The sequence below is a fragment of the Aquamicrobium terrae genome, from assembly GCF_040545735.1.
GTDB lineage: Bacteria > Pseudomonadota > Alphaproteobacteria > Rhizobiales > Rhizobiaceae > Mesorhizobium > Mesorhizobium terrae_A.
This window is the reverse complement of record NZ_JBEPML010000015.1, coordinates 1-53,480: the sequence shown is the minus strand read 5'-3', so window position 1 is coordinate 53,480 and position 53,480 is coordinate 1. Positions and strand designations below refer to the sequence as shown.

Genomic DNA, 53,480 nt, shown 5'->3' with positions numbered 1-53,480 from the left:
TCTGCCGACATGGCGCGGCCACAACGAACAGGGCATGGCCCACGCGGCCATCGCCTTCGCCAAGGCGAAGAACCGCCGTCAGGCCATGGCGGTGACCACCTCCATCGGCCCCGGTGCGCTCAACATGGTGACGGCCGCCGCACTTGCCCATGTCAACCGGCTGCCGGTGCTGCTCATCCCCGGCGACGTGTTCGCCAGCCGCGCACCCGACCCGGTGTTGCAGCAGGTCGAGGATTTCGACGACGGCACCGTCTCGGCCAATGACTGCTTCCGGCCCGTCAGCCGCTATTTCGACCGCATCATGAGCCCGCGTCATCTGCTCACCGCCCTGCCGCGCGCCATGGCCACGCTGACCGACCCTGCCCGCTGCGGGCCGGTGACGCTCTCCTTCTGCCAGGACGTGCAGGCCGAGGCCTTCGACTGGCCGGAGACGTTCTTCAAGGAACACATCTGGCGTAGGCGCAGGCCGCGCCCCGATCTGGACGAACTCGAACGGGCGGCGGTGCTTGTGCGGGCGGCGCGTAAGCCGCTGATCGTTGCCGGTGGCGGCGTTCACTATTCCGGGGCCAGCGAGGCGCTGGAGACGTTTGCCGAGGTGCACTCCATTCCCGTTGCGGAAACACAGGCCGGCAAGTCGGCCCTGCCTTGGAATCATAAGCTGAATTTCGGCTCCATCGGCGTCACCGGCTCGTCGGCTGCGAATGCGATTGCGGAAGAGGCCGATCTGGTGATCGGCATCGGCACCCGCTTTCAGGACTTCACCACCGGCTCATGGGCGCTGTTCCGCAACCCGGAGCGGCGCATCCTGTCGATCAATGTCGAGCCCTACGACGCCGCCAAGCACGGCGCGACGGCGCTGGTGGGCGATGCGCGGGAAACGCTTGTCGAACTCGGGCAACTGCTGGACGGCCACTGCGCTCCCGCGCCCGATGCCGGCTTGCGCGAAAGCTGGCTGGAGGCGGTGGCGGCGGCTACGGCCATGCCGGAAGGCAATGCGCTGCCTTCGGATGCACAGGTGATCGGCGCCGTGCAGCGCGCCGTGGACGACGACGCCATCCTCGTCTGTGCCGCCGGCGGCTTGCCGGGCGAGTTGCACAAGCTGTGGAAGGCGGCGAGGCCTAATGGCTACCATCTCGAATACGGCTTTTCCACCATGGGTTACGAGATCGCCGGCGGGCTCGGGGTGAAGATGGCAGAGCCCGAACGCGAGGTCGTCGTCATGGTCGGCGACGGCTCCTACATGATGATGAATTCCGAGCTGGCGACCTCGGTGATGCTGGGGCGCAAGCTCATCGTCGTGGTGCTCGACAATCGCGGCTTCGCCTGCATCAACCGGCTGCAAAGGGCGACCGGCGGCGAGAGCTTCAACAATCTGCTCGACACCGCCCGCCACGAGGTGCCGAGCAGCATCGATTTCGTCGCCCATGCCGCCTCGATGGGCGCGACTGCCGAGAAGGCGGATTCCATCGCCGGACTGGAGGCCGCCATGGCCCGCGCCCGCGCTTCGGACAGCACTTATGTCATTGTCATCGACACCGATCCGATGCCGACCACCGAGGCCGGCGGCCATTGGTGGGATGTGGCAGTGCCGGAAGTGTCGAGCAGGGCGCAGGTGCGGGCCGCGCGCAAGGATTACGAGGCGGCGCTGGCCCGCCGCGACGAGAACTGAACCCTTCTGGAAACGCACGCATGATCCTCTACGGCACCAACCCCATCGCCTGGTCGAACGACGACGACCATTCCATCGGCGCCCATATCTCGCTGGAGACCTGCCTGCGGCAGGCCGGCGAGATCGGCTTTGACGGCATCGAGAACGGCCACAAATTCCCGAGAGAACCCGAGGCCTTGAAGGCCGTTCTGGCGAAGCACGGCCTGCGCTTCGTCTCGGGCTGGTATTCGCTGATGCTGCTGGAGCGTTCGGTGGAGGAGGAGAAGCAGGCGATCCAGCCCTGGCTCGACTTCCTCAAGGCCATGGGTTCGCCGATCTGCATCGCCTGCGAATGTTCCAACACTGTGCACGGCAACGACCATATCGCGCTCAACGACCGCCCGAAGCTCGATGCGCAGACGATGAGGCGCTTCGGCGCGGCGGTGGAGGAGGTGGCACAGTTCTGCGAGGCGCAGGGCATCCTTCTTGCCTATCATCACCATATGGGCACAGTGGTCGAGGCCGAGGGCGAGATCGACGCCTTCATGGCGGCGACCGGGCCTTCGACCCGGCTGCTGTTCGACACCGGCCATGCCTATTTCGGCGGCGGCGATCCGGCGGCGATCATCGCCCGCCACATGGGCCGCGTTGTCCATATCCATGCCAAGAACGTGCGGCCGGATGTGATGCGCACGGTGCGCGAGGAGGGGCTGAGCTTCCTTGAAGGCGTGCGGCGCGGCGTTTTCACCGTACCCGGCGACCCGGAAGGTGGGGTCTCCTTCGAGCCGGTGCTGGAAGTGGCGGCGCGGGCCGGCTATTCAGGCTGGGTGGTGGTGGAGGCGGAGCAGGATTCGGCCGTGCGCGACCCGCTCGTCTACCAGTCGATGGGCCTGCGCGCGCTGAAGGGCATGGCCCGGCGCACCGGGCTGGACAGGGGCGAGGCTGCATGAAGATACTGGACGCCGGTCATCCATTCTATCGTCCGCTGTGGCGGCGCATCGCCATCGTGGCGGTCGCCTTCCTATGGGCGGGGTTCGAATTGTCGAACGGCGAGACGATATGGGCGGCGGTGTTCGGTGCCATCGGCCTTTACTGCGGCTGGGCGCTGCTGGTGGCCTACAGGCCCGTCATCGAGGAGGCCGACAAGGATGGCTGAACTGCTGGTCAAGCCCTCGGGCACGCGCGGCAAGGTACATGACATCACCCCGCAATCGGCCGGCTGGTCCTATGTCGGTTTCGGGCTCAATGTCTTGCAGCCCGGCGACAGGGCCGAAGAGGCGGCGGGCGACCGGGAAGCGATCCTCGTTCTGGTCGAGGGCAGGGCGCGCATTGCCGTGGACGGGCAGGATTTCGGCCTGCTCGGCGAGCGCATGGACGTGTTCGAGCGCAGGAAGCCGCATTGCGTCTATGTGCCGAACGGCGCGCGCTGGCAGGCGGTGGCGGAAACCGCCTGCACGCTGGCGGTGTGCACCGCGCCGGGCAAGGGCGGCCATCCGGCCCGCGTGCTCACCGACATCGGCTTCGAGGAGCGTGGCAAGGGCACCAACACGCGCTTCATCCATCCCATCGCCATGGAAAACAGCGACGTCGCCGACAGCCTGCTGGTCACCGAGGTCTATACGCCCGCCGGGCACTGGTCGTCCTATCCGCCGCACCGGCACGACGAGGACGACTTCCCCAACATGACCTATCTGGAAGAGACCTATTACCACCGCCTCAATCCGAAAAGCGGTTTCGGCATCCAGCGCGTGTTCACCGAGGACGGGGCGCTGGACGAGACCATGGCGGTGGCGGACGGCGATGTGGTGCTGGTGCCGAAAGGCCACCACCCTTGCGGCGCGCCCTATGGCTACGAGATGTACTATCTCAACGTGATGGCAGGACCGCTGCGCAAATGGCGCTTCCGCAACCATCCCGATTTCGACTGGATCGCCAGGCGCGACGCGTAGCCAATTCCGGCAGGAGAAGGAGACGGGCGCAATGCGCCCGCCTCCGGTGGCCGGTCAGTGGCTGCCATTGCTGCCATGGTCCTCGGTCTTGCCGCCCATGGCGTCGACCGCGAATTCGACCTCGATCGTGCCGGCCTTCTCGAAGGTCAGCGTGCCGGCGAATTTCTCGCCCTTCTTGGGCTGCGATTTCAGGCCCATGAACATCAGGTGGTAGGAGCCGGGCTTCAGCTCCACCTTCTCCCCGGCCGGGATCTCCAGCCCGTCCGGCAATTGCCGCATGGTCATGACGCCGTCATTGACGGCCATTTCATGGATTTCGCCCTTGTCGGAAATGGTGGACGAAACGGCGATCAGGCGATCCGCCTCGCTGCCATGGTTGGTGATGCTGAGATAGCCGCCGGCCACCTTGGCGCCGGCGGGCGTCTCGCGCGACCACGGATGGCCGATTTCGAGATCGCCCAGCTTGAACTCATGGGCGGAGGCCATGCCGGTGCCGCCGGCGAGCAGGCTGAGCGGCAGCATGAGGCCGCAGGCGAGAGCCGCGAAGCTGCGGCGGGAAAGGGAGGCGCGTGCGGGGACGTGCATATTGGACATGGAATTTCTCCACAGAAGGTGCGCCGACGACGGGCGCGAAAATTGAAGCTTTCGGGTTCGGCTGCCGGGAAGGCAGGCCTTGGAGACTTTTCAGGCCGGAACCGGAGGCGCGCGCGGGATGGCCGGCGAACGCGGGCGCGCGAAGGAAAGGTGGTCCGGGGCGTTGGCCGGGAAAACCAGGACCTCGAATTTCAGCGCCGCGGCAAGGGTCGCGGCGGGCGGCGGGCCGGCCAGCAGCGGGACGGCCAGATTGCAGCCGAGCACGCAGCAGGCGGGAAGATGCTGGCGTTCGGACCCGTTCGGCCGTTCCGCAGTCCCGGCATGGGAGCAGATGACATTGCCGAAGATGTCGAGTTGCGCCGGTTGGGGGCCCGCTGCCAGCGCGAAGGTTCCGAGTGTCGATTGCAGAAGAAGAAACCACGCTGCGGCAAGGGCCGCCGCCCTGGTCCATCCTCTGCGCCTGCGTTGCATTCCTTACCCGTCTCCGGCTGATCGTGACAGACCTAGCATAACGGCAGAAGCCGGCAATCGGCCACTTTGTCGCCGGGGAGGGTGGGGCCTAGAGTTTCGTCCAGGCGCCGTTCCTCTTCGAGGACTTCACGCAGGCTTCGATGAAGGCCATGCCTTCCACCCCGTCCTCTACGGTCGGGAAGAGCACGCCCTTCGGCGGCTTGCGCCCGTTACGGCTCGCGCGGATCGCCGCCGCGGCCTCGCGGTAGATATTGGCGAAGCCTTCCAGATAACCCTCGGGGTGGCCGGCCGGAATGCGGGTCAGCCGGTTGGCGCTGGCGAGCGCGCCCGCGCCGCCGCGCGTCAAAAGCCGCTTCGGTTCGCCGAAGGGCGTGTGCCACAGATAGTTCGGGTCGGCCTGCACCCATTCCAGCCCGCCCTTCGAGCCATAGACCCTGAGCTTCAGCCCGTTCTCGTGGCCCGGCGCGACCTGGCTTGCCCACAGCATGCCCTTGGCGGCCGGGGCCTTTCCCTTGGCCTTGAAGCGCAGCAGCACGTTGAGATTGTCGTCCAGCAGGCGGCCGGGCACGAAGGCGTCGAGGTCGGCGGCAAGGCTGTCCAGTTCCAAGCCGGTGACGAAGCGGGCGAGATTGTAGGCGTGGGTGCCGATGTCGCCGGTGGCGCCGCCGGCCCCCGCCTGCTTCGGGTCCGATCGCCATGACGCCTGCTTGTTGCCGCTGGCCGATACGTCCTCGGTCAGCCAGTCCTGCGGATATTCGACCTGGACCAGACGGATATCGCCGAGCATGCCCCTGGCGACCATTTCATGGGCCTGCCGCACCATCGGATAGGCGGTGTAGTTGTGGGTGAGCACGAACAGCTTGCCGGTCTTTTCGACGAGTGCCGCCAGCTTCTTCGCCTCGGCCAGGGTGGTGGCCAGCGGCTTGTCGCAGATCACGTGGATGCCGGCTTCGAGGAAAGCCTTTGCCGCCGGGAAGTGGTGGTTGTTGGGCGTGACGATGGACACAGCCTCGATGCCGTCGGGGCGTCCGGCCTCGGCCCTCGCCATCTCGGCATAGGAGGCATAGCTGCGTTCGGGATCGAGCCCCAGTTCCTCGGCCGAAGCTTTGGCCCGTTCCGGATTGGAGGATAGCGCGCCGGCCACCAGCACGAACTCGCCGTCCATGCGCGCGGCGATGCGGTGCACGCCGCCGATGAAGGCACCCTGACCGCCGCCCACCATTCCATAGCGGATCGGACTCTGCTTCTTGTCGCTCGCCATGCCGTCCTCCTCTGTCAGATGCCCATCATGGCGCGCAGCAGCTTGCGGTCGATGGTGCTGGCGGCGAAATCGTCGAAGGCCTTGTCGGTCACGCGGATGATGTGGTGGCGGATGAAGGGCGCGCCCTCGGCCGCACCGTCTTCCGGGTGTTTCAGGCAGCATTCCCATTCCAGCACCGCCCAGCGGTCGTAGCCATATTGCGCGAGCTTGGAGAAGATGCCCGAGAAATCGACCTGCCCGTCGCCCGGCGAGCGGAAGCGGCCGGCGCGGTCCAGCCAGCCCTGATAGCCCGAATAGACGCCCTGCCTGCCGGTCGGGTTGAACTCGGCATCCTTGACGTGGAAGGCCCGGATGCGCTCGTGATAGATGTCGATGAAGGCCAGATAGTCGAGCTGCTGCAACAGGAAGTGCGAGGGGTCGTAATTGATGGCGCAGCGCTTGTGGCCGCCGACGGCGTCGAGGAACATCTCGAAGGTGGCGCCGTCGAACACATCCTCGCCCGGATGGACCTCATAGGCGATATCGACGCCGTGTTCCTCATAGGCGTCGAGGATCGGCTTCCAGCGCCGGCCGAGTTCCGAAAAAGCTTCCTCGATGAGACCGGCCGGTCGCTGCGGCCACGGGTAGAGATAGGGGAAGGCCAGCGCGCCGGTGAAGCTCACCGAAACGTCGAGGCCGAGATTGCGCGAGGCCCGTGCCGCAAGGCGCATCTGCTCGACCGCCCATTCCTGCCGCGCCTTCGGGTTGCCACGCACCTGTTCCGGCGCGAAGGAATCGAACTGCGCGTCATAGGCGGGATGGACGGCGACGAGCTGACCCTGGATGTGGGTCGACAGTTCGGTGATCTCGACGCCGGCCTCGGCGCACACGCCCCTTACCTCGTCGCAATAATCCTTCGAGGTGGCGGCGCGTTCGAGGTCGAACAGGCGCGCATCGCCGCTCGGCACCTGAATGCCCTCATAGCCGAGCCCGGCCGCCCATTCGGCGATGGCGGGGAGCGAATTGAACGGGGCTTCATCGCCGGCAAACTGCGCCAGGAAGATCGCGGGACCCTTCATCGTGGTCGGCATCGGCTTCTCCTTCAATTCCGCAACGTCCTGTGTTCCAGACCGGCGCGGATTTTTCAATCGGTTCGTGCCGCGAAAGCCGGTCATTCCCTATAGCCGGTCGATGGGCTAAGAAAGGGCATGGCTTACCTTCCCGCTCCCGACCGCTACGAGAAGATGATCTACAACCGCTGCGGGCGCTCCGGCCTCAAGCTGCCGGCGATCTCGCTCGGCCTGTGGCAGAACTTCGGCGACACCACACCGCATGAGACCCGCCAGGCGCTGGTGCGCAAGGCCTTCGATCTGGGCATCACCCATTTCGACCTCGCCAACAATTATGGCCCGCCGAAGGGCGCGGCGGAAGTCGCCTTCGGCGAGATCCTGCGTGCCGACCTTGCCGGTTATCGCGATGAACTCGTCATCTCCACCAAGGCCGGCTACGACATGTGGCCCGGCCCCTATGGCGAATGGGGCAGCCGCAAATATCTGCTCGCCAGCCTCGACCAGAGCCTGAAGCGGATGGGCCTCGACTATGTCGATATCTTCTATTCGCACCGTTTCGATCCCGAAACGCCGCTTGAGGAAACCTGCGGCGCGCTCGACCATGCGGTGCGCTCGGGCAAGGCGCTCTATGCCGGCATCTCCTCCTACAATTCGCAGCGCACCCGCGAAGCGGCCGATATCCTCAGGCGCCTCGGCACGCCGTGCCTGATCCACCAGCCGAGCTATTCCATGCTCAACCGCTGGGTGGAGGATGACGGGCTGCTCGACACGCTGGACGGGCTCGGCATCGGCTCGATCGTGTTCTCGCCGCTGGCACAGGGCATGCTGACCACCAAATATCTTTCGGGTATTCCGCAGGACAGCCGCTTGCAGAAGGGCGGCCCGCTGCGCGAATCCTTCATCAACGAGGAGACGCTCGCCAATATCCGCGCGCTCAACGCCATCGCCGAACGACGCGGCCAGACGCTGGCGCAGATGGCGCTGGCCTGGGTGCTGCGCGGCGGGCGCGTCACCTCGGCGCTGATCGGCGCCAGCCGCGTCGAGCAGATCGAGGATTGCGTCGGCGCGCTGGACAGGCTGGAGTTCTCCGAGGCCGAACTTGCCGAGATCGACGCCTATGCGCACGATGCCAACATCAATCTGTGGGCGGCGTCGGCCGAACGTGAGGGGCCGCCGCGCAAATAGTCCGGTTCCTGCCGGCCGGGGGCGGACGGTAGCCAGTGGGCTGCATAATCACTACATAGGTAGCACAGGCGCGCTGCGGCACCGTTCCCATGCGCGGCAGGATAAGGCAGGACCATGTCGGCAAGAAGCAGTCTGACCCGGAACCAGCTCTGGGTGCTGGAAAAGCTGGAGGCGGCGGGCGCACCGCTCAGCGCCTACACGCTGCTCGACCAGTTGCGCGAGAAGGGCTTTCGCGCCCCGTTGCAGGTCTACCGCGCGCTGGACACGCTGATGAAGGACGGCCTCGTCCACCGGCTGGAAAGCCTCAACGCCTTCGTCGCCTGCGCCGAGCCGCACGACCACAGCCATTCCATGACCGCCTTCGCCATCTGCGACACCTGCGGGCAGGTAGCGGAACTTAGCGACCACGATGTCGGCCACCAGCTCGAGGATTGGGTGCGTTCCACCGGCTTCGCGCCCAAGCATGCGGTCATCGAGTTTCGCGGCATTTGCGAAAGCTGCCGCACGAAGGCGGCCTGAGCCCGGTGAAGGGCACCTTGCGGCAATCCCGACCCTTGGCGCGGGAAAGATCGTGGCCGGTTTGAAGGACAGGCAAGCGCGGGAGGGTGGCGCGCGGGTCGCCTATCTCGTCTGTGCTTTCTTCGCCTTCATCGCGGCCATCTTCGGCAGCATAGCCGCCTATGTGGCCCTGACCACGAAGGGGCCGCACGATGTCGTCGCCGTTTTCATCGGCTTCGTATGGGTGTTTCTCGCCGTCATCGTGGAGATATTGGTGATCGCCCGCGCCGGCCTGTTCCGGCAGAGCGACGAACCGGCGGAGCCCTTGCCGGCGGAAGCCTCGAAAGGCCGGAGCGTGTTCTTCGGCGAGTGCTATGAGGCCAGCGCTTCCGCCGAGGCCGAGGTGAAGGACCCGCAGATGCGGCTGGGGCTGACGGTCTTCATGTCCGTCTCGGCGCTCGCCCTGCTGGTGGTCCAGATCATGCTCTACCGGGCCGGGCACTCGACGCTCGGCGGGTTCCTGTTCTCCTGCCTGCCCGTCGCCTTCATGTGCTACTGGGCAACGCTCAAATTTCGCGCCCCGCACGGGCAAGGCCGTGGGCGACGAGCCGGTCGATGATTTCCGGATAGCTGATGCCGCTCGCCGCCATCGCCTTGGAATACATGGAAATGTCGGTGAAGCCGGGAATGGTGTTGAGCTCGTTGACGAGGATGCGCCTGTCCGCGGTGACAAAGAAGTCGGCGCGCGCCATGCCATCGCAGCCGAGCGCGCGGAAGGCTTGCGCCGCAAGCGTGCGGATTTCGTCCTCCACGCCTTCGGGCAATTGTGCCGGTACCTTGATGGCGGCGCCGTCGGCGTCGATATATTTGGCGTCATAGGTGTAGAAGCCGTGGCTTTCAGCCGGCACGATCTCGCCGGTGCGCGAGACGAACAGGCCGCCCTGCGGGTCCTCGAGCACGCTGCATTCGACCTCGCGGCCGTCGATGAACTCTTCGGCCAGCAGCTTGGTGTCGTGCCTGAATCCTTCGGCCAGCGCCGTTTCGTAATCCTTTTCGCTCGCCACCTTGCTCACGCCGACCGACGAGCCCTGCCTTGCCGGCTTGATGAACAGCGGCAGCCCGAGCCTCGCCTGCAAATCCGCGAAGGTGGGCGCGGCACCGGGCAGGATGGTGACGGAGCGCGCCGCCGGCACGCCGGCTTCGTTGAACAGGCGCTTGGCGATGTCCTTGTCGAGCGCATTGGCAGAACCGATGATGCCGCAGCCGGCCAGCGGCACGCGCGCCACCTGCGCGAGGCCCTGCACCGCGCCGTCCTCGCCATGCAGGCCATGCAGCACCGGGAAAAGGATGTCGATCCTGTCCAGTTCATACGCCGCGCCGCTTTCCGGGATCGCCAGCATGCGGCCCTTGCCGCCCGGCACCAGGCAGACTTCTGTGCCGCTGTCCGGTTTGGCCAGCGCGCCGTCCTGATAGCCGCCCAGCAGCCATTGGCCCTCGCGGGTGACGAAGATCGGGACGGCGTCATATCTGGCGGGGTCCAGCGCCCGCATGACATTGGTGGCGGACAGAACCGACACGTCGTGCTCGGCGGAGCGCCCGCCGAAGAGAACCGCGATGCGCAATCTGCTGCTGGTGTCGGCCATGCCCTGCCTTTCCTGTCCGGGGAGTAGGCGTATACGAAATGGAAACTGACTAAGAACAGGTGAAAGAGACGGAAAAATGCCTCCACCCGTCAAGGTCGACCTGTTGCTCCAGGACCCGGGCCGGGCACCGACGCTCAGCCTGCCCGTTTCCTGCGGTCGATGACCCTGGCGCCGCCCGACATGCGGTCGCGATAGAGCGGCAGGAACCACAGAGCCAGTGGACCGAAGACCATGCGGTAGAGCGCCTGCGTGAACTCCAGCCTTCGGCCGTCGGCCTGCACGACCTTCAGCCCCATTGCGAGCTTTCCGGGCGTGGCCATGAGCGCGCTGCTCTCGAAGCCCGGAAAATACCAGAGCAGAGCCACGATCATCCACAAAAGGGTCGCTCCCATCAGCGGTGTCGGCGGCTGCCCGGCCGGGGAATCCATAAGGTGAGGCAGATAGCTGGCCGCGACAAGCACGGGCGCCAGCGCCGTCGTGACGAGCAGGGCGATATCGATCGCACCGGCCGCCAGCCGCCTGAGCATCAAGGCCTCCGTCCCCTTTCGGGACCGGATTGCGCTATCGCCAGTGCCTTCAATGTGCCTCGTCCCAATTGTGGGCGGCGCGCGCATCGACCTTGAGCGGCACCGACAGCGACCTTGCCGGCATCGGCGCGCTTTCCATCACCTCGCAGATAACCGGGATCGTCGCCTCGACCTCGCCGTCGGCCACCTCGAAGATCAGCTCGTCATGCACTTGCAGCAGCATGCGGGCGGAAAGCCTGGCCTGGGCGAGGGCCGGCTCCATGCGGATCATGGCGCGGCGGATGATATCGGCCGCCGTGCCTTGCAGGCGGGCGTTGATCGAGGCGCGCTCGTTGAAGGCGCGCACCGAAGGGTTGGGCGAGCGGATTTCGGGATAGTGGATGCGCCGGCCGAACACGGTTTCGACATAGCCGAACTCGCGCGCATAGGTCTTGGTCGCCTCGATATAGTCGCGGATGCCGGGGAAGCGCTCGAAATATTTCTTGATGTAGGCACCGGCCTCCTCGCGCGGGATGGAAAGCTGGTTGGCGAGGCCGAAGGCCGAAATGCCGTAGATGATGCCGAAATTGATCGCCTTGGCGCGCCGCCGCACCTCGGAAGGCATGCCTTCCACCGGCACGCCGAACATTTCCGAGGCGGTGATGGCGTGGATGTCGGCACCCTCGGCAAAGGCCTGCTTCAACTGGGGAATGTCGGCGACATGGGCAAGCACGCGCAGCTCGATCTGGCTGTAGTCGGCCGAGACCAGTCTGTGGCCCTTGTCCGCGATGAAGGCGGTCCTGATCTTGCGCCCCTCGGCGGTGCGCACCGGAATGTTCTGCAGGTTCGGATCGGAGGAGGAAAGCCGCCCGGTCGTCGTCGCGGCCAGCGCGTAGCTGGTGTGGACGCGTCCCGTGTCGGGGTGGATGAAGCCGGGCAGGGCATCGGTATAGGTCGATTTCAGCTTGGTGAGCTGGCGCCAGTCGACGATCTTGCGCGGCAGCTCGTGGCCTTCGGCCGCCAGATCCTCCAGAAGCTGGGCCGAGGTCGACCACTGGCCGGTCTTGGTCTTCGAGCCGCCGGGCAGGCCCATGCGTCCGAACAGGATTTCGCCGAGTTGCTTGGGCGAGCCGATATTGATGCGCTCGCCGATCAGGCCGTAGATTTCCTCCTCGATCGCCGCGGCGCTCTGCGCCAGCTCGCCCGACAGCCGCGACAGGATCTGGCGATCCACCGAGACGCCGCGCTGCTCCATGCGCGCCAGCACCGGAACGAGCGGGCGTTCCAGCCGTTCATAGACCGAGACCAGCCCCTTGGCGGCAAGGCGCGGCTTCAGCACCTGCCACAGCCGCAGCGTCACGTCGGCATCCTCGCCGGCATAGCGGGTCGCCTTGTCTATGGCGACGTTCTCGAAGCCGATGAAGCTCTTGCCGGTGCCGGCGACCTCTCCGAACTGGATGGTCTTGTGGCCGAGCCACTTTTCCGACAGGGCGTCCATGCCGTGGCCGCGCGCGGCGCCGCCGTCGAGCACATAGGAAATCAGCATGGTGTCGTCATAGGGGGCGACATCGATGCCGTAGCGGCTCATCACAACAAGGTCGTATTTGAGGTTCTGCGCCACCTTCAGCACGGAAGGGGCTTCCATCAGCCGCTTCAGCTCGGCCAGCGCCTCGCGCACCGGCAGTTGCCCTTCGACCGGTCCGCCGCCGAGCAGGTCACCCGCCCCCTCCTTGTGGCCGAGCGGCACATAGGCCGCGCGGCCCGGGCGGGTGGCCAGCGAAAAGCCGACCAGTTCGGCCTGCATCGGGTCGAGCGAGGTGGTTTCGGTGTCGAAGGCGACGACGCCGGTCTCGAAGGCCTCGTCGATCCAGTCCTTCAGCGTCTGGAGGTCGGTTATGGTTTGATAGGCGTCGACGTCGATCTTTTCAGCCGTCGCCGCCTCGGCCCGCAGCGCCGAGAGCAGGGAAGGGGTGTCGCCTTCGTCCTTCATCGTCGCGGCTTCGGTTCCTGCCTCGTCCGCCGCCTCGGCAGGCGTAGCTTCCATGTCCGGGCCGTGCGCGGTGTCGGCGCGCTCCACCGGCACTTCGGCGGCCTCGATCGCTCCGGCATCGGTGCCGGTCGCCTCGGCGACGCGCCGCGTGAGCGTGGTGAATTCCATCGCCTTGAGGAAGGCGACCAGTCTCGGGCCGTCGGAGGGCTCGAGCAGGAAATCGTCCGGCACCTCCTTCACCGGCACGTCGCGCCTGAGCGTGACCAATTCGCGCGAGATGCGCGCCTTGTCGGCGTTCTCGACGATCGATTCGCGCCGCTTTTGCTGCTTGATCTCCTCGGCGCGGGCAAGCAGCGTGTCCAGATTGCCGAACTGCTCCAGAAGCTGGGCGGCAGTCTTGGGGCCGATGCCGGGAACGCCGGGGATATTGTCGATCGAGTCGCCGGTCAGGGCCTGGAGGTCGATCATCTTTTCCGGCGGCACGCCCCATTTCTCGACCACTTCGGGAATGCCGATCTGGCGGTCCTTCATCGGGTCGTACATGGACACGGCCGGGCTGACGAGCTGCATCAGGTCCTTGTCGGAGGAAATGATGGTGGCGTCGGCGCCGGCCTCCTCGGCCATCCGGCAATAGGTGGCGATCAGGTCGTCGGCCTCATAGCCTTCCATCTCCACGCAGGGCAGGCTGAAGGCGCGGGTGGCGTGGCGGATCAGCCCGAATTGCGGGATCAGGTCTTCCGGCGGGGCCGAGCGGTTGGCCTTGTATTCGGGATAGAGGTCGTTGCGGAAGGTCTTGGACGAATAGTCGAAGATGACGGCGAAATGGGTGGGGGTGACGCCGACATCGGTGTCGCGCGCGTCGCGCATCAGTTTCCACACCATGTTGCAGAAGCCGAGCACGGCGTTGGTCGGCAGCCCGTCCGACTTGCGGTTGAGCGGCGGCAGCGCGTGATAGGCCCGGAAAATATAGCCGGAGCCGTCGACAAGGAAGAGATGATCGCCTTTTTTCATGGCGCATGGATAGCGTGGCGGGGCGTCGCGGTCCATCGCAAAGGCGGCTTATGCCCGCTGCAACCGGCCTCTGCTGACAAGGGAAAACAGGCATCACGCCTATGTTACAAAGATGTAATCTTTGTGCCCTTGAATCGCCATGTTCCAATCCACAGATAGCAGGCATCGGCAGTTTTCGCCGAAGTCCGGAATCAAGGCCCGTCCCCCGCCTTTCCCGGACAACGCGGCAGCCTATCCCCCTCTCCGGGCTGCCGCGCCGTTTAAAGCAAGCCGCCGTGGTTTCCCCTCCGCCACGGCGGCACTTTTTTGTGCGTTTGACAGGGTTCCCCCCGGCCTTCCGGCCTCACTAACCGCCTTCCCGGTTCGCCGCGACAGCCTGGTTTTGCAGCCGCATTCGTGCAACGCTAGGCGTTTCCGTCTGGCTGCAAAATGCCCTGGAGCCTTTCAGCTTTTCCTCGAATCGCGAAAACGCTCTAACCTTTTGTTTTGACGCAATTCCGAACGCAAAACCGCTTCGCACTTTTGCTGGAATTGCTCTAGGGTTGCGCCCAGAATCGAAAGGCCTGAAATCCATGTCCAAACTTTCCCCCGTTCTCGACCGCATCGACCAGTCGCTCGACGACAGCCTCGACCGGCTGTTCTCGCTGCTGCGCATCCGCTCGATCTCGACCGATCCCGACTTTGCCGCCGACTGTCGCAAGGGTGCGGAATGGCTGGTCGAAGACCTGAAAAGCATCGGCTTCGACGCTTCGGTGCGCAACACGCCCGGTCACCCCATGGTCGTCGCCCATCACGAAGGCCCGGAAGGCAGCCCGCATGTGCTGTTCTACGGCCATTACGACGTGCAGCCGGTCGATCCGCTGGAACTTTGGAATGACGATCCCTTCGCGCCGGCGCTGAAGGAAGTGGAGCCCGGCCGCAAGGTCATCATCGGGCGCGGCTCGGCCGACGACAAGGGCCAGCTGATGACCTTCGTGGAAGCCTGCCGCGCCTGGAAGGCGGTGCACGGCTCGCTGCCCTGCCGCATCACGCTTCTGTTCGAGGGCGAGGAAGAAAGCGGGTCGCCGTCGCTCAAGCCGTTCCTGGAGGCCAATGCCGAGGAACTGAAAGCCGATTTCGCGTTGGTGTGCGATACGGGCATGTGGGACCGGGACACGCCGGCCATCTCCACCGCGCTGCGCGGCTTGGTGGGGGAGGAGGTGACCGTCCATGCCGCCGACCGCGACCTGCATTCGGGCGAGTTCGGCGGTGCGGCCGCCAATCCGATCCGCATCCTTGCGCGCGTGCTTGCCGATATCCATGACGAGAACGGGCGCGTCACCATTCCCGGCTTCTACGACGGCGTCGAGGAAACGCCGGCGCAGGTGCTGAAATCGTGGGAGAGGCTCGGCGAGACGGCCGAGACCTTCCTCGGAGAGGTCGGCCTCTCGATCCCTTCGGGCGAAAAGGGCCGCTCGGTTCTCGAACTGGTGTGGGCGCGCCCGACGGCCGAGTTCAACGGCATCACCGGCGGCTATACGGGCAAGGGCTTCAAGACGGTGATTGCCGCGCAGGCCTCGGCCAAGGTGTCGTTCCGCCTCGTTCACAAGCAGGACCCGGTGAAGATCCGCGCCTCATTCCGCAAATTCGTCGAGGAGCGCATTCCGGCCGACTGTTCGGTCGAGTTCCACCAGCATGGCGGCTCGCCGGCCATCCAGCTTTCCTACGACTCGCCGTTCCTCGCCAAGGCCAAGGATGCGCTGTCCGACGAATGGCCCAAGCCCGCGGTGATGATCGCCATGGGCGGGTCGATCCCGATCGTCGGCGATTTCCAGACCTATCTCGGCATGGAGTCGCTGCTGGTCGGTTTCGGCCTTTCCGACGACCGCATCCATTCGCCCAACGAGAAATACGAGCTGTCGTCGTTCCACAAGGGTCAGCGCTCCTGGGCGCGCATCCTCGACGCGCTGACGAAGTGAGGCGGGCATGAGCAATATCCGCTTTCACAAGGGCGATCTGCCCGATCTCGCCCATTACGACGTCGATGCGGTCGCCATCGACACCGAGACGCTGGGCCTCAATCCGCATCGCGACCGTCTGTGCGTGGTGCAGATCTCGCCGGGCGACGGCACGGCCGACGTGATCCAGATCGCGGCCGGCCAGAAGGAGGCGCCGAACCTCGTCGGCCTGTTGCGCGACGCCAAGGTGACGAAGCTGTTCCACTATGCCCGCTTCGACCTGGCGGTGCTCTACAACGCTTTCGGGGTCATGCCCGAGCCGGTGTTCTGCACCAAGATCGCCTCGCGGCTCACCCGCACCTACACCGACCGCCACGGGTTGAAGGACATCTGCAACGAGCTGCTGGGCGTCAGCCTGTCGAAGCAGCAGCAGTCGTCGGACTGGGCGGCAGAGATGCTGTCGTCCGAACAGCTCGAATATGCCGCATCCGACGTGCTCTACCTCCACCGCCTGCGCGACGTGCTGGCGGGGCGGCTGGCGCGCGATGGCCGCGTTCGCGAGGCCGAAGCCTGCTTCCGCTTCCTGCCGACGCGCGCAAGGCTCGACCTGATGGGCTGGGAAGAAACCGACATCTTCGCCCATAGCTGAGGCTGGAACCGGCAGGTGACGGAGCGCGTTGCAGTTCCGTCACCGCCCTTAAGGACAGGGCAGCAGAAAAGGATGGACCATGGCCGAGCGTGAACCGATCTCCACCGCACCGAAGGACGGTTCGCGCGTCACCGTCTACTGGACCGACAGCGACGGGGTGATGAACGAATCCGTCGCCCGCTGGGATGCCGGGGATCAGGCATGGTGGGCCTATACGGATTCGAAAACCCAGAAGAAGATCGAGCCGACGAGCTGGCGCCCGGAAACCGCCGATGACGAGGCGGATGAGACTGACGAGGAAGAATAGCCTCGCCAAGGCTTGACGGCCTGCAACCGCGCCCAATGTAACGGGTGGCGGCGGTGTGCATATTCCCATACCCTGCATTTGTTGAAACCCGAGGTTGATTCGGGGCGAGACGCTCCGACTCGGCCATTTCTCATGGAGGGAATGTCATGGGTGTGGAAGGTCTTATCATCTTTCTCATTGTCGGTGCGATCGCGGGCTGGCTCGCCGGCCTGATCGTCAAGGGGTATGGCTTCGGCCTGCTCGGCAATATCGTGGTGGGCATTGTCGGCGCGCTCATCGCCGGGTGGCTGTTGCCGCGGATCGGCCTTTACATCGGCGGCGACATTATCGGCGCCATCATCAATGCGGTGATCGGCGCGGTGATCCTGCTGCTGCTCATCCGCCTCGTGAAGACAGCCTGAGACCGACCGAGAGAGCGTGCCTATGAACAAGAATACGCTTTATCTCCTCATCGGCGCGCTTGTCGTCGTGGTGATCGGGTTGGGTGTCTACGTTTATCGTGAGGAATCGAAGCCAAGCGGCATCGAGCTTAAAATCGATGAAGGCGGCGTGTCAGTCGAGCAGAACTGAACCTTCCTGCCCGGTGGTGATGAACTGCCGGGCAGTTTCCTTGCGACTTTCCAGAAAATGTCCTGCTTTACGTCCGCACGGTCAGGTGGCGGTGCGGCGCTGGGTCGAGCGCGTGGCCGCCACGAGGGGCGAGGGGCCGCTGTCGACCAGCAATCCGGTGATGCGTGCGAAGCCGGCAAAGGACTTGCGTGCTTCTTCCGCGCTCATCTGCGCCGCCATCGCCGCCGCACAGCAGTTCAGCGCGCAACGATAGACCGGACCGCGTCGCCCGACGGGCCATTCGCGCAGGAAGGCAAGCGCCTCGGCGACATTTTCGATGTCCTGGACGGGCTGGCCACGACCCCGCGAGACGCGGACAGACGAGAAGAACTGCAGGCGATCCATCGGCAACCTCCCTCGACATCGAACACTGGTGGAGAATTTACCCTAAACGCAGAAATATACATCCGGTTCCCCGCTCACAAAGCCTTACGGCAAATAAATATTACGTTGCGGAAAGGGCGGCTGTTGCGCTGCCGCAAATGCTGGAAACCCGGCCTTCGGTGAGCCGATTGACCTGCGTCAAGGTGGTGCAGGCACCTCCATGCGAACAGGATACAGGCGGAGCGCGGTTTGCGCGACGGCCGGCTTGATCATTGTCGGTTCGGCCACATCCACTTGCAGGCCGTCTCCGGCTCTGGTTTCCTTGAACCCGACACAACAAGAGGACGCACCATGTATTCCCATATCCTCATCGCCACCGACGGATCCGAACTGGCCCAGAAGGGCATCGATCATGGGCTCTCGCTGGCCAAGGCGCTGTCGGCCAAGGTCATCTTCGTGATGGTCACCGAACCCTTCCCCATCGCCGCGGGCGCCACCGCTTCCGGCTGGGTGGCCGGACCCAACGACATTTCGCGCTATGAAGAAGGCCAGAAGGAATTCGCCGGCGGCCTTCTGGAGAAGGCGCGTGCGGCCGCCGAGAAGATGGGGGTCGAGGCCAAGGTCGTCCATGTCGCAGATCGCTGGCCGGCCGACGCCATCATCGAAGTCGCCGAAGAGCATGGCAGCAACCTGATCGTCATGGCCTCGCATGGCCGGCGCGGCCTCGGCCGCCTGCTGCTCGGCAGCCAGACCGTGGAAGTGCTGACCCACTCCAAGGTGCCGGTGCTGGTCGTGCGCTGATATCCTTTATGCCACGACGCCTGCTGCCCGGCGTCGTGGCGCAAATACGGCGACGGCTTTCCGAATGGCCGTTGCCTTATCCTGCCGATGACCTGAGCGGCGGTCTTTTCCACTTTTCGGCAAGGCGGCGAAGTTAACCCGCCCTTAAATCGCCATGTCTAGCCTTCACCCCATCGCCATTGGCTGGGGAAGATACGGCATCGCGCATGGCGAACCGCAAGAACAGACGCATCGAACCGAGTTTCGACGAGCCGGCGCGCGACGCGTCGGTGGCGGGTTTTGCCGTGCACGAGGAGGATCGTGTCGTGCCCTCAAGCCGTAAGTCACGCAGTCGCAAGCCCGCAAACGCGCGCAGGTCCGGCGGCGGCAGGACCGTCCGTGGCGGTCGGCGCAAGCGGCGCGGGCTGTTCGGCCTTCTCACGCGGCTGGTCTACTGGGGCTTCGTGCTGGCCATCTGGGGCGGCATCGCCGCCGCCGGCATGGTCGTCTATTACGGCGCCAAGATGCCCGCTGCCACGACATGGTCGATCCCCGACCGGGCGCCCAACATCAAGCTCGTATCGGTGGACGGTCGCCTCATCGCCAATCGCGGCATGAGCGGTGGCGAAGCGGTGCGCCTGTCGGAAATGTCGGCCTATATCCCGAAGGCGGTCATCGCCATCGAGGACCGCAGGTTCTATTCGCATTTCGGCTTCGACCCGATCGGCCTGGCCCGCGCCATGGTCACCAATATCATGCATGGCCGCTTCACGCAGGGCGGCTCGACGCTCACCCAGCAGCTCGCCAAGAACCTGTTCCTGAAACCGGACCGCACGCTGGAGCGCAAGGTGCAGGAGGTGCTGCTCGCCCTGTGGCTGGAGCACAAGCACACCAAGGACGAGATCCTGGCGATGTATCTCAACCGGGTCTATTTCGGCTCGGGCGCCTATGGCGTGGAGGCTGCGTCGCGCCGCTATTTCGGCAAGAGCGCCCGCGATGTGAGCCTGTCCGAAGCTGCGCTTCTTGCCGGGCTGCTCAAGGCCCCGTCACGGCTTTCGCCGGCCCGCGATCCGAAGGCGGCGGAAGAGCGTTCGCAGCTCGTGCTGGCCGCCATGCAGGACGAGGGGCTGGTAAGCTCCCGCGAGGTGGCGCATGCCATGAGCGCGCCGGCGGCGCGCGTGCCGTCTTACTGGACCGGATCGGAGAACTACGTCGCCGACACGGTGATGGAGGAACTGCCGGCCCTCATCGGCGAGGTGCAGGGCGACATCATCGTCGACACCACCATCGACCTCGACCTCCAGAAGCTGGCCGAGCGCTCGATCCGCCGGCTGATCGACGAGAACGGCAAGACGCTCGACGTCAGCCAGGGTGCGCTGGTGTCGATCGACAATTCCGGCGCGGTGCGGGCCATGGTCGGCGGCTACGACTATTCGACCAGCCAGTTCGACCGCGCCTCCGAGGCGCGCCGCCAGCCGGGCTCGGCCTTCAAGCCGTTCGTCTATGCGGCGGCGCTGGAAGCCGGACGCACGCCCGACAGCGTGCGCAACGACGCGCCGATCCAGATCGGCAAGTGGAAGCCCGTGAACTATGGCGGCAAATACTACGGCAAGGTCACGCTGGCGACGGCGCTTGCCAAGTCGCTGAATTCGGTGGCGGCCCAGCTTACCATGGAGGTGGGGCCGGAGGCGGTGATCGAGGTCGCCAACCGCATGGGCATCCAGTCCGACCTGCAAAAGAACGTCTCGATCTCGCTCGGCACGTCGGAGGTGACGCCGCTGGAGCTGACGGCGGCCTATGTGCCCTTCGCCAATGGCGGCTACCGTCCGCAGGTGCATTTCGTGCGCCGGGTGACGACCGTCAAGGGCAAGGTGCTCTATGAATACAATGGCGGTTCGGCGCCGCGCGTGCTGAAGCCGGAGATCGTCGGCATGATGAATGCGATGATGGCGGGCACGGTGGAGGCCGGCACGGCGCGCAAGGCGGCCTTCGCCTGGCCCTCGGCCGGCAAGACCGGCACCAGCCAGAACTCCCGCGATGCATGGTTCGTCGGCTACACTGCCAATCTCACCACCGGGGTGTGGTTCGGCAACGACGACGCCCGGCCGATGAAGAAGGTGACGGGCGGCGCGCTGCCGGCGCAGGCTTGGCACGAATTCATGGTGGCCGCGCATGAAGGGGTGCCGGTGGCGCGCCTGCCCGGCGGGTGGCAGCCAGGCTGGCAACCGTCGCAGCCGGCGCCCGTGCAGGATGCGCCGATCGCCATGCCCCCGGCCGCGGTCGGCCGGTCTGCAAATCCCGCGCCGCAGCCGGCGGCGCCTGCGCCGGCCGCCGTTCCGCGCCCGTCCGTTCCGGTCGCCGGTGGCGGCAGGCCCGCCATGCCTTCCGATGGCGGATCGACGGCGTCGATCAAGCGCCCGGTGCCGCCGGGCGATGTCGGCGGTCCGATGAAGAAGGGCACCACCTCCATCCTCGACATTCTGACCGGCGGCTGAACCGGCACGGCTGCCGCGCGCCTCTTCCCCGGGTGCAGCCGGCGTGATACTGCTTGGTCCTGGAACCTTTCGTGCAGCCACGAAAGGTCCTCGGGATAACCGAAGCCCAGCCTCGAAACCCGGACGTTCGACGCCCTGTCGTGTCCGGAGGCCAAGCCCGGCTTCCCGTGCATGGCAGCGCCGTGCATGGGAGAGACCGGATGGGCCTTGCAATCTACCTTCTTACATTGGCGACCTTCGCCACCGGAACCGCCGAGAACATCGTCATCGGCATCCTGCCGGATATCGCCGGCCATCTGGATGTGCCGATCGGGCTGGCGGGGCAACTCACCTCCGTCTTCTCCGTCACCTTCGCGGTGACGGCGCCGCTGGCGCTGGTGCTGACCAGGCATGTTCCGCGCAAGCGCCTTCTGTGCGCCGCGCTCCTCCTGTTCATCGCCAGCAGCCTGGTGGCGGCGCTGGCCGGCAACATCTGGGTGCTGTTTGCCGCGCGCATCGCCATGGCGGCCGCCAGCGCCACGGTATGCCTCGTCGCCACCCTGCTGGCGACGGAAAGCGCGCCGCCCGGCCTGCGCGGCCGCGCCATCGGCATGATCTTCATGGGCATCAGCGGCTCGCTGGTGCTCGGCGTGCCGGCCGGCATGGTGGTGTGCGGCCTGTTCGGCTGGCGTGCCGTGTTTGTCGCTCTCGCCCTTCTGGCCGCGGCCGTGCTGGCCGCCTGCCACCTGGCCGTTCCGGCTTCCGATGTCCTTTCCCGGCGAGGCGGCGGCTACAGGCGGCACCTGTCGTCGGTGCCGCTGGCCAGCGCGCAACTGGTCTCGATCCTGATGATCGGCGGGCATTTCGTGCTGTTCGCCTATCTGGCGCCCTATGTCGCCACTGTGGTCGGCGTGGCGGGGGACGGGCTGGTCCTTGCCTTCCTCGCCTTCGGCGTTGCGGGCGTTTCCGGCGGCTATCTCGGGGGCCTGCTGTCCGACCGGCTGGCGCCGCGCGCCGCGCTTCTGTGCACCCCGCTCGCCTATCTGCTCGCGCTGGTTGCGATCCCGCTGTTCGTCGGCAGGCCGGCGCTGTTCTTCCCGGCCATGATGGTGTGGGCCTGCATAAGCTGGATGATTTCGCCGGTAGTGCAGAATTTCCTCATGACCACAGATGCCGGGACGGCGGGGGCCGGTGTCAGCCTGAACCTGTCGGCCATGCATATCGGGGTGGGGTTCGGCACGGCGGCTGGCGGCGTGGCGCTTGAAACCATGCCGCTTGCGGCTCTGCCTCTGGCAGGTGCGGTGCTGGCGGCGCTGGCGGTCGTCTTCGCGGCGGCGGCCTTCCATCTGACCGCACGGCGGGGCACGGTGCGGGGTGCGGCCGGGACATGATGCCCGACGTGATGCCGGGGCACTCGCCACGGGCTTCCGGTTCGGATAGATGTCTTGACACCTAACAACGAGCCGATCTTTGCCATGACCCAGACAGACAGCAGAAAGACCATCGTGCTGACCGGTGCCAGCCGCGGCATCGGTCACGCCACGGTGAAGCGCTTCTCGATGGAGGGATGGCGCGTCATCACCTGTTCGCGGCAGGCCTTTTCCGAGAATTGCCCGTGGCCGGCCGGGCCCGAGGACCACATCAAGGTCGATCTGGCCGACCCGGAGGATGTCGGCGTTGCGGTGTCCGAAATCCGCCACCGGCTGGAAAGCCATGGCGGCCAGCTCAATGCGCTGGTCAACAATGCCGGCATCTCGCCCAAGCTGCCGGGCAGCCAGCGCATGAATTCGCTCGAGACGCCCATGCATGTGTGGCGCGACGTCTTCCAGGTGAATTTCTTCGCGCCGATCATGCTGGCGCGCGGCCTGTTCAAGGAACTGGCGGCGGCCAAGGGCTCGGTGGTCAACGTCACCTCGATCGCCGGCTCGCGCGTGCATCCCTTCGCCGGAACGGCCTATGCCACGTCCAAGGCCGCGCTCGGCTCGCTGACGCGCGAGATGGCGCATGATTTCGGCCCGCACGGCATCCGCGTCAATGCCATCGCGCCCGGCGAGATCGACACCGCCATCCTGTCGCCGGGCACGGAGAAGATCGTCGAGACCATCCCGATGCGCCGGCTGGGCACCACGGCGGAAGTGGCCGACATCATCTTCTTCCTGTGCTCGGGCCAGTCCTCCTATGTGACCGGCTCCGAGATCCACATCAATGGCGGCCAGCACGTCTGACCCTGCGGGTGTGACCACAGGGATTTTTTGCCCCGCTGGAATGATTTTCTTCTCCCCATGGCGGTCGGGCAAAAAATATTGCCTGCCGCCGAGGGCAGCGCGAGCCCGTTTCTTCGCGGCATCCTCCTGTCAGGCTAGAAATGCAAGCCTGTACAGGGTTTTACCGCGATGCCGCACGATCTTCCCAAGCTGAACGCTTTTCCCGTCTTCATGCGCGTCGAAGACGAGGCGATCGTCATCGTCGGCGACGGCGAGGAGGCGCTGGCCAAGGCCCGGCTGCTCGGCCAGTCGTCGGCCAGGCTGCGCATCATCGCGCCCGAAGCTTCCCCCGAACTGCTTTCCTGGATCGCGGCCAACGGCGCGGCGCATGTCGCGCAGGCCTATGCGCGCGACCATCTGGAGGGCGCCGTCCTGGCCTTCGCCGCCAGTGGCGAGGAGGGGCTGGATCGGCGCGTCGTGGAAGACGCGCGTGCGCTCGGCATCAAGGCCAACGCCGTCGACCGGCCGGAACTGTGCGATTTCTTCACCCCGGCGCTGGTCAATCGCGCCCCGGTCGCGGTTGCCATCGGAACCGAGGGCGCCGGGCCGGTGCTTGCCCAGATGATCCGGTCGCGCATCGATCGCATGCTGCCGCCGTCGCTGGGCTCGCTGGCCGCGCTGGCCGTCAGCTTTCGCGAGGCGGCCGAGCGCCTGCTGCCCAAGGGCGCGCCGCGCCGCCGGTTCTGGCGCGAGTTCTTCGAGGGCGCGCCGGCCCGGGCCGTCGCCGGTGGCGACATAGCGGCCGGCCATGAGGCCGCATCCGGGCTGCTTGCCAATCCGGAGCGCGCCTTCGGCCACGTCGCGCTGGTCGGGGCAGGGCCGGGGGCGGAAGACCTTCTGACGCTCAGGGCGCAGCGGCTCCTGATGGAGGCCGACGTCATCCTTTATGACGCGCTGGTGCCCGAGGCCGTGGTCGCCATGGGCCGCCGCGATGCCGAGCGCGTTGCGGTGGGCAAGCGCAAGGGCTGCCATTCCAAGACGCAGGCCGAGATCAATGCGCTGCTGGTCGCGCTCGGCCGCGAGGGCAGGCGGGTCGTGCGCCTCAAGAGCGGCGATCCGCTGGTGTTCGGCCGGGCCGGCGAGGAAATGGCGGCGCTTCGCGATGCCGGCATCTCCTACGAGGTGGTGCCGGGCGTGACCGCCGCCTTTGCCGCCGCCGCCGATTTCGAACTGCCGCTGACGCTGCGCGGCGTCACCTCGTCCATGGTGTTCACCACCGGCCATGACCTGAAGGGCGGTTCGCTGCCGGACTGGGCGAAGCTCGCCATCTCGGGCGCGACGGTGGCCGTCTACATGGGCCGCTCGGTCGCGGCGGAAGTCGCCGGCCGCCTGATCGAGGCCGGCCTGCCGCCGGACACGGCGGTTGCCGTGGTCGAGAATGCAAGCCTGGCCGAGCGCCGCCGCTTTCACGGCACGCTGGCCGACCTGCCGGCGCTGGAGCAGCGCCATGACCTGACCGGGCCGGTGATGACCATCATCGGCGATGCCGTGGCGGGTGCCCGCTTCGACCGCTCCGAGCCGCTTGCAGCGCATAGAAACCTTGCCGTGGAACGCATTTTCGAGGGATCGCACGCATGAAGATCATGACCGCCAACCGCCTGGTCGACGGCGAGGTCGTCTGGTACGGCAACGGCCAGTGGATCGAGACGATCGACGGTGCCGAGATCGTCGTCGACCCGGCCGAGGAGGCCCGGCTGGAGGCGCTCGGCAAGCAGGCGATGGCCGCCAACCTGATCCTCGATCTCGCCCTCATCGACATCGAGGTGGTCGACGGCGCCATCCGCCCGAAGCGCCTGCGCGAGCGCATCCGCGCCGCCGGCCCCACCATCCGCAACGACCTCGGCAAGCAGGCCCGAACCCAATTGTCCCGAGCGGCCTGACAGGCAGGCGGCCGCGCACGCCCGGAGAAGCAACATGTACCGTTACGACGAATTCGACCATGCCTTCGTGCAGGCCCGCGTCGCCCAGTTCAGCGATCAGGTCGAGCGCCGGCTTGCCGGTGAGCTGACGGAGGAGCAGTTCCGCCCGTTGCGCCTGATGAACGGCGTCTATCTGCAACTCCATGCCTACATGCTGCGCGTCGCCATTCCCTACGGCACGCTTTCCTCGCGCCAGATGCGGATGCTCGCCCATATCGCGCGCACCTACGACAAGGGCTACGGGCATTTCACCACGCGCCAGAACATCCAGTTCCACTGGCCGGCCCTGTCCGACATTCCGGCGGCCCTTGCCGATCTCGCCTCGGTGGAGATGCATGCGTTGCAGACGAGCGGCAATTGCATTCGCAACATCAGCGCCGACCATTTCGCCGGAGCGGCCGCCGACGAGGTTGCCGACCCGCGCCCCTATGCCGAGATCATGCGGCAATGGTCGTCGGTGCATCCGGAATTCAGCTACTTGCCGCGCAAGTTCAAGATCGCGCTGACGGGGTCCAACCGCGACCGCGCCGCCATCCAGACCTACGACATCGGCCTGCACCTCAAGCGGAACGAGGCGGGAGAACTCGGCTTCACCGTGTGGGTGGGCGGCGGCCAGGGCCGCACGCCGCTGCTGGCCAAGAAGATCCGCGACTTCCTGCCCCGCCAGCACCTGTTGTCCTATGTGACGGCGATCATGCGCGTCTACAATCTGCACGGCCGCCGCGACAACAAGTGGAAGGCGCGCATCAAGATCCTCGTCCATGAAATGGGCGCGCAGGAATTTGCCCGCCAGGTCGAGGCCGAATGGGAAACGCTGAAGGACGGCGACCTCAAGCTGCCGCAGGCCGATATCGACGCCATCAACGCCTATTTCGCGCCGCCGCCGCTGGTGGACAGGCCGGAAGGCGACGAGGCGGTGCGGCTTGCCAGGCTGGATTCCAGAAGCTTCTCCGACTGGCTCAACCGCAACGTCACCACCCACCATCACCCCGATTACGCGGCGGTGACGATTTCGCTCAAGAACATCGGCGAAACCCCCGGCGACATGAGCGACAGCCAGATGGACGCGGTTGCCGACCTTGCCGAGCGATATGCCTTCGACGAGATCCGGGTATCCCACGAGCAGAACCTGGTGCTGCCGCATGTCGCGCGCGCCGACCTCAAGGCGGTGTATGATGCGCTGGTGGAGATCGGGCTGGCCACGGCCAATATCGACCTCATCAGCGACATCATCGCCTGCCCCGGCCTCGACTACTGCACGCTGGCCAATGCGCGCTCCATCCCTGTCGCCCAGCAGATTGCGCTGCGCTTCGCCTCGCTGGAGCGCCAGCGCGACATCGGCGAGTTGAAGCTCAACATCTCGGGCTGCATCAACGCCTGCGGACATCACCATGTCGGGCACATCGGCATTCTCGGCGTCGAAAAGAAGGGCGCCGAACTCTATCAGGTCACGCTCGGCGGCGCCGCCGACGAGAACGCGGCCATCGGCGAGATCATCGGGCGCGGGTTCGGACCCGACGAGATCGTCGATGCGATCGAGACGCTGGTCGAGACCTATCTGGCGATCCGCAGCGACCGTTCGGAGCGGTTCCTCGACGTCTATCGCCGGCTCGGCGCCGCGCCGTTCAAGGAGGCTCTCTATGGAGCCGAGGCCAAGGCGGCCTGAGGTGAGGGCACGGGACGCCGCATCCCTCGAAGCACGACACGGGCAGCTTTCCGCCGCCCGTGTCATCGAGCTTGCGGCAAGTGATCTGTTTGCGGGAGAGATCGCGGCCGTCTCGTCCTTCGGGGCGGATTCGGCGGTGCTGCTGCATCTCATCGCCCAGGTGGACCGGCATCTGCCGGTCGTCTTCCTCGACACCGGCAAGCATTTCGAGGAGACGCTGAGCTATCGCGACGCGCTTGCCGACGATTTCGGCCTGACCGACATCAGGGTGGTCCACCCGGAAGCGGCAGCACTGGAGCGGGTCGATCCGGGCGGGCGGCTGCATGAAAGCGACGTGGAAGCCTGCTGCCATGTGCGCAAGGTGGAGCCGATGGCGCGCGGCGTCGAGCCGTTCCGGGCGTGGTTCACTGGCCGCAAGCGCCATCAGGCGCAAACGCGGACCGCGCTGCCGGTGTTCGAGGCGGTGGGACCGCGCGTGCGCATCAACCCGCTGGCGCATTGGACCACGGCCGATCTGGCCGACTATATGCGGGCCCATGCGCTTCGGGAAAACCCGCTGGTCGCCTATGGCTACCTGTCCATAGGCTGCTTTCCCTGCACCCGGCCCGTGGAGCAGGGACAGGACGCGCGCAGCGGACGCTGGGCCGGTCAGGCCAAGACCGAATGCGGCATTCATCTTGCGGGACTGGAACAGTCCCTGAGCCAGGAAAGACATGATGAGCGAAGAGAAACCGGCGCCTGAAATCCGCCTGTGGACTCCCGAAGGGTTCCGCGAGGACGAATGGGCGCATGCCGAAACGGCAGAGGCGCTGGCCGGCAACGACCGGCTCATCCTGCCTTTGCAGGCTTTCCTCGGTCTCGACCCGCAGGAGCGGACGCGAAATCGCGGGCGGCTGGGCGTTCTGGTGCAGCCGGGCGAGCAGATCGACACCCTCGTCGAACTGCTGGACGAGGTTGAGCTGATTGCGCTGGTTTTTCCGGCCTATACCGACGGCCGCAGTTATTCCAAGGCACAACTTCTGCGCGGCCGGCATGGGTTCGAGGGAACGCTGCGCGCAGTGGGCGACGTGCTGGTCGACCAGCTTGCCCATATGCTGCGCGTCGGCTTCACCGAATTCGCGATTTCCAATCCGGTCCTGCTGCGGCGGCTGGAGAAAGGCGAGGTCGGCGGCCTGCCGGTCTATTACCAGCCGGCGGCGAAGCCCGCGGCCGCGACAGGCAGCTATTCCTGGCGCCGGGTGCCGCAGTCCTAGCGGCACGGCTGTCGCGGTCTAGCTTGCGGAGCCTTCGTCCGCTTGCAGTTCGACCGCTTCCAGACGGTCGAGAAGGGTTTGCAGGTGTTCGGGAACGTCCTTGACGACTTTGAACGCCGGCATGGAGTGCAATATGCCCCGTGTCCCATGGCTGCGGACCTGTTGACGGATCGTCGTCGCCAGCTTCTGGCGCACCGGGTCCTGCAGCATTTCCTTGCCTGTTCGGGTCATCGTTCCAAAATCCTTCCGGTTTCGAAACTCCCTGTATCCGGTGATGGTTCCCCTAAAGCCGGGCGATTGCAAACAGCTCCGTCGAACAGGGTAAAATTTGAATTAAATGCAGTTGACGCCATCGGAAGCGTTCCGCAGTGCGAACCCCTTGATTTTTGGCCGTCGAACCTCGATATCGGGCCCAACTCCGAAACTTCGAAAGAATGGAAATCCACCATGAGTGACCAGGCCAAAGACGAGCGTATGCCCGACGAGACCGGGACCACGCAAGCCGCCGGCGAAGGCACCGAGAACGACTACGAGGCGCTTGTGCGCCTGCTGAAGGAAAACGAGGAACTGAAGGACAAGGCGCTGCGTGCCGCCGCCGAGGTGGAGAACATGCGCCGCCGGGCTGCCCGCGACGTGCAGGATGCGCGCGCCTATTCCATCGCCAATTTCGCCCGCGACATGCTGACCGTTGCCGACGACCTGCAACGTGCGCTCGATGCCATCCCGGCCGAGGCCAAGGCTTCCGGCGATGCCGGCTTCAAGGCCCTGATCGAGGGCGTCGAGATCACCGCGCGCGGCCTGCTGGCGGCGCTGGAGCGGCACGGCGTGAAGAAGCTGGTGCCGGAAGGCGAGAAGTTCGATCCCAATTTCCACGAAGCCCTGTTCGAAGTACCCAACCCGCAGGTGGTTGCCGGCACGGTGGTGCAGGTCGTGCAGCCGGGCTATTCGATCGGCGAGCGCGTGCTGCGCCCGGCCAAGGTCGGCGTCTCCAAGGACGGGCCGAAACAGGCACCGGAGCCGGCGGCCAAGCCGGCCGGCGGGGACGCGCAGGGCTAAAGCAAGTCCAGCAAGGAAGCGGGCAAGGGACCTGTCCCCTTCCGATTTGCCGGGCGGCTGCTACTGTTGCCGCCGCCTGCCATCGGATCGAAGCCTGCCATGAACCTCGTCACCATCCTCGATTATGCCGGCGTCGCGGTGTTCGCGGCCACCGGCGCGCTTGCCGCCTCGCGCAAGCAGGTCGACATCATCGGCTTCCTGTTCCTTGCCGGCGTGACGGGCATCGGCGGCGGCACGTTCCGCGACCTCATTCTCAACACCCCGGTGTTCTGGATCGGCAACCATGATTATGTGCTGGTCTGCGCCGCCAGCGCCATTCTCGTGTTCTTCACCGCGCATCGGGTGGAATCGCGCTACAAGCTGCTTCTGTGGCTCGACGCCGTCGGTCTCGCCGCCTTTGCGGTGATGGGCGCGGTCAAGGGGCTGGCGATCACCGGATCGCCGGTCGTCGCCATCATCATGGGCATGCTGACCGCCACTTTCGGAGGCATCCTTCGCGACCTGCTGGCCGGGGAGCCCTCGGTGCTGCTGCGGCCGGAGGTCTATGTCACGGCCGCGCTGGCGGGGGCTGGCGTCTATACGATCTGCGATCTCGCCGGGCTGGCGCCGATCGTCTCGCAGCTTGGCGGCTTCGTGGTCGCTTTGGCCGTCAGGGGAGGGGCGCTTCGCTTCGGCTGGCGCATTCCTGTCTACAAGAGCCGGCCCGGACGACGGCCGGAGGACATTCCCTGAAGCATGTCGCCCGAAAATGGGAACCTGTTTCGGCATGACGATAAGCCTTAAGCCCGGGCGGCCTGCCACGCCTTGACCAGTCTGGCGGGAGCCTGTCGCATCCAGATCCGCTCCAGACGATGGCGCAGTTCCTCATCGCCGATGCGGTCCATCCTCACCAGCAATGCCGGCCAGCCCTTGTAATGGTCGGTCTCGAAATAGATGTCCGGCGACAGGGAGAGCAGCATCTCCTTCTCGTCGAAGGGGACGAACAGCACGACGGTGGCGGCATCCTTGACACGGGCGAGTGGCTTCCTGCCGACCTTGAGCGCGGGCGTTCCGTAGGATGTGGTTTCGAGGACTTGCGGGAGGTGGCTTGTCGCGGCCTTCAGCCTGCCGAGCACGGCCGCGAGATCGCCGTCCATCGCCTCAGGCCGCGTAGTCCTGGCCTTCGCCGCCATAATAGCTGATGTAGCGGGCGCCGATTTCCTTGACCGGCATGACCACGAAGATGTCGACGGTGGCGAAGTCGGGGTCGATGACGCAGCCCTCGCCGATGCGGGCGCCGACGCGCAGATAGCCCTTCACCAGCGGCGGCATGGCGGCGATGGCCGACTTGGGGTTCACCGCATCGAGGGGCATCAGCTTCATGGGATGGTAGCGGCCGGTGACGGCGCGCACGTCCCAGTCGGCCGTGGTGCGGCAATGGTGCGCCAGATAGGTCAGCGCCTCGGCATGGGTTGCGGGGTCGGTGCCGGGGAAGGAGGCGCAGCCGACCATCACGTCGATCCGGTAATGGTTGAGATAGGTCCAGATGCCTTGCCAGAGCGCCTCGATGGTGCGCCGCGAGCGGTATTCGGGCAGCACGCAGGACCGCCCCAGTTCGAGGAAGCGGCGCTCCGGGTGGCGGGCGACGAGGGCCTGTAACTCGAATTCGTCCTGCGAATAGAACCCGCCGGCGGCTGCCGCGCTCTCCTGCCGCAGCAGGCGGTAGGTGCCGACGATGCGACGATGCTCCGGGCCGGTCAGGCTGTTGTCGAACACCAGCAAATGGTCGCAGAGCGGATCGAAGCGGTCGGCATCGCGGCCGCCGAACCGGTGCATGCCGCCGCGGGCGCCGAGCTCATCGTAGAAGATGCGGTAGCGGATTTCCTGCGCGTAGTCGATTTCGGCTTGGTTGCGGGCCAGCCGCACTTCGAGATTGCCGATTCGTCCGAGCGGCGCTGCGAGTGTCGGCGCCTGCGGCCCGGTGGCGGTTCCCGAAACGGATGAAACGGGCGACCGGGTCTGCCCTTGCGGCATCGCTGTCTGCACGGGCGATTCTCCTTCGAGCCATCCCTCGTGGCGCGGGGATACGATTGTGGTGCAACAGGATTGTGACAGTAGCGTGATATGGCGTGATCGGCAACAAAGCCGGTCTTGACATGTCCATTTACGCTGGGGCCTGCTCCTGCACGGCGGCGATCAGCGCGTGCGGGTCGAGCGGCTTGGTCAGGAAGCCGGTGGCGCCATGGGCGAGCACGGCGTGCCGGGTCTTTTCCTGGCTGTCGGCCGACAGCACCAGGATGGGGATGGGGGCAAGGCCGCGCGCCTCTTCCTGGCGCCGGATGTGGGCGATGGCGTCCATGCCGTCCATCACCGGCATGTGCAGGTCCATCAGCACGACATCGTGGCGCCGGCCGCCGCCGGCCGCCGCCAGCGCTTCCACTGCCTCCTTGCCCGTGCGCACCACTTCGACGCGATGGCCGGCCTTGGTGAGGCTGGCGCGGGCCAGCATGGCGTTTATCTCGTTGTCCTCGGCGATCAGCACCGAGAGCCCGCCGCCGCTGACGCGGGCGACGCGGCCTCCGTCGGGCTGTTGCGGCTGCGGTGCGGCCGGCATCAGGGACCTGCCGGCGATCAGTACCCGAAGCAGGGTTTCGCCGCGCACCGGGCGGGCGAGGAAGCTGACATAGCCGCTGGCGCGGTATTCGGCGAGCTTGCCCCGGTCGGTCGAGGCGATCAGCGTGATGGCCTGGCTGGTGGCGAAGCCGTCCCTGCGCAGCCTTTGCAGCAGGCGACCTTCGCCGCTTTCCAGCACCGCGTCCACCATCAGCGTGTCGCAATCGGCGGACAGCGCGAGCGCCCGGGCGGGCGTGTCGGCCACCTCGGCGACGCCGCCGAGAACGCGGATGGACTGCGCGATCACTTCCGCCTCCACCGTGTTCGGCGACAGGATCACCACCTTGCGGCCGGCAAGCATGTCGTCACTGTCGTGCGGCGGGTCGGTCGCCTCGGTCGCCGGCAGTTCGAAGATGAATTCCGTGCCCTTGCCCGGCGTGCTCGCCACCGAGATGGTGCCGCCCATGGCCGCGACGAGGCGCTTGGAAATGGCAAGCCCCAGCCCGGCGCCGCCATGCCTGCGGGTCGAGGTGCCGTCGACCTGCTCGAATTCGAGGAAGATGCGCTCGAGGTCGGCCGGCCGCATGCCCGGGCCGGTGTCGACGACGCTGAAGCGGATGCGGTCGATGTCGCGATGCCGCTGGCGGGTGATGGTGAGCGCGACGCCGCCGTCGTCGGTGAACTTGATGGCGTTGCCGAGCAGGTTGAGCAGCACCTGCCGCACCCGGCCGGGATCGGCGGTGATCATCTGGGGCACGTCGGGGCCGACGCGGCAGCCGAGGCCGATGTTCTTGCCGTAGGCACGGGCGGCCAGAAGCTCCACGACGTTGTCGGCCAGCTCGCGGATCGACACGGGCTGCGGCTCCGGGTCGAAGCGGCCGGCCTCGATCTTGGAATAATCCAGAAGGTCGTCGATCAGCGCCAGCAGGGCGCTGGCCGAGGTGGAGACGGCGTTGACATAGGTTCGCTGCTCCGGCGACAGCCTGGTGTCGGACAACAGCCTCGCCATGCCCATGATGCCGTTCATGGGCGTGCGGATTTCATGGCTCACGGTGGCAAGGAAGCGGGATTTGGCCTGATTGGCGAATTCGGCCCGTTCGCGGGCGGAGATCAGCGAGGCCTCGGCCTGCTTGCGGGCGGTGATGTCGCGGGCGATGGCGCGATGGGAAACGGTGCCGCTGTCCTTGTCGCGCACCGACAGTTCGATCCATGAGAACCAGCGGAGGCCGCCGGCGGTGCGGATGGCGACATCGGTGGAACTGAGGCACTCGCTGTCGGCGAAGGCGGCATCCGGCACGACACCCACTTCGACGCCAAGATCGGAAAGCATCAGGCCGGTGAGGTCGTTGACGTCCATGCCGATCAGGTTGGCGAAGACCTTGTTGGCATAGACGATGGTGCCCTGACGGTCGCGATGGACGACAAGGTCGCCCAAAGCGTCGATGAGGCCGTGGAAGCGCTCCTCGCTTTCCTGCATCTCCCACATGCGATCGGAGAGCGTCTCGAGCTCGGCTCGGGCAAGGGCGACGTCATGGCCATGCTGGCGCTCGGCACGGCGTTCGCTCGTCCTGAGATGCTGGTGCAGGAAAAGGCCGCTGAGCCCGGCCGCCAATATGCCGAGGCTGAGGAAGACCGGCGCGCCGGTGAGATGCGCAAGCCCGGCCAGCAGCAGGACAGCCGCATAGGTGACGAAGGCCAGCCCTCTGGGAATCGCCGGGGCAAGAGCCCCCGGTGCGTGCTGTTCCGCCGGCAGAGGTGCCGGCCCGACAGGCGCGGGAAACAGCCGGGCGGCTTTCGCCCCCCAGTCGTCCGGGTTCGTTCGTTTCGTGGCGATCTCCGCAACCATGCCGGGAACCATGGCAGATACACGTTAGGGAAGATTTCGGCGGATCGCTCGCATTTTAGCGTTTGCATAAAAACGAGCAAAGCGCGCTACATATCGACCACCACGCGCCCCCTTATCCGGCCTTCCACGATGTCGCGGGCGGCCTCGGTGATGTCGTCGAAGCCGATGGTGCGCGACAGCGCGGAAAGCTTGCCAAGGTCGAGGTCGCTGGCGATGCGCCGCCAGGCCTCGATCCGCAATTCCTTCGGCGCCATCACCGAATCGACGCCGAGCAGGGAGACGCCGCGCAGGATGAAGGGCGCGACGGACGCCGGCAGGTCCATGCCGCCGGCCAGCCCGCAGGCGGCCACGGCGCCGCCATAGGCGGTCATGGACAGCACATTGGCGAGCGTGTGGCTGCCGACGGAATCGATGCCGCCGGCCCAGCGCTCCTTGCCGAGCGGCCGCGCGGGGCCGGACAATTCCTCGCGCTCGATCACCTCGGCGGCGCCGAGCTCGTGCAGATAAGCCGCCTCGGCGCTGCGGCCGGTGGAGGCGACGACATGATAGCCGAGCCCGGACATGATGGAGACGGCGACCGAGCCGACCCCGCCCGCCGCGCCGGTGACGACGACCGGCCCGCGCTGCGGCAGGACGCCGTGGCGCTCCAGCGCCATCACGCACAGCATGGCCGTGTAGCCGGCGGTGCCGACCGCCATGGCGTCATGGGTGCTGATGCCGTCCGGCAGCGGCACCAGCCAGTCGCCGCTGACCCGGGCGCGTCCGGCATAGGCCCCGTAATGGACCTCGCCCACGCCCCAGCCGTTGAGGATGACCTTGTCGCCCTTGCGCCAGTCGGGATGGTCGGAGGACAGCACCGTGCCGGCGAAGTCTATGCCCGGCACCAGCGGCCAGCGCCGCACCACCGGCGCCTTGCCGGTGATCGCCAGCCCATCCTTGTAGTTCACCGTGGTCGCTTCCACGGCCACGGTGACGTCGCCTTCCATGAGGTCGGCTTCGGAGAGGGAGGTCACTTCGACGGTCTGGTTCTTGTCCTCGTCGCGCGATATCAGGATGGCCTTGAAGGTTTCCGGCATGTCTTCTCCCCATTCTCAGGGGGGAAGAATGCGACGCAGGTCCTCCGAAATCAATCGTTCGAAGGTCTTGCCTCGCGCCGCCAGCCGACGAATTCCTCCAGCACCACCAGAATCGCGCCGACGCTGATGAAGACGTCGGCAAGGTTGAACACGGCGAAGGACCAGCCCGGCGTGTGGAAGAGGATGTAATCGACGACATGGCCGTAGACCGCCCGGTCAATGACATTGCCCATGGCGCCGCCGAGGATCAGCGCGAAGCCGAGGCGGGCGAAGAGCTGCCCCGGAGAACTGCGGAAGGCGAGATAGACGATGAAGGCCGACACGACGAGCGAGATGACGATGAGCCCGGTATCGCCGAAGGAGGACAGCATCGAGAAGGCGATGCCGGTGTTGTAGGTGCGAAACAGCGCCAGGAACGGCAGCAGGTCGATCTTCTCCTGAAAGGGAAGGCCGGTTTCGACCAGATATTTGATCCATTGGTCGAGCGCCATGGCGGCGACCGTGAGCACCGCATAGGGAACGAGCGTCCTGGCTGCGCCTGTCTTTTCGGGTGCGGGGGTCACGGGGAAGGCCCCTCCAGCTTGAGTGCGTCGCGGCGGATTTCGAACAGCATCACGCCGGTGGCGACGGCGAGATTGAGCGAATCCGCCCGCCCTGCCTGCGGAATGCGCAGCAGCCGGTCGCAGCTTGCCGCCAGATCGTCGGGCAGGCCCTGCTGCTCGTTGCCCATCAGGAGCAGGACGGGTTTGCCGGAGAAATCGACCGAGCGATAGTCGACCGCGCCTTTCAGATGCGTGCCGGCGACGAGGCCGGGAAAGCCCTTGCGCCAGGCAAGGAACGGCTCGGCGCCGGCCTTGGCGACAGGCACGGCGAAGATCGAGCCCATGGTGGCGCGCACCGTTTCCAGCGAAAAGGGGTCGGTGGTGTCGCCCACGAGGATCACGCCCTTCGCGCCGACCGCATCAACGGTGCGGATGACGGTGCCCAGATTGCCCGGATCGCGCACCCGGTCGAGCGCCACCCAGACATCGCCCTTGGCGGGGCGGATGTCCTTCAGCGGCGCGAGGCGCTGCGTGAACACGCCCACCACCATCTGCGGATTGTCGCGGCGGGTGATGGAGGACAGCACCTTTTCGGAAACTTCCAGTACGTCGCCGCCGGCGGCGACGGTGCGGGCGGCGACCTTCTCGACCGCCGCATTGCCGCGTCCGGCCTTGGCGAAGATCAGCGTGCGGATTTCCCAGCCGAGATCGAGCGCGTCGATGACCAGCTTCAGCCCTTCGGCCATGAAGGCGTTGTTCTGGTCGCGGAATTTCTTCAGCGCCAGCGCCTTGATGTCCTTCACCAGCGGATTGGAAAGGCTGGTGACTTCCTTGACCCGGCCGACCGGGCGTCGTCTCTCATGTTCGCTCATCTGGCGACCCATCTGGAAAAGAGCGAGGTGGAAAGGGCGCGGCCGGCCGACTGCTCGCGGATGATCAGTTCGCCGGATTCGACGGTGCCGCCCATGCCGGCGAAGGTGTCGCGCATCAGGGCATGGATGGCGAAGAACGAGGCGCGGATCGAATAGGCGGTGAGCACCACGGCCAGCGGCTTCGGCGTCAGGATCGAGCGGCAGATGTCGGCAAGCGCCGGAAGATGCTCGAACAGTTGCCAGACCTCGCCCTTCGGCCCGCGCCCATAGGCCGGCGGGTCGAACAGGATGATGTCGTAGCGGCTGCCGCGACGCTCCTCGCGCTCGGCGAATTTCATCGCGTCCTCGACAATCCAGCGGATCGGCTTGCTGGTCAGCCGGGCCACTTCCTGGTTCTCGCGTGCCCAGCCAATGGCCTTCTTCGAGGCATCGACATGGGTGACCTCGGCCCCGGCGCGGGCCGCGACCAGCGAGGCGAGGCCGGTATAGCCGAACAGGTTCAGCACTTTCACCGGCCGCCGGGCGTTCTCGATCAACCCGGCCATATGGTCCCAGTGCGAGGCCTGTTCGGGAAACACGCCGACATGGCGGAAGGAGGTGAAGCGGCCGAGATAGTCGATGCCGTCATGCTTCATCGGCCATGTCTCGCCGAGCGGATTGCGCGGGAAATGCCAGCGGCCGATGCCCTCTTCATCCGTGTTGCCGGTGAAGATGGCGTCGGCGCGGCTCCATTCCTTGTCGGGCAGGGCGGGACGCCAGATGGCCTGCCCCTCCGGGCGCACGATGCGGTAGGGGCCGTATTGCTCCAGCTTGCGGCCGTCGCCACTGTCGAGCAGGGCATAATCGGCGTTAGGCGCGACCTCGAGGATCAGCGGCAGCTTTTCCGCCGGCAGCGCGCCTTCGCGGCGAACGAGCTGGCGCTTCGGCTGTGGCGGTGCCTCGTGCTCCCGTTCGGGGCGCGGCCTTGCCTCCTGGCTTCTGTTGCGCGTGGCTTTCAAGCGAATGCTCCGGTGGAAATGTGCCTGCGCTTCTGCCATAGCGGCCGTCGAGCCGCAACATGCGGGGCTTTGGGCGGGATACACGATCATGAGAACCAGCGGGAAAACAGCTTTCATCGCCGCATGCGCTTTGCTGTGCTGTCTGCCTGCATGGCAAGCGGGGGCCGAGGACATGAGCGAAACCGAAGTCGAGGCGCAGGTCGCGAATGGCCCGCTGAAAGGCGCCATGCTGTTGCCGCCGCAGGCCGCGGGGCGGCCGGCGGTGGTCATCATCCCCGGGTCCGGCCCCACCGACCGTGACGGCAACAGCCCGATGGGCATCGAGGCCGGCTATCTGAAGATGCTGGCCGAGGCCCTGGCCGAAAAAGGCATAGGCTCGATCCGCGTCGACAAGCGCGGCATGTTCTCCAGCAAGGGCGCGTTCGCGGACCCCAATGCGGTGCTGTTCGACGACTATGCCGGCGACGCGCTCGCCTGGCTCAAGGTTGCGCGGGAGAAGACCGGCGCCGATTGCGCCTGGCTGCTCGGCCACAGCGAGGGCGGGCTGGTGGCGCTGATCGCGGCGCAGGAGGCAGGACCGGACCTGTGCGGGCTGGTGCTGGTGTCGACGTCCCGCCGGCCGCTGGGCGAGGTGCTGCGCGAGCAGTTGCAAGGCAACCCGTTCAACAAGCCGATCCTGCCGCAGGCGCTTGCGGCCGTGGACGCGCTGGAGCGCGGCGAGAAGGTGGATATGGCCACGCTTCCGCAGGTGCTTCAGCCCTTGTTCGGGGATCAGGTGCAGGATTTCCTGATCGACGGTTTCAGCCGCAGGCCGGCCGAACTGATCGGCAAGCTCGAAGTGCCGGTGCTGATCGTGCAGGGCGACAACGATCTTCAGGTGTGGATGGCGGATGCCGAGGCCTTGTCGCAGGGGCAACCGGCGGCGGAGCTGAAGGTCATTGCCGGCATGAACCATGTGCTGAAATCGGTGCCGCTGGGCGACATCGCGGCCAATCTCGCTTCCTACGGCGACCCGAAGCCGCCGCTGGCGCCGGGTCTGGCCGATGCGGTGGTGGATTTCGTAAGCCGCAGGGATTGAGGGCTGGTCAGGTCCTCAACGCCTCATAGACGGCGACCCCGGCGGCGAGGTCTTCCAGCGCCGCACCGACCGATTTGAACAGGGTGATCTCGTCGGCCGAGCTGCGGCCCTTTTTCTCGCCGCGCGCCAGTTCATGCAGATCGGCGAGGATGTCGCTTTCGGCGAGGACGCCGGAAGCCAGCGGCTGGACGATGTCGCCGGCCTCCTTGGTGGCGCCGGTGCGGGTGTCGACGAACACGCTGGCGCGGCGGATGGCGTCGTCGTCGGCCTCGCGCATCTGCGGCGTGAAGCCGCCGACCAGATCGACATGCGCGCCGGGCTTGAGCAGCGCGCCCTTGACCAGCGGCGTCTGCGAGATGGTGGCGCAGGAGACGATGTCGGCCTTGGCCAGTTCGGCGTCGAGATCCGTGGCGGCCTCGGCGGCCAGTCCTTCGGTACGCAGGTCGGCGGCGACCTTCTCGGCATTGGCCGGCGTGCGGTTCCAGATGCGGATCGTCCCGATCGGGCGAACGGCCGAATGCGCCTTGGCGAGGAAGGGCGACAGCGCGCCGGCACCGACCACCAGCAGGCGCGAGGCGTCCTCGCGGGCCAGATAGGAGGCGGCGAGCGCCGAGGCGCAGGTGGTGCGCCACTGGGTGAGGCGCTGGCCGTCGATGATCGCCTTCGGCTCGCCGGTCCGCCCGTCGAGCAGCAGATATTGCCCCATCACCGCCGGCTTGCCGATGGTGTTGTTGTCGGGCGAGACGGTGACGATCTTGACGCCGATATGGCCCTCGGCTTCGACGCCGACGCGCTTGAAGTCGGTCCAGGCCGGCATCAGCAAGAGGGTCGTTTCGCTGCCGGCCGTCCGTTCCACCGTGTGGTGGTGCCGGAGCGGTTGCACCGCCCCTTCGCGGAAGGCGGCGCGCAGCGTCTCGACCAGACCGGGAAAGGTCAGCGCGCGATCCACGTCGGCGGCCGAAATGGTCAACATCGCAAATCCCCCTGAAGATGCTTCGGCCGGAAAGGCCGGGTCAGTTGGTCGGCCGCGGCAGGACCGGGTCATTTCCCGCAGCCGGGGCCGGGCGGCCTGCGGCCTGCTTCAGGCTCTCGGCCTCGATGGCGCGCTGGCGGGCCAGCTTGCGGTAGCGGCCCTGCCGGAACCAGGTGGCCAGGCTGCCGATGATCAGGCCCAGCGCGAAGGCCGCGAACAGGAACACGAAGAAAGGCAGCGTGTAGGTCAGCGCCGGATTGCCGGGGTTGAACGGGTCGATGGTGAAGGGCACCGGCGCGCGGTTGGCGACGGCCAGCGCGATCAGCACGATGGCCAGCGGCACGAAAACAAGAACGAGGGCGAAGCGGTTGAACATGGCCTACTTCTCGTCGTTCAGCCTCTCGCGCAGTTCCTTTCCGGTCTTGAAGAACGGCACCCACTTCTCCTCGACCTCAACCGCCTCGCCGGTGCGCGGGTTGCGACCGGTGCGGGCGGGGCGGTTCTTGACCGAGAAGGCGCCGAAGCCGCGCAGCTCGACGCGGTTTCCTTCGGCGAGGGCATCGGTGATCTCATCGAACACGGCGCTGACGATGTTTTCGACGTCGCGCAGGAACAGATGCGGATTGCGCGAGGCGATGATTTGCACGAGTTCGGACTTGATCATGCGGACGATCCCCTGACAGAAAACACGCGGTCGAAATTATGCAAATGATTTTATTTGCTTTTTTCACCCGAAAGGCGGGCTGTCAAGGGTGCCAGCGCGAGACCAGCCCGTCAAGGAACAGGCGCTCCATGCCAAGCTCCTTCAGCACGTCGCCGCTGGGCTCGGGCAGGCCGAGCGCGCGCGCCACCGTGCGGGCCAGCGCCTGCGACCATATCAGGCCCGTGGCGCCTTCCGAGGGCTTCCATTCGATGACCCTGAGGTCCGGGCCGACGCCCTGGCTTTCCAGCCATGCGACCGCTTCGTCCTCGCCGCCGAGGCTGTCGACCAGCTTGTTCTGCAAGGCCTGCCGGCCGGTGAAGATCGAGCCGTCCGCCAGGGTCAGCACCTGGTCGCGGGGCAGGGAACGGCGTTCGGCGACGAGATCGACGAACCAGTCGTAGCTGTCCATGATGAGGCGGCGCACCATGGCGCGCTCTTCCTCGGTGGTCGGCTTGAAGGGGGAGGGCGCGGCCTTGAGCGGCGAGGATTTCACCTCTTCCAGCTTGATGCCCATCTTGTCCATCAGCCCGGTGACGTCCGGATACTGGATCAGCACGCCGATCGAGCCGACGATCGAGGACTGGCGCGCGACGATGTGGTCGGTGGCGCTGGCGATCATGTAGCCGGCCGAAGCCGCCAGCGTGCTGACCTCCGCGACGACCGGCTTTTCGGCCGCGATCTTGCGGATCGCCTCGTAGATCGATTCGCCGCCGGTGGTCGTGCCGCCCGGCGAGTTGACCTGGACGATGACGCCGGCCACGCGCGACGATTTGCGGATCCGCTCCAGCCGTTCCAGCAGCTTGTCGTCCTGGGTGATGGTGCCTTCGATCTTGACCTTGGCGATGTGGGAGACGGCGCTCAGCCCGTCGTCGCGGAACCACGAGGCGATGCCGGCGATGGCGAGCGCGACGAGAACGACCGTCAAGGCCCGCCAGAAGGTCAATTTGCGCCGCAGTCTGCGCCGGTCGATCAGGTCATCGGCTCTTTGTGCCATGCTCGGCCTCGTTCCTCGGGATTGGCAGAGCCTATTTAGAGCATGGACGTGGCGGCGGCCACTGCTTTCACCATCCTCCGCCGGCAAGGGGGCCTTGCCGGGCATTTGCGCCATCGTGTATCCTTATGCTGGTCATATTTTTACGTTTTTGGTCCATCCGGACTTGTTTAAGACGCCCCGCGTGCCGAATTACAGGGCGAGACGCGTGAGCTTCATTTGTAGAAAGTAGTGATTTGTCGCGAACGACAGACCCGATCGGCATGGAAGACATGCAGCCGATGCCCGGTGCGTCTCATGCCGGCGCCAGCGATCGCGCGGCGGCCTTCGGCCGCGCCCAGCAGCATTCGCGCCGGGTGCGCAGGCTCAAATTCGTGGTTCCCGCCATCGCCATCGCCATGGCCGTCGCCTTCCCGCTCTATTCCTATATGATGGCGCCGGAAACGGTCCCCGTCTCCACTGAAAGCAGCGCCATCTCCGACGGCAAGCTGGTGATGTCCAATCCCAAGCTGGAAGGCTTCACCAAGGGCCTGCTGCCCTATGCGATGACGGCGGTGCGCGCCATACAGGACGTGACCAAGGAAGGGGTGATCGAACTGGAGGGGATAAGCGCCCGCCTGCCGATCAATGCCGAGACCACGGCGAAGGTCGATGCCGCCAACGGCACCTATGACCGTGGCAACAACACGCTCAACATCGACAGCGACGTCACCATCACCACGACGGACGGCATGGTGGCCAAGCTGAAATCTGCCTTCCTCGACATGGACAAAGGCAATATGAAGACGGAACAGCCCGTCGATATCAGCCGGCCAGGGTCTCGAATCACCTCCGACACGATGTCGGTGGAGAACAATGGCAAGGTCATGATATTTGAGAAGCGGGTTCGCGTGAACATCGACCCCGGCGCAAGCCGTGGGGAAGAGAAGAAGAGCGGAGACAAGAATGCGACGCAGTGATTCGGCGAGGCTGGCTGTCCTTGCACCAGCGCTGTTCCTTGCCGTGGCGGGCTCCGCCCTTGCCCAGTCGGGTGCGACCGGCTCGATGCCGGGCCTGAAGCTGGCCGGCGACCAGCCGATCCAGATCGAGAGCGAAAAGCTCGAAGTGCGCGAGAACGAAAGCCTCGCCATCTTCACCGGCAATGTCCAGGTGGTTCAGGGGCAGACCCTGCTCAAGGCCGGTTCCATGAAGGTCTATTACGTGAAGGACCAGGCCAACCAGTCGCAGCAGGCCTCCTCCGGCTCGGCCACCACCGGCACGGCGAACATCGACCGGCTGGAAGTCGACAACAAGGTCTACATCAAGTCCGACACCCAGGTCGCCACCGGTGATCGCGGCACTTTCGACATGAAGAGCGAGGTGCTGGTGCTGTCGGGTGACAAGGTGGTGCTGTCGGATGGCGACAATGTGCTGACCGGCTGCAAACTCACCGTGCAGATGAAGACGGGGCTTGCCCAGGTCGATGCCTGCGGCAAGCGGGTCATGATGTCGATCACGCCGGGTTCGCAGAAGAAGCCGTAGGATCGCGAATGCTTTCATTCCCCAAGCTGGGCAAAGCCGGCAAGCCGGCCGAACGGCCAAGAAGCAGTTCGGTTGCCGCCGGGCTGAAGGGCACGCTCATCGCCCGTGGCCTGAGCAAGAGCTACAAGGGCCGCAAGGTGGTCAACGGCGTGTCGCTCGGCGTGCGCGCCGGCGAGGCGGTTGGCCTGCTCGGCCCGAACGGCGCCGGCAAGACCACCTGCTTCTACATGGTCACCGGCCTGGTGCCGGTGGACGAGGGCACCATCGAGATCGACGGCTATGATGTCACTTCGATGCCCATGTATCGCCGGGCGCGGCTCGGCATCGGCTATCTGCCGCAGGAAACCTCGATCTTCCGCGGCCTGAGTGTCGAGCAGAACATCCGCGCCGTGCTCGAGGTCGTGGAAAAGAGCCGCAAGCAGCGCGAGAAGAACCTCGACGAGCTGCTCGAGGAGTTCCACATCAGCCATCTGCGCCATGCGCCGTCCATGGCGCTGTCCGGCGGCGAAAGGCGCCGCCTGGAGATCGCGCGGGCGCTGGCCAGCCGGCCGGCCTACATGCTGCTCGACGAACCCTTCGCCGGCATCGATCCGATCGCCGTGGCCGATATCCAGCAGCTCGTTCGCCATCTCACCCAGCGCGGCATCGGCGTGCTCATCACCGACCACAATGTGCGCGAGACGCTGGGGCTCATCGACCGGGCCTACATCATCCACGCCGGCGAGGTGCTGACCCATGGCCGGGCCGAGGAGGTGGTGGCCAACCCCGATGTGCGGCGGCTCTATCTGGGCGAGGGCTTTACGCTCTGACGCTTTGACCGGGCATCGGACCGGAAACCAGCCCGCTTTCCGATCCGATGTTTTCGCCGTCGCGGACGTCCCTTTTTGCCCCGCTTTATGATCCGGTAAAGGAATTAAGGGTCCGGCCGGCGGCCGGACACGTGGTTGCGCTTGACAAGCAAAAGCCGGGCCAGTTTCAATCGCTGGCCCGGAGAATTCGTTTCCGAAGCCGGCGCGAAGGGGAAACGCGGTACCAGATGGCGCTCTCAGCCAAGTTGCAGCTCAAGCAGACACAGTCGCTGGTGATGACGCCGCAACTGCTGCAATCGATCCGCCTCCTGCAATTCACCCAGGCCGAACTGGAGCGCTTCGTCGACGAGGAGGTCGAGCGCAACCCGTTGCTGGAGCGGGGGGAATCGGCTTCCGAAGATGTCGGGGAACCGGTGCGGGAGTCGGAAGCGGCCGTCGCGCGGGAGGCGGGCGACGACTGGTTCGGCAATGAGGCGGACCTGTCGGCGCAGACCATTTCCGATCGCCTCGATTCCTCGCTGGAAAACCTGTTTCCGGACGATCCCGGCCGCTCCGAACGGCTCGATCCGGCGCTGTCGACGCAATGGAAATCCGCCGCCGGCGGTGCCGGGGGCGGTTCCGAGAGCTTCGACCTGGAGGACCTGGCGGCGGCGCCGGTGACGCTGCGCGATCACGTCGGCGAACAGATCGCCTTTGCCTTCACCCAGCCGCAGGAGCGGCTGATCGCGGCCGAACTGGCCGACGGGCTCGATGAGGCGGGCTATCTGCGCACCGACCCGGCCGAGGCGGCCGAACGGCTTGGCGCGGACCCGGCCAGCGTTGCGGCGGTGCTGTCCCGTTGCCAGGGGTTCGATCCGCCGGGCCTGTTCGCCCGCGACCTTGCCGAATGCCTGTCGATCCAGTTGCGTGCCCGCGACCGGCTCGATCCCGCCATGCAGGCGCTGCTTGCCCATCTCGACCTTCTGGCGCGCCGCGACTTCCAGTCGCTCAAGCGCCTTTGCGGCGTCGACGAGGAGGACCTGCTCGACATGCTGGCCGAGATCCGGGGGCTGGACCCCAGGCCGGGGCTGGCCTTTTCCGGCGGGCCCAGCGAGGCGATCGTCGCCGATGTCGAGGTGCGCCCGGCCAGCGACGGCGGCTGGGCGGTGGAACTCAACCCCGATGCCCTGCCGCGCGTGCTCGTCGACCAATCCTATTTCGCGATCGTGTCGGGCCGCGCCCGCGATCAGGCGGAGAAGGATTTTCTGGGCGAATGCCTGCAAAGCGCCAACTGGCTGGCCCGCAGCCTCGACCAGCGCGCGCGGACCATCCTCAAGGTGGCCTCGGAGATCGTGCGCCAGCAGGATGCCTTCCTGGCCCACGGCGTGCGCCACCTGCGGCCGCTGAACCTGAGGACGGTGGCCGATGCCATCGGCATGCACGAATCGACCGTCAGTCGGGCGACGGCCAACAAATACATGCTCACGCCGCGCGGCGTGTTCGAGATGCGCTATTTCTTCACCGCCGCCATCGCCGCCTCGGATGCCGGCGAATCCCATTCCTCGGAAGCCGTGCGCGACCGCATCCGCGAGCTGATCGAGGCCGAGCAGGCGGCCCATATACTTTCGGATGACACCATCGTCGACCTGCTCGGGAAGGAGGGCATCGACATCGCCCGGCGCACCGTCGCCAAATATCGGGAAGGCATGAACATCCCCTCATCGGTGCGGCGGCGGCGGGAGAAACGGGCTCTTGCCGGCCTCAAGGGCTGACCCCGGAGCATTTTCCACACTTTTGCGTTTCGTTGACAAGCACGACCGAAGTGTCTAGAAGCCCGCCCGCATGAGGCGGGCAACGCCCGCACGGAGATAGCCATCGGTGCATGAACGGCAGGCTGTCGGGGTTAACTGCGAAGTTCACGGGCAAATTCGGCACATGGGGTGCTGCGCGGCTTGTACGAACGGACTACGAGTATAAACTCCAAGTTAGTTTGAAGCCTGTGCAAGGAAGGTCAGTATTCAGATGGCACTGCGGATAGCGGGAAAACACATGGATGTCGGCGATGCGTTCCGTACGCGCATCACCGACCGGGTCACCGATATCATCGACAAATATTTCGACCGCGGCTTTTCCAGCCAGGTCACGATGATCAAGTCAGGGTCCCGCTTCACCTCCGACTGCGTCGTGCGGCTCGATTCGGGAGCGTCCCTGCATGCGACCGGCGAATCTCACGATCCTGTCCAGGCCTTCGAGGCGGCGGCGGAACGGCTGGAAAAGCGTTTGCGCCGCTACAAGCGCCGCCTGAAGTCGCACTATCCCGTCAACGCTTCGGCCGACGGCACCAGCATCGCCTATGCGGTGGTCGAGGCCCTGGCGGAGGATGACGAGGAGGACATTCCGGCGGATTTCGCCCCCACCATCGTGGCCGAATCGACGCTGGCGCTGAAAACCATGTCGGTGGCGTCCGCCGTCATCGAACTCGACACCACGGGCAGCCCCGTCCTCGTGTTCCGCAATGGCGGCACCGAACAACTCAACATCGTCTATCGCCGGCCGGATGGAAACATCGGCTGGATCGATCCCGCGACGGTCAAGACCGCGCAAGGGTAGGAGAGACGGCCGCATCCCGGGGTTTCCCGGGCCGGCCGCGGCAGGCGAAGCAGAGGAATTTCAAGAATGGCTCTGAACGATCTTGTCGACGTTCCGGCGATCATGCCGGCGTTGAAGGCCAACTCCAAGAAGCAGGTTCTCCAGCTTCTTGCCGAGCGCGCTTCGGCTGTGTCGGGTATTCCCGAGCGCGACATTTTCGAGACCATCCTGCAGCGCGAGAAGCTGGGCTCGACCGGCGTCGGCAACGGCATCGCCATTCCGCACGGCAAGCTGGCCGGCGTGAAGGGCATCACCGGCGTGTTCGCGCGGCTGGAAACGCCTGTCGATTTCGAAGCCCTCGACGACCAGCCGGTCGATCTCGTGTTCCTGCTGCTCGCGCCCGAGGGCGCGGGCGCCGACCATCTCAAGGCGCTGTCGCGCATCGCGCGCGTGCTGCGCGACACCGACACGGTGGCGAAAATCCGCGGCACGCGCGACGCGCAGGCCATTCACGCGTTGCTGTCGGAAACCCCCGCCTCGCACGCGGCCTGAAACGCCCGCTAAGGGCGCGCCTCATTTCCCTGGAAAAATAAGCTTTCCTCAAGGGCCGCCCTGTGCGGCCCTTCGTCTGGTTGGCAGTCCATCCGGTGGAAAGCGCCACCGGTCACGATCCTCAAACACACCTTCTCAAGGCACCGGATTGGTTGCCGGTCCGGTTCCTGCCGCTGCCTCAGTGCCTGGCAACGGTGGTCAGGTCGTTCTCCATTGCTCCGGCCAGGGCGCGGTCGCGCTCGTCCGCGAGCAGGATCGGCTGGCCGTTCGCCGCGAACAGAGCCCAAAGCTCCAGTCCGGGGGCGATCTGGTCGAGACCGGGGAAGCGGCCGCGCAGATCGTCGCTCGACATCTTCCTCAGATAGGCGACCGTACCTTCGCCAAGATGGGCCAGTTCGCCGGCGCTCATCACCGGCTTCGCAGCAGTGGTGTCAACGGTTCTGGTCATGTCCAGGCCTCCTGTCTATGAGCCGCCTTCAAAGGCCGGCTCCTCACCATCGGCAAAGATCAGTCTTTCACCGATATATTTATTTTCCGTACCAATCGTTCGGCCTCAGGTCGGTCGAGGTCGATGGACAGGAGCCCGTTCTTGAGTTCGGCCCCGATCACGCGCATGCCGTCTGCCAGCACGAAACAGCGTTGGAACTGGCGGGCGGCGATGCCGCGGTGGAGGAATTCGCGCTCGGTGTCGTCGGTTTGACGGCCCCTGACAACCAGCTGGTTTTCCTCGGTGGTCACGTCCAGGTCGCTTTCGGCAAAGCCGGCGACGGCGAGCGTGATCCGCAGCTTCTGCGCTGTTCCATCGGCGCCGCGAAGGCGCTCGATGTTGTAGGGAGGGTAGCCGTCACCCGATTTTGCCAGGCGTTCCAGCGTCTTCTCCATTGCATCGAAGCCGAGAAGCAGCGGGCTGGAAAAAGGCGTCATTCTGGTCATGCAATCCTGTCCTCTTGAGAGCGACATGTTTCGGAAGAACCCATGCGGCATTCCTCCTTGCACCAGATATGGTCTGCCGGGGCGGCGAGTTCAAGATTTGGGCATGGGCGCTGCACAGGAAACGAATGGCAGCCGGAGTGCGGGCTTTCAGCCGCCCGGTGGACGGGCGAGGGCCGCAACCACCTCCGCCGCAAGGGGAATGGAGGGCTGCGCGCCCTGTTTCAGGCAGGAGAGGGAAGCTGCCGCGGCGGCGCGTTCCAGCGCCTCGTCCAGCGCGAGGCCGGCAGCCAGCCCGGCAGCCAGATAGCCGCAGAAGGTGTCGCCGGCGCCGACCGTATCCACCGGCTCGACGGGCAATGCCGGCACGGCGAGGAAGCTGTCCGGCGTGACGGCCAGCACGCCCCCGGCGCCCAGCGTCACGATGATCGTCCTGCCGGTGCCGGCCGCGAAGGCCCGCATGCGCGCCTCGCGGTCCTCGCCCGCGAGCCCGAGGGCCGTGCTGCACAGGTCGAATTCCGTCTCGTTGGCCAGGATGTAGTCGGCCCTGGCGAGGAACGAGACGGCTTCTTCGCGATAGGGGGCGGTGTTGAGGATGCTCGTCGCACCCGCATTGCGGGCCGCCTCGAGCGCTGCCTCGACCGTTTCCAGCGGAATCTCGTGCTGAAGCAGGACGATGTCGCCCTTCGCCAGCCTTGCCTTGACGATGTCGCCGGGCAGCACCGCGCCGTTGGCGCCCGCCACCACGGCGATCATGTTCTCGCCGTCGCTATCGACCAGGATCAGCGCGGTGCCGGTGGAAGCGGCGCTCTCGGCCACGCCGGACAGGTCGACACCGCCGCTTTTCAGGAGGGCGAGCGCCCCGCCGGCAAAGGCATCCTTGCCGACCGCCCCGATCATGCGCACCTCGGCACCGGCCCGCGCCGCCGCCAGCGCCTGGTTGGCGCCCTTGCCGCCGGGTGCGGTGGAAAAGCCGCTGCCCTGCAAGGTCTCGCCGGGCGCGGGCAGCCGCTCCAGCCTTGCGATCAGGTCGAGATTGATCGATCCGACGACGACGATCATGCCTGCAAATCCTTGCCTTTGTGCACGAAACTATAGCGCGGCGAGGAGATTGCAATCGGCGGTGCGGCAGGTTCAGTGCGCCGGGACCTGGCCCGCTTCCCAGCCCAGTATGGCGCGCTTGCGGGTGAGGCCCCAATGGTAGCCGGTGAGCGCGCCGGACTTGGCCAGCGCCCGGTGGCACGGCACCACGAAGGAGATCGGGTTGGCGCCGCAGGCCGCGCCCACGGCGCGCGATGCCCTGGGCTCGCCGATCTGCTCGGCAAGGGCGGAATAGGTGCGCGCCCTGCCCATGGGGATGGACAAAAGCGCTTCCCACACCCGCACCTGGAAGTCGGTGCCGATCATGACCACCCGCAAGGGCTGGTCCGGCCGCCAGCGGGAGGGATCGAAGATGCGCTGTGCATAGGGCTGGGTGGCGGCCATGTCCTCGACATAGGTGGCGTTCGGCCAGCGGCCGGACATGTCGGCGAAAGCGGCCGCCTCGTCGCCGGGGTCGTTGAAGGAAAGGCCGGCCAGCCCCCTGTCGGTGACCATGATCAGCGCGATGCCGAAGGGCGAGATGTGGTAGCCGTAACGAATGGTCAGGCCTTCGCCACGGTTCTTGTAGGCACCGGGCGACATCGCCTCATGCGTCACGAACAGGTCGTGAAGGCGGGCCGGGCCGGACATGCCGACCTCCAGCGAGGCCTCCAGCAGCGGCAGGCCGGAACCGAGCAGCCGCCGGGCGTGGTCGAGGGTCACCGCCTGCAGGAAGGCCTTGGGCGACAGGCCGGCCCAGCGGGTGAACAGTTTCTGCAGGCCGGTGGGCGTTTCGCCGACATCCTGCGCCAAGTCTTCCAGCGATGGCTGGTCGCGATAGTCGAGGCTGATCTTCTCGATCACCCGGCGCACGATCTCGTAGTCGCTGCCCTCGGGCGTGATGTCCTTTTCCAGAACGGGAACGGCTTTCATCTGGGTGCGGGCGTTCATGGTTCTTCTCGCAAATCTGTGTGCGTTGACGCCAATATCGGCCCGCCGCTGCGTCTTTCCCACCCGATTCCTGCAGAAAGCTCTTTTCTAGCGGGCCTTGGCGGTTGCCAGAGCGCGGGAGAAGGCCGAGGCGAAGCTTTCGCGGTCGTCGGGATTGAGGAAGGAGCCGATCGCCACGGTCTTGTCGCGCGATTCCACCGCCATGCGGGTGATGCCGATTTCGGCATGGCGGGCAACCGCAAAGCGGGTCCAGAAGGGATTGAAGCGATGCTGCTCGGACTTGCCGGAGGGATAGGTCTTGTGGATATGCAGTTCCGTGCGCGACACCGAAACCTCCTCGCGCGTGCGGGCAGCGCGGTAGTTCAGGCGGAAGGCCACATAGAGCGCGACCACGTCGAGGCCGAAAAAGCCGAAGACCGGCCAGGCGCCGTGGGAGAGGAAGATGATGCCGGTGACGGCCCAGGCGGCGAGCAGGGCGCCGATCAGGATCATGAAGCCGGTGCGGCCAAGCGATCTGTGCGGCTTCAGCAGCGCCTGGAAGAAGGGCTGGTCCGCGGCAAAGTCGGCATTTGTCTCGCTCATGCGGCGATACTATAGGATGGTTATGAGCAAGCCCAAGCCAAAAGATCGCCCCGCGCCTGGAAACGAGCGTCCACCTGCGGCGCGGCCGGGCAAACCCGCAAAGCGCACTGCGGCGCCGCGCCGCCCGCGCTCGCTCTACACACCGGCCGAGGTGCACGAGATCTTCCGGCGGTTTTCCGTGCAGCGGCCGGAGCCGAAGGGCGAGCTGGAGCATGTCAACGCCTTCACCTTGCTGGTGGCGGTGGTGCTGTCGGCGCAGGCGACGGATGCCGGCGTCAACAAGGCGACGCGGCCGCTGTTCAAGGTGGCGGACACGCCGCAGAAGATGCTGGCCCTGGGCGAGGAAAAGGTGGGCGATTATATCCGCACCATCGGCCTGTGGCGCAACAAGGCGAAGAACGTGATCGCGCTTTCCGAGGCGCTGATCCGCGACCATGGCGGCAAGGTTCCGGACAATCGCGACGCGCTGGTGAAGCTGCCGGGCGTCGGCCGCAAGACCGCCAATGTGGTGCTCAACATGGCTTTCGGCCAGCATACGATGGCGGTCGACACCCATATATTGCGCATCGGCAACCGGACCGGCCTGGCACCCGGCAACACGCCCGAGCAGGTGGAACAGGAACTGGTGCGCATCATTCCCGACGAATATATGCGCCACGCCCATCACTGGCTGATCCTGCACGGCCGTTATGTATGCAAGGCGCGCAAGCCGGATTGCCCGGCCTGTGTCATCGCCGATATCTGCAAGGCACCGGTGAAGACCACGTCGATCCCTGCGCCGCTGGTGGAACTGGCCCCGCAGGAGGTTCCGCAGGCGCTGTAGGGCATCTCAGGTTTTGTCGGAAACGGCCCTCGCGCTTACCCTTGAAGCTGCCCCTCACCCTTACCCTCTCCCCGCAAGCGGGGAGAGGGGGCACCAGCGTTGCGGACGGCATCCTTCTCCCCGTGTGCGGGGAGAAGGTCCCGGCAGGGGGATGAGGGGCAAGCCCGCCTGAACCTGAATTGCTCTAAGGGCATTTTCGGAAGAGGAAGACGGTTCAGGCTTTCGCCTTTTCGGGGCGGGCCTTCGACCCCTCTTCGGGCACGGTCAGGTTCCTGACCAGGCTCGCCAGTTCCGGCTCGTCGATCAGCACCGCCGCCTGTGCCGGCGTCAGCCAGGCGCGCTGGCGCGTTCCGGCTTCCCGCCAGTCCTTCAACTGCTCGGACACCGCCAGCATGTAGACGGTGACGTCGATGCGCACGAAAGCTGTCGGCAGCCGCTTCCAGTAGTGATAGGAGCCGGCCGGCTCCTTCAGCGTCTTACCGGCGACGCCGGCTTCCTCCAGCGCCTCGATGGTGGCTGCCTTGCGGCCGCTCTTGCCCTTCATGGGCCAGCCCTTGGGCAGGATGAAGCGCTGCGTTTCGCGCGAGGTGACCAGCATCACCTGCAAGTCGCCGTCGGGGCCGATGCGGAAGGGGATCGCCGCCACCTGGCGGATCTTCTCGCCTTTCTTCGCCTTGCGCAGGACTCGTTTCTTCTGCTTCGCCATATTCTGCCGATTCGATGGTACCGAACAGAATAGTCGGCTAATTATTCGAGGCAACCCCGCCGGTCAGCGGCAGGTTCTGATATAGCTGTTGCCGGACAACTGGATTTGACAGTTCTGCTGGAATGCCGGCACCCGTGGCGGCGGTTGCGGTTGGGCGTTCTGCTGCCGGTCGAGCTGCTTGTAGATTTGCTGCTGCTGCTCGAACTGCTGGCGCTGGATGCGGTTCTGCAACTGGATGATTTCCGAGGCCTGATCCTGCACGACCGGCGGCCGCTGCTGTGCGGCGGCGGGGAGGGTAATACCGGCAAGGGCGAAAGCAAGCACCATCAGGGCAAGCGCCTTGCCGCCATGTGCCTTCCGCATCGATTTCGCGCCAGTGATCATAAGTTAAATATAAGCGCGCGGCGGAATTGTTCCAGCATCGGGCCCGCGAAAACAGAAAAGGCCGCCCGAAGGCGGCCTTTCCGAAATTCTATGATGACTTACGGGGTGGTTTCGTTGCTCGGGCAGCTGTCCGGATCCGAGAGACAGTTTCCAACATCCGTGAACTTCGAATTCACTTCCTCGCCAACGAACTTCGCGCCGCCGATGATGGCGATGGCGATGAGGGCTGCGATCAGGCCGTATTCGATGGCGGTGGCGCCGGACTCGTCCTTGACGAAACGTGCGAAAAGCTTGGTCATTCCAGTATTCCTTGTTGCCCAGGTTGTGACTTTTCAGACGGTTTCTTGCTGAACCGTGGCCCCATATTCGCGGTCGCCGCTTTCGGTTGAGTTAAACGCAATGGTAAACGAAATGTGCGCGGCGGTTGTGCTTAATAAATGCAAAATCGCCGTGGTTGCTTTCTACAGGCCGGCATTGAATCGTCAGTATTTTTTGACTTTCACGACCCTGCTTCGATGTAGGATAAGGCCTCCTGGTCCCGTGTTTTTCGTCTTCGCGCGATTGCGCGGGATGGCCGTCCGCCATATCTGTTGTGCCAGAAAGGTGCATCCATGTTCCGTTTCCTGTTCCGGCTTGCCGCGATGGTTTCGCTTTCCGTCGCCGTCATCATGGCGGTGCTCGATGCAACGCGCACGGTCGCGGCCTCGCAACTGGTGACGACGCCGTTCAAGACGAGCTGGAACGCGGTGTCGCCCGAGACGCTCGGCGCGGCCGAGATGTTCGTGCGCGAGAAGGTCAACCCGCTTTTGTGGGACACGGCGGTCAACTGGGTGCTGGCCCTGCCGGGCTTCGTGGTTTTCGCCGCTCTTGCCCTGCTGCTCTATGCCGTAGGCTATCGGCGCGAGCGCCCGCAGGAGCGTTATGCCGCCGGCCGGCCGGCGGCGCATTCATGACACAAGGAAGGTAGCGATGTTTTCCCTGAGCGATATCCTGAACAAGAAGGCCATCCTGCCCAAGGCGGAGGAGGCGCTGCCGGGCCGCGACAAGCCCATTCCCACCGCGCAGAAGCATTATGTGAACGGCAATCCGCTGAAAGGGCCATACCCTGAAGGGCTGGAAACGGCCCTGTTCGGCATGGGCTGCTTCTGGGGAGCGGAGCGGCTGTTCTGGCAGACGGCGGGCGTCTGGGCGACGGCGGTCGGCTATGCCGGCGGCTTCACGCCCAATCCGACCTATCAGGAAACCTGCACCGGCCTGACCGGCCATGCCGAGGTGGCGCTGGTGGTGTTCGACCCGAAGGTGGTTTCCTATGCCGACCTGCTCAAGCTGTTCTGGGAGAACCATGATCCGACGCAGGGCATGCGCCAGGGCAACGATATCGGCACCACCTATCGCTCGGTGATCTTCACTTTCGGCGACGAGCAGCGGAAGCAGGCACTGGCCTCGCGCGATGCCTACGAGGCTTCGCTGGTGGCTTCCGGGCGCGGCAAGGTGACGACCGAGATCGCGCCGGCGCCCGAATTCTATTTCGCCGAGGCCGAGCATCAGCAATATCTGGCCAAGAACCCCAACGGCTATTGCGGCTTGCAGGGCACCGGCGTTTCCTGCCCGATACCGACCGGCGTTTCCGCCTGAGCCGGGGGATTCGTCATCCCGACCAAGGGAGCGAAGCGACCGTGAGCCGGGATCCATGTCGGAACCTTGCAAAGTCACGGAATGGATCCCGGACAGCCTGCCTTCGCTTCGCTGCGGCAGACTTCCGGGATGTTTGATCGATATGGGGTAGGTTGAGCAGCGAGGCTGCGGGCCTGCAAACCCGCAGCCTCGGCGGCAGGCGACCGGTTCCGGGATCGGGCCGAC

Annotated in this window: 61 protein-coding genes (1 of these 61 running past the window's edge); 33 read left to right on the top strand and 28 right to left on the bottom strand. The window is 65.8% G+C overall.

Annotation, left to right across the window (positions count from 1 at the left end):
* The 4 genes in view from iolD to iolB are tightly spaced (at most 20 nt apart) and all read left to right on the top strand, a layout consistent with a single transcriptional unit that may run on beyond the window.
* On the top strand, nt 1-1,669 hold the 3' portion of the coding sequence (gene iolD / locus ABID37_RS18920; protein ID WP_354197573.1) for a 3D-(3,5/4)-trihydroxycyclohexane-1,2-dione acylhydrolase (decyclizing). It extends 158 nt beyond the left edge of the window; the window shows 1,669 of its 1,827 coding nt (coding positions 159-1,827); its start codon lies beyond the left edge, outside the window; it ends in the stop codon at nt 1,667-1,669.
* A gap of 20 nt (nt 1,670-1,689) precedes the next feature.
* Nucleotides 1,690-2,598 carry a myo-inosose-2 dehydratase gene (gene iolE, locus ABID37_RS18915; protein WP_354197571.1) on the top strand — a complete coding sequence of 303 codons (909 nt, stop codon included), beginning with the start codon at nt 1,690-1,692 and terminating at the stop codon, nt 2,596-2,598.
* Nucleotides 2,595-2,804 (top strand): hypothetical protein, encoded by a 210-nt coding sequence (locus ABID37_RS18910; RefSeq protein ID WP_354197569.1) that lies wholly within the window; start codon nt 2,595-2,597, stop codon nt 2,802-2,804. Before iolE ends, ABID37_RS18910 begins: the two co-directional genes overlap by 4 nt.
* On the top strand, nt 2,797-3,597 hold the full coding sequence (iolB, locus tag ABID37_RS18905; RefSeq protein WP_354197567.1) for a 5-deoxy-glucuronate isomerase: 801 nt from the start codon (nt 2,797-2,799) through the stop codon (nt 3,595-3,597). Before ABID37_RS18910 ends, iolB begins: the two co-directional genes overlap by 8 nt.
* Nucleotides 3,598-3,651: 54 nt before the next feature.
* Here the strand turns inward: iolB and ABID37_RS18900 are convergent, their stop codons facing one another.
* The 4 genes from ABID37_RS18900 to ABID37_RS18885 form a co-directional block, all read right to left on the bottom strand.
* On the bottom strand, nt 3,652-4,119 hold the full coding sequence (locus ABID37_RS18900) for a copper chaperone PCu(A)C (RefSeq protein WP_354197659.1): 468 nt from the start codon (nt 4,117-4,119) through the stop codon (nt 3,652-3,654).
* Nucleotides 4,120-4,281: 162 nt separating this feature from the next.
* Nucleotides 4,282-4,662, bottom strand: a complete 381-nt coding sequence (locus ABID37_RS18895; protein WP_354197565.1) for a hypothetical protein — start codon at nt 4,660-4,662, stop codon at nt 4,282-4,284.
* 88 nt (nt 4,663-4,750) lie between these two features.
* Nucleotides 4,751-5,923 carry a Gfo/Idh/MocA family protein gene (locus ABID37_RS18890; protein ID WP_354197563.1) on the bottom strand — a complete coding sequence of 391 codons (1,173 nt, stop codon included), beginning with the start codon at nt 5,921-5,923 and terminating at the stop codon, nt 4,751-4,753.
* A 14-nt stretch (nt 5,924-5,937) separates the two neighbouring features.
* Entirely contained in the window at nt 5,938-6,993 is a 1,056-nt protein-coding gene (locus ABID37_RS18885) for a sugar phosphate isomerase/epimerase family protein (RefSeq protein ID WP_354197561.1), read from the bottom strand.
* Between the two features lie 117 nt (nt 6,994-7,110).
* On the opposite strand from ABID37_RS18885, the gene mgrA reads away from it, so the two are divergent.
* From mgrA to ABID37_RS18870, 3 genes are all read left to right on the top strand, one after another.
* Nucleotides 7,111-8,157, top strand: coding sequence for an L-glyceraldehyde 3-phosphate reductase (gene mgrA / locus ABID37_RS18880; RefSeq protein ID WP_354197559.1), 1,047 nt, complete (start codon nt 7,111-7,113; stop codon nt 8,155-8,157).
* A gap of 114 nt (nt 8,158-8,271) precedes the next feature.
* Nucleotides 8,272-8,676: a Fur family transcriptional regulator gene (locus tag ABID37_RS18875; RefSeq protein ID WP_354197557.1), complete on the top strand. Its 405-nt coding sequence runs from the start codon at nt 8,272-8,274 to the stop codon at nt 8,674-8,676.
* A 52-nt stretch (nt 8,677-8,728) separates the two neighbouring features.
* The gene (locus tag ABID37_RS18870; RefSeq protein ID WP_354197555.1) at nt 8,729-9,274 is read left to right on the top strand and encodes a hypothetical protein; all 546 of its coding nucleotides are present in this window, start codon (nt 8,729-8,731) and stop codon (nt 9,272-9,274) included.
* On the opposite strand, the gene ABID37_RS18865 is transcribed toward ABID37_RS18870, so the two are convergent.
* From ABID37_RS18865 to polA, 3 genes are all read right to left on the bottom strand, one after another.
* Nucleotides 9,222-10,298 carry a D-alanine--D-alanine ligase family protein gene (locus tag ABID37_RS18865; RefSeq protein WP_354197553.1) on the bottom strand — a complete coding sequence of 359 codons (1,077 nt, stop codon included), beginning with the start codon at nt 10,296-10,298 and terminating at the stop codon, nt 9,222-9,224. The genes ABID37_RS18870 and ABID37_RS18865 overlap by 53 nt on opposite strands.
* Nucleotides 10,299-10,432: 134 nt before the next feature.
* A complete protein-coding gene (locus ABID37_RS18860; RefSeq protein WP_354197551.1) occupies nt 10,433-10,825 on the bottom strand; it encodes an RDD family protein in 393 nt (130 codons plus the stop codon).
* Between the two features lie 49 nt (nt 10,826-10,874).
* A complete protein-coding gene (gene polA, locus ABID37_RS18855) occupies nt 10,875-13,805 on the bottom strand; it encodes a DNA polymerase I (protein WP_354197549.1) in 2,931 nt (976 codons plus the stop codon).
* 572 nt (nt 13,806-14,377) lie between these two features.
* On the opposite strand from polA, the gene ABID37_RS18850 reads away from it, so the two are divergent.
* The 5 genes from ABID37_RS18850 (at nt 14,378) to ABID37_RS18830 (ending at nt 17,268) form a co-directional block, all read left to right on the top strand.
* A complete protein-coding gene (locus ABID37_RS18850; RefSeq protein WP_354197547.1) occupies nt 14,378-15,763 on the top strand; it encodes a M20/M25/M40 family metallo-hydrolase in 1,386 nt (461 codons plus the stop codon).
* Nucleotides 15,764-15,770: 7 nt separating this feature from the next.
* On the top strand, nt 15,771-16,391 hold the full coding sequence (locus ABID37_RS18845) for a ribonuclease D (RefSeq protein WP_354197545.1): 621 nt from the start codon (nt 15,771-15,773) through the stop codon (nt 16,389-16,391).
* Nucleotides 16,392-16,470: 79 nt separating this feature from the next.
* Nucleotides 16,471-16,698 carry a hypothetical protein gene (locus ABID37_RS18840; RefSeq protein WP_354197543.1) on the top strand — a complete coding sequence of 76 codons (228 nt, stop codon included), beginning with the start codon at nt 16,471-16,473 and terminating at the stop codon, nt 16,696-16,698.
* Nucleotides 16,699-16,844: 146 nt separating this feature from the next.
* Nucleotides 16,845-17,099: a GlsB/YeaQ/YmgE family stress response membrane protein gene (locus ABID37_RS18835; RefSeq protein ID WP_354197541.1), complete on the top strand. Its 255-nt coding sequence runs from the start codon at nt 16,845-16,847 to the stop codon at nt 17,097-17,099.
* Nucleotides 17,100-17,121: 22 nt separating this feature from the next.
* Nucleotides 17,122-17,268: a hypothetical protein gene (locus tag ABID37_RS18830; RefSeq protein WP_354197539.1), complete on the top strand. Its 147-nt coding sequence runs from the start codon at nt 17,122-17,124 to the stop codon at nt 17,266-17,268.
* An 81-nt stretch (nt 17,269-17,349) separates the two neighbouring features.
* On the opposite strand, the gene ABID37_RS18825 is transcribed toward ABID37_RS18830, so the two are convergent.
* On the bottom strand, nt 17,350-17,652 hold the full coding sequence (locus tag ABID37_RS18825; protein ID WP_354197538.1) for a DUF982 domain-containing protein: 303 nt from the start codon (nt 17,650-17,652) through the stop codon (nt 17,350-17,352).
* A 330-nt stretch (nt 17,653-17,982) separates the two neighbouring features.
* On the opposite strand from ABID37_RS18825, the gene ABID37_RS18820 reads away from it, so the two are divergent.
* The 9 genes from ABID37_RS18820 to ABID37_RS18780 all read left to right on the top strand — a co-directional run bounded on the left by ABID37_RS18820 (nt 17,983) and on the right by ABID37_RS18780 (nt 27,987).
* Nucleotides 17,983-18,432: a universal stress protein gene (locus ABID37_RS18820; protein ID WP_354197536.1), complete on the top strand. Its 450-nt coding sequence runs from the start codon at nt 17,983-17,985 to the stop codon at nt 18,430-18,432.
* 206 nt (nt 18,433-18,638) lie between these two features.
* A complete protein-coding gene (locus tag ABID37_RS18815; protein WP_354197534.1) occupies nt 18,639-20,906 on the top strand; it encodes a transglycosylase domain-containing protein in 2,268 nt (755 codons plus the stop codon).
* Between the two features lie 200 nt (nt 20,907-21,106).
* Nucleotides 21,107-22,276 carry an MFS transporter gene (locus tag ABID37_RS18810; protein WP_354197532.1) on the top strand — a complete coding sequence of 390 codons (1,170 nt, stop codon included), beginning with the start codon at nt 21,107-21,109 and terminating at the stop codon, nt 22,274-22,276.
* Nucleotides 22,277-22,360: 84 nt separating this feature from the next.
* Nucleotides 22,361-23,110, top strand: a complete 750-nt coding sequence (locus ABID37_RS18805; RefSeq protein WP_354197657.1) for an SDR family NAD(P)-dependent oxidoreductase — start codon at nt 22,361-22,363, stop codon at nt 23,108-23,110.
* Nucleotides 23,111-23,278: 168 nt separating this feature from the next.
* Nucleotides 23,279-24,727 (top strand): siroheme synthase CysG, encoded by a 1,449-nt coding sequence (cysG, locus tag ABID37_RS18800; RefSeq protein WP_354197530.1) that lies wholly within the window; start codon nt 23,279-23,281, stop codon nt 24,725-24,727.
* Nucleotides 24,724-25,029, top strand: a complete 306-nt coding sequence (locus tag ABID37_RS18795) for a DUF2849 domain-containing protein (RefSeq protein WP_354197528.1) — start codon at nt 24,724-24,726, stop codon at nt 25,027-25,029. The genes cysG and ABID37_RS18795 overlap by 4 nt, the downstream gene beginning before the upstream one ends.
* A gap of 34 nt (nt 25,030-25,063) precedes the next feature.
* A complete protein-coding gene (locus tag ABID37_RS18790; protein ID WP_354197526.1) occupies nt 25,064-26,734 on the top strand; it encodes a nitrite/sulfite reductase in 1,671 nt (556 codons plus the stop codon).
* The gene (locus tag ABID37_RS18785) at nt 26,709-27,476 is read left to right on the top strand and encodes a phosphoadenylyl-sulfate reductase (RefSeq protein WP_354197524.1); all 768 of its coding nucleotides are present in this window, start codon (nt 26,709-26,711) and stop codon (nt 27,474-27,476) included. The genes ABID37_RS18790 and ABID37_RS18785 overlap by 26 nt, the downstream gene beginning before the upstream one ends.
* Complete coding sequence (locus ABID37_RS18780; RefSeq protein ID WP_354197522.1) at nt 27,451-27,987, top strand: DUF934 domain-containing protein; 537 nt, start codon at nt 27,451-27,453, stop codon at nt 27,985-27,987. The genes ABID37_RS18785 and ABID37_RS18780 overlap by 26 nt, the downstream gene beginning before the upstream one ends.
* Nucleotides 27,988-28,005: 18 nt before the next feature.
* Here ABID37_RS18780 and ABID37_RS18775 read toward each other — a convergent pair whose 3' ends face one another.
* The gene (locus tag ABID37_RS18775; protein WP_354197520.1) at nt 28,006-28,218 is read right to left on the bottom strand and encodes a hypothetical protein; all 213 of its coding nucleotides are present in this window, start codon (nt 28,216-28,218) and stop codon (nt 28,006-28,008) included.
* 216 nt (nt 28,219-28,434) lie between these two features.
* On the opposite strand from ABID37_RS18775, the gene grpE reads away from it, so the two are divergent.
* Both grpE and ABID37_RS18765 read left to right on the top strand, forming a co-directional pair.
* A complete protein-coding gene (grpE, locus tag ABID37_RS18770; protein WP_354197518.1) occupies nt 28,435-29,043 on the top strand; it encodes a nucleotide exchange factor GrpE in 609 nt (202 codons plus the stop codon).
* A gap of 99 nt (nt 29,044-29,142) precedes the next feature.
* On the top strand, nt 29,143-29,775 hold the full coding sequence (locus ABID37_RS18765) for a trimeric intracellular cation channel family protein (protein ID WP_354197516.1): 633 nt from the start codon (nt 29,143-29,145) through the stop codon (nt 29,773-29,775).
* 47 nt (nt 29,776-29,822) lie between these two features.
* Here ABID37_RS18765 and ABID37_RS18760 read toward each other — a convergent pair whose 3' ends face one another.
* The 7 genes from ABID37_RS18760 to ABID37_RS18730 all read right to left on the bottom strand — a co-directional run bounded on the left by ABID37_RS18760 (nt 29,823) and on the right by ABID37_RS18730 (nt 37,008).
* A complete protein-coding gene (locus tag ABID37_RS18760; RefSeq protein ID WP_354197514.1) occupies nt 29,823-30,179 on the bottom strand; it encodes an MmcQ/YjbR family DNA-binding protein in 357 nt (118 codons plus the stop codon).
* 4 nt (nt 30,180-30,183) lie between these two features.
* Entirely contained in the window at nt 30,184-31,068 is an 885-nt protein-coding gene (olsB, locus tag ABID37_RS18755; RefSeq protein ID WP_354197512.1) for a l-ornithine N(alpha)-acyltransferase, read from the bottom strand.
* A gap of 118 nt (nt 31,069-31,186) precedes the next feature.
* On the bottom strand, nt 31,187-33,481 hold the full coding sequence (locus ABID37_RS18750) for an ATP-binding protein (RefSeq protein WP_354197510.1): 2,295 nt from the start codon (nt 33,479-33,481) through the stop codon (nt 31,187-31,189).
* An 86-nt stretch (nt 33,482-33,567) separates the two neighbouring features.
* Nucleotides 33,568-34,557, bottom strand: coding sequence for an acrylyl-CoA reductase (NADPH) (gene acuI / locus ABID37_RS18745; protein ID WP_354197508.1), 990 nt, complete (start codon nt 34,555-34,557; stop codon nt 33,568-33,570).
* Between the two features lie 50 nt (nt 34,558-34,607).
* Nucleotides 34,608-35,120, bottom strand: a complete 513-nt coding sequence (lspA, locus tag ABID37_RS18740) for a signal peptidase II (protein ID WP_354197506.1) — start codon at nt 35,118-35,120, stop codon at nt 34,608-34,610.
* Nucleotides 35,117-35,971 (bottom strand): TrmH family RNA methyltransferase, encoded by an 855-nt coding sequence (locus ABID37_RS18735; protein WP_354197504.1) that lies wholly within the window; start codon nt 35,969-35,971, stop codon nt 35,117-35,119. Before ABID37_RS18735 ends, lspA begins: the two co-directional genes overlap by 4 nt.
* Complete coding sequence (locus tag ABID37_RS18730) at nt 35,968-37,008, bottom strand: RsmD family RNA methyltransferase (protein WP_435521593.1); 1,041 nt, start codon at nt 37,006-37,008, stop codon at nt 35,968-35,970. Before ABID37_RS18730 ends, ABID37_RS18735 begins: the two co-directional genes overlap by 4 nt.
* Nucleotides 37,009-37,141: 133 nt before the next feature.
* Here ABID37_RS18730 and ABID37_RS18725 point away from each other — a divergent pair, with 133 nt between their 5' ends.
* Entirely contained in the window at nt 37,142-38,047 is a 906-nt protein-coding gene (locus ABID37_RS18725; RefSeq protein ID WP_354197500.1) for an alpha/beta hydrolase, read from the top strand.
* Between the two features lie 7 nt (nt 38,048-38,054).
* Here the strand turns inward: ABID37_RS18725 and lhpI are convergent, their stop codons facing one another.
* The 4 genes from lhpI to sppA all read right to left on the bottom strand — a co-directional run bounded on the left by lhpI (nt 38,055) and on the right by sppA (nt 40,717).
* Nucleotides 38,055-39,020, bottom strand: a complete 966-nt coding sequence (gene lhpI / locus ABID37_RS18720; RefSeq protein WP_354197498.1) for a bifunctional Delta(1)-pyrroline-2-carboxylate/Delta(1)-piperideine-2-carboxylate reductase — start codon at nt 39,018-39,020, stop codon at nt 38,055-38,057.
* Nucleotides 39,021-39,060: 40 nt separating this feature from the next.
* Nucleotides 39,061-39,396, bottom strand: coding sequence for a DUF1049 domain-containing protein (locus ABID37_RS18715; RefSeq protein ID WP_354197496.1), 336 nt, complete (start codon nt 39,394-39,396; stop codon nt 39,061-39,063).
* A 3-nt stretch (nt 39,397-39,399) separates the two neighbouring features.
* Entirely contained in the window at nt 39,400-39,684 is a 285-nt protein-coding gene (locus ABID37_RS18710; protein ID WP_354197494.1) for an integration host factor subunit beta, read from the bottom strand.
* An 82-nt stretch (nt 39,685-39,766) separates the two neighbouring features.
* Entirely contained in the window at nt 39,767-40,717 is a 951-nt protein-coding gene (gene sppA / locus ABID37_RS18705; protein ID WP_354197492.1) for a signal peptide peptidase SppA, read from the bottom strand.
* Between the two features lie 233 nt (nt 40,718-40,950).
* On the opposite strand from sppA, the gene lptC reads away from it, so the two are divergent.
* From lptC to ptsN, 6 genes are all read left to right on the top strand, one after another.
* Nucleotides 40,951-41,673, top strand: coding sequence for an LPS export ABC transporter periplasmic protein LptC (gene lptC, locus ABID37_RS18700; RefSeq protein ID WP_354197490.1), 723 nt, complete (start codon nt 40,951-40,953; stop codon nt 41,671-41,673).
* Complete coding sequence (locus ABID37_RS18695; RefSeq protein WP_354197488.1) at nt 41,660-42,235, top strand: LptA/OstA family protein; 576 nt, start codon at nt 41,660-41,662, stop codon at nt 42,233-42,235. Before lptC ends, ABID37_RS18695 begins: the two co-directional genes overlap by 14 nt.
* An 8-nt stretch (nt 42,236-42,243) precedes the next feature.
* Nucleotides 42,244-43,044 carry an LPS export ABC transporter ATP-binding protein gene (lptB, locus tag ABID37_RS18690; RefSeq protein WP_354197486.1) on the top strand — a complete coding sequence of 267 codons (801 nt, stop codon included), beginning with the start codon at nt 42,244-42,246 and terminating at the stop codon, nt 43,042-43,044.
* Nucleotides 43,045-43,271: 227 nt separating this feature from the next.
* Nucleotides 43,272-44,795 (top strand): RNA polymerase factor sigma-54, encoded by a 1,524-nt coding sequence (gene rpoN, locus ABID37_RS18685; protein WP_354197484.1) that lies wholly within the window; start codon nt 43,272-43,274, stop codon nt 44,793-44,795.
* Between the two features lie 250 nt (nt 44,796-45,045).
* Nucleotides 45,046-45,633, top strand: coding sequence for a ribosome hibernation-promoting factor, HPF/YfiA family (hpf, locus tag ABID37_RS18680; protein WP_354197482.1), 588 nt, complete (start codon nt 45,046-45,048; stop codon nt 45,631-45,633).
* Nucleotides 45,634-45,699: 66 nt separating this feature from the next.
* Entirely contained in the window at nt 45,700-46,164 is a 465-nt protein-coding gene (ptsN, locus tag ABID37_RS18675; protein WP_354197480.1) for a PTS IIA-like nitrogen regulatory protein PtsN, read from the top strand.
* A 178-nt stretch (nt 46,165-46,342) separates the two neighbouring features.
* Here ptsN and ABID37_RS18670 read toward each other — a convergent pair whose 3' ends face one another.
* The 5 genes from ABID37_RS18670 to ABID37_RS18650 form a co-directional block, all read right to left on the bottom strand.
* Nucleotides 46,343-46,612, bottom strand: a complete 270-nt coding sequence (locus ABID37_RS18670) for a BQ00720 family protein (protein WP_354197478.1) — start codon at nt 46,610-46,612, stop codon at nt 46,343-46,345.
* Nucleotides 46,613-46,671: 59 nt separating this feature from the next.
* Nucleotides 46,672-47,097, bottom strand: a complete 426-nt coding sequence (locus ABID37_RS18665; RefSeq protein WP_354197476.1) for an Hsp20 family protein — start codon at nt 47,095-47,097, stop codon at nt 46,672-46,674.
* Between the two features lie 147 nt (nt 47,098-47,244).
* On the bottom strand, nt 47,245-48,156 hold the full coding sequence (locus tag ABID37_RS18660) for a ribokinase (protein WP_354197474.1): 912 nt from the start codon (nt 48,154-48,156) through the stop codon (nt 47,245-47,247).
* A 72-nt stretch (nt 48,157-48,228) separates the two neighbouring features.
* A complete protein-coding gene (locus tag ABID37_RS18655; protein WP_354197472.1) occupies nt 48,229-49,125 on the bottom strand; it encodes a methylated-DNA--[protein]-cysteine S-methyltransferase in 897 nt (298 codons plus the stop codon).
* An 87-nt stretch (nt 49,126-49,212) separates the two neighbouring features.
* Nucleotides 49,213-49,707: a DUF2244 domain-containing protein gene (locus tag ABID37_RS18650; protein WP_354197470.1), complete on the bottom strand. Its 495-nt coding sequence runs from the start codon at nt 49,705-49,707 to the stop codon at nt 49,213-49,215.
* Between the two features lie 22 nt (nt 49,708-49,729).
* Between ABID37_RS18650 and nth the strand changes: the two genes are divergently transcribed.
* The gene (gene nth / locus ABID37_RS18645; RefSeq protein WP_354197468.1) at nt 49,730-50,530 is read left to right on the top strand and encodes an endonuclease III; all 801 of its coding nucleotides are present in this window, start codon (nt 49,730-49,732) and stop codon (nt 50,528-50,530) included.
* 214 nt (nt 50,531-50,744) lie between these two features.
* On the opposite strand, the gene ABID37_RS18640 is transcribed toward nth, so the two are convergent.
* The 3 genes from ABID37_RS18640 to ABID37_RS18630 form a co-directional block, all read right to left on the bottom strand.
* Nucleotides 50,745-51,236, bottom strand: coding sequence for an NUDIX hydrolase (locus tag ABID37_RS18640; protein ID WP_354197466.1), 492 nt, complete (start codon nt 51,234-51,236; stop codon nt 50,745-50,747).
* A 63-nt stretch (nt 51,237-51,299) separates the two neighbouring features.
* Entirely contained in the window at nt 51,300-51,599 is a 300-nt protein-coding gene (locus ABID37_RS18635) for a hypothetical protein (protein ID WP_354197464.1), read from the bottom strand.
* Between the two features lie 119 nt (nt 51,600-51,718).
* Nucleotides 51,719-51,919: a Flp family type IVb pilin gene (locus ABID37_RS18630; protein WP_354197462.1), complete on the bottom strand. Its 201-nt coding sequence runs from the start codon at nt 51,917-51,919 to the stop codon at nt 51,719-51,721.
* Nucleotides 51,920-52,231: 312 nt separating this feature from the next.
* On the opposite strand from ABID37_RS18630, the gene ABID37_RS18625 reads away from it, so the two are divergent.
* Nucleotides 52,232-52,573, top strand: a complete 342-nt coding sequence (locus ABID37_RS18625) for a hypothetical protein (protein WP_354197460.1) — start codon at nt 52,232-52,234, stop codon at nt 52,571-52,573.
* Nucleotides 52,574-52,589: 16 nt separating this feature from the next.
* Nucleotides 52,590-53,255 (top strand): peptide-methionine (S)-S-oxide reductase MsrA, encoded by a 666-nt coding sequence (gene msrA / locus ABID37_RS18620; protein ID WP_354197458.1) that lies wholly within the window; start codon nt 52,590-52,592, stop codon nt 53,253-53,255.
* The last annotated feature ends 225 nt before the right edge of the window (nt 53,256-53,480 follow it).

Bases quoted from the DNA above. Each gene is read 5' to 3' on its own strand.
- iolE (WP_354197571.1), top strand. From the start codon at position 1,690: ATGATCCTCTACGGCACCAACCCCATCGCCTGGTCGAACGACGACGAC.
- ABID37_RS18910 (WP_354197569.1), top strand. From the start codon at position 2,595: ATGAAGATACTGGACGCCGGTCATCCATTCTATCGTCCGCTGTGGCGG.
- iolB (WP_354197567.1), top strand. From the start codon at position 2,797: ATGGCTGAACTGCTGGTCAAGCCCTCGGGCACGCGCGGCAAGGTACAT.
- ABID37_RS18900 (WP_354197659.1), bottom strand. From the start codon at position 4,119: ATGCTGCCGCTCAGCCTGCTCGCCGGCGGCACCGGCATGGCCTCCGCC.
- ABID37_RS18895 (WP_354197565.1), bottom strand. From the start codon at position 4,662: ATGCAACGCAGGCGCAGAGGATGGACCAGGGCGGCGGCCCTTGCCGCA.
- ABID37_RS18890 (WP_354197563.1), bottom strand. From the start codon at position 5,923: ATGGCGAGCGACAAGAAGCAGAGTCCGATCCGCTATGGAATGGTGGGC.
- ABID37_RS18885 (WP_354197561.1), bottom strand. From the start codon at position 6,993: ATGCCGACCACGATGAAGGGTCCCGCGATCTTCCTGGCGCAGTTTGCC.
- mgrA (WP_354197559.1), top strand. From the start codon at position 7,111: ATGGCTTACCTTCCCGCTCCCGACCGCTACGAGAAGATGATCTACAAC.
- ABID37_RS18875 (WP_354197557.1), top strand. From the start codon at position 8,272: ATGTCGGCAAGAAGCAGTCTGACCCGGAACCAGCTCTGGGTGCTGGAA.
- ABID37_RS18865 (WP_354197553.1), bottom strand. From the start codon at position 10,298: ATGGCCGACACCAGCAGCAGATTGCGCATCGCGGTTCTCTTCGGCGGG.
- ABID37_RS18860 (WP_354197551.1), bottom strand. From the start codon at position 10,825: ATGCTCAGGCGGCTGGCGGCCGGTGCGATCGATATCGCCCTGCTCGTC.
- polA (WP_354197549.1), bottom strand. From the start codon at position 13,805: ATGAAAAAAGGCGATCATCTCTTCCTTGTCGACGGCTCCGGCTATATT.
- ABID37_RS18850 (WP_354197547.1), top strand. From the start codon at position 14,378: ATGTCCAAACTTTCCCCCGTTCTCGACCGCATCGACCAGTCGCTCGAC.
- ABID37_RS18845 (WP_354197545.1), top strand. From the start codon at position 15,771: ATGAGCAATATCCGCTTTCACAAGGGCGATCTGCCCGATCTCGCCCAT.
- ABID37_RS18840 (WP_354197543.1), top strand. From the start codon at position 16,471: ATGGCCGAGCGTGAACCGATCTCCACCGCACCGAAGGACGGTTCGCGC.
- ABID37_RS18835 (WP_354197541.1), top strand. From the start codon at position 16,845: ATGGGTGTGGAAGGTCTTATCATCTTTCTCATTGTCGGTGCGATCGCG.
- ABID37_RS18830 (WP_354197539.1), top strand. From the start codon at position 17,122: ATGAACAAGAATACGCTTTATCTCCTCATCGGCGCGCTTGTCGTCGTG.
- ABID37_RS18825 (WP_354197538.1), bottom strand. From the start codon at position 17,652: ATGGATCGCCTGCAGTTCTTCTCGTCTGTCCGCGTCTCGCGGGGTCGT.
- ABID37_RS18820 (WP_354197536.1), top strand. From the start codon at position 17,983: ATGTATTCCCATATCCTCATCGCCACCGACGGATCCGAACTGGCCCAG.
- ABID37_RS18815 (WP_354197534.1), top strand. From the start codon at position 18,639: ATGGCGAACCGCAAGAACAGACGCATCGAACCGAGTTTCGACGAGCCG.
- ABID37_RS18810 (WP_354197532.1), top strand. From the start codon at position 21,107: ATGGGCCTTGCAATCTACCTTCTTACATTGGCGACCTTCGCCACCGGA.
- ABID37_RS18805 (WP_354197657.1), top strand. From the start codon at position 22,361: ATGACCCAGACAGACAGCAGAAAGACCATCGTGCTGACCGGTGCCAGC.
- cysG (WP_354197530.1), top strand. From the start codon at position 23,279: ATGCCGCACGATCTTCCCAAGCTGAACGCTTTTCCCGTCTTCATGCGC.
- ABID37_RS18795 (WP_354197528.1), top strand. From the start codon at position 24,724: ATGAAGATCATGACCGCCAACCGCCTGGTCGACGGCGAGGTCGTCTGG.
- ABID37_RS18790 (WP_354197526.1), top strand. From the start codon at position 25,064: ATGTACCGTTACGACGAATTCGACCATGCCTTCGTGCAGGCCCGCGTC.
- ABID37_RS18785 (WP_354197524.1), top strand. From the start codon at position 26,709: ATGGAGCCGAGGCCAAGGCGGCCTGAGGTGAGGGCACGGGACGCCGCA.
- ABID37_RS18780 (WP_354197522.1), top strand. From the start codon at position 27,451: ATGAGCGAAGAGAAACCGGCGCCTGAAATCCGCCTGTGGACTCCCGAA.
- ABID37_RS18775 (WP_354197520.1), bottom strand. From the start codon at position 28,218: ATGACCCGAACAGGCAAGGAAATGCTGCAGGACCCGGTGCGCCAGAAG.
- grpE (WP_354197518.1), top strand. From the start codon at position 28,435: ATGAGTGACCAGGCCAAAGACGAGCGTATGCCCGACGAGACCGGGACC.
- ABID37_RS18765 (WP_354197516.1), top strand. From the start codon at position 29,143: ATGAACCTCGTCACCATCCTCGATTATGCCGGCGTCGCGGTGTTCGCG.
- ABID37_RS18760 (WP_354197514.1), bottom strand. From the start codon at position 30,179: ATGGACGGCGATCTCGCGGCCGTGCTCGGCAGGCTGAAGGCCGCGACA.
- ABID37_RS18750 (WP_354197510.1), bottom strand. From the start codon at position 33,481: ATGGTTGCGGAGATCGCCACGAAACGAACGAACCCGGACGACTGGGGG.
- acuI (WP_354197508.1), bottom strand. From the start codon at position 34,557: ATGCCGGAAACCTTCAAGGCCATCCTGATATCGCGCGACGAGGACAAG.
- ABID37_RS18735 (WP_354197504.1), bottom strand. From the start codon at position 35,971: ATGAGCGAACATGAGAGACGACGCCCGGTCGGCCGGGTCAAGGAAGTC.
- ABID37_RS18730 (WP_435521593.1), bottom strand. From the start codon at position 37,008: ATGGCAGAAGCGCAGGCACATTTCCACCGGAGCATTCGCTTGAAAGCC.
- ABID37_RS18725 (WP_354197500.1), top strand. From the start codon at position 37,142: ATGAGCGAAACCGAAGTCGAGGCGCAGGTCGCGAATGGCCCGCTGAAA.
- lhpI (WP_354197498.1), bottom strand. From the start codon at position 39,020: ATGTTGACCATTTCGGCCGCCGACGTGGATCGCGCGCTGACCTTTCCC.
- ABID37_RS18715 (WP_354197496.1), bottom strand. From the start codon at position 39,396: ATGTTCAACCGCTTCGCCCTCGTTCTTGTTTTCGTGCCGCTGGCCATC.
- ABID37_RS18710 (WP_354197494.1), bottom strand. From the start codon at position 39,684: ATGATCAAGTCCGAACTCGTGCAAATCATCGCCTCGCGCAATCCGCAT.
- sppA (WP_354197492.1), bottom strand. From the start codon at position 40,717: ATGGCACAAAGAGCCGATGACCTGATCGACCGGCGCAGACTGCGGCGC.
- ABID37_RS18695 (WP_354197488.1), top strand. From the start codon at position 41,660: ATGCGACGCAGTGATTCGGCGAGGCTGGCTGTCCTTGCACCAGCGCTG.
- lptB (WP_354197486.1), top strand. From the start codon at position 42,244: ATGCTTTCATTCCCCAAGCTGGGCAAAGCCGGCAAGCCGGCCGAACGG.
- rpoN (WP_354197484.1), top strand. From the start codon at position 43,272: ATGGCGCTCTCAGCCAAGTTGCAGCTCAAGCAGACACAGTCGCTGGTG.
- hpf (WP_354197482.1), top strand. From the start codon at position 45,046: ATGGCACTGCGGATAGCGGGAAAACACATGGATGTCGGCGATGCGTTC.
- ptsN (WP_354197480.1), top strand. From the start codon at position 45,700: ATGGCTCTGAACGATCTTGTCGACGTTCCGGCGATCATGCCGGCGTTG.
- ABID37_RS18670 (WP_354197478.1), bottom strand. From the start codon at position 46,612: ATGACCAGAACCGTTGACACCACTGCTGCGAAGCCGGTGATGAGCGCC.
- ABID37_RS18665 (WP_354197476.1), bottom strand. From the start codon at position 47,097: ATGACCAGAATGACGCCTTTTTCCAGCCCGCTGCTTCTCGGCTTCGAT.
- ABID37_RS18660 (WP_354197474.1), bottom strand. From the start codon at position 48,156: ATGATCGTCGTCGTCGGATCGATCAATCTCGACCTGATCGCAAGGCTG.
- ABID37_RS18655 (WP_354197472.1), bottom strand. From the start codon at position 49,125: ATGAACGCCCGCACCCAGATGAAAGCCGTTCCCGTTCTGGAAAAGGAC.
- ABID37_RS18650 (WP_354197470.1), bottom strand. From the start codon at position 49,707: ATGAGCGAGACAAATGCCGACTTTGCCGCGGACCAGCCCTTCTTCCAG.
- nth (WP_354197468.1), top strand. From the start codon at position 49,730: ATGAGCAAGCCCAAGCCAAAAGATCGCCCCGCGCCTGGAAACGAGCGT.
- ABID37_RS18640 (WP_354197466.1), bottom strand. From the start codon at position 51,236: ATGGCGAAGCAGAAGAAACGAGTCCTGCGCAAGGCGAAGAAAGGCGAG.
- ABID37_RS18635 (WP_354197464.1), bottom strand. From the start codon at position 51,599: ATGCGGAAGGCACATGGCGGCAAGGCGCTTGCCCTGATGGTGCTTGCT.
- ABID37_RS18630 (WP_354197462.1), bottom strand. From the start codon at position 51,919: ATGACCAAGCTTTTCGCACGTTTCGTCAAGGACGAGTCCGGCGCCACC.
- ABID37_RS18625 (WP_354197460.1), top strand. From the start codon at position 52,232: ATGTTCCGTTTCCTGTTCCGGCTTGCCGCGATGGTTTCGCTTTCCGTC.
- msrA (WP_354197458.1), top strand. From the start codon at position 52,590: ATGTTTTCCCTGAGCGATATCCTGAACAAGAAGGCCATCCTGCCCAAG.